Below are 57,671 nucleotides of genomic sequence, written 5' to 3' on the forward strand. Positions count from 1 at the left end.
CCTGGCATCATATGGTCTAAAAGGATAATATCAAAGTGATTTACCCTGATTTTATCGATGGCATCCTCACCACTTGTTGATGTAGTTACAAATACTCTTGTAGCTTTAAGAAGTCCCTTGATAACATTAAGGTTCATAGGGTTATCATCCACAACAAGAATATCTGCGTCCGGTGCAATAAACTGTGGCACATAAGGTCCCTTAGCACCTGTATCCTCATGTTCGAGGAACAAGCCGATTGGTGTTGCATCTACAATCTTCTGATTCAAAGTCAGTATAAACTCTGAGCCTTCGCCATAAGTACTTTCACACCAAAGCTGTCCACTCATCAGCTCAGCAAATCTTCTAGAGATATCAAGGCCAAGGCCTGTTCCTTGGATTGCCACATTTCGTTCTTCGTCAAGACGTTCGTAGGCTGTGAAGAGTCGTTCCATATCCTCATCCTTAACACCGATACCTGTATCCTTAACGGAAATACGAAGTGAACATACCTCATTTTCACGGGCGTCCATAGAAACATTTAAAATAAAACCACCCTTTTCCGTATACTTCACAGCATTGGTAAGAAGATTAAGGACGATTTGCTTAATCTTTCCCATATCTCCATACAGACGCTTAGGCATTATCTCATCCACAACAACATCAAAGGTAAGCTCCTTTTCAATACTTCGAACACGAATCATTGAAACAATGGAACGAAGCATATCCTGAACATCATACTCCTGCTCCACAAGATGCATCTTACCCGATTCAATCTTAGAAATATCAAGAAGGTCATTGATAAGTCCAAGAAGAGACTCTGTAGCATTTCTAATATCAAAGGCATAATTCATCATGGACATGAAATAATCCTTTGGAACACCTCTTGCGTCTTCACGCATAACCATCTCGTTCATTCCCATTATTGTATTGATAGGAGTTCTGATTTCATGGGACATGTTGGCAAGGAAGCGGGATTTTGATAAGTTGGCTCTCTCAGCCTCCTCCTTTGCCTTGCTGATTTCTATATACTGACGACGAATAATTGTAGTACCCATTACTCGCCATACAATAACAGCTGTAGCTATGGCAATTAATGCCAGAATAAATATTCTAAAGGCCCATAGTTCTCCAAGTCTTGGAGACTTCTTTATACTGAAGGTTTCATCCTGAAGTACTGTCTCTGTAGTTGGATCTATAACTTGTAAATGTAAGGTGTAATCTCCATATGGAAGAGATGTATATTCCAAAGAAGACATTTTACTTTTCTGGATAGTTACACCTTCATCACTGGCTCCCTCAAGAAACATTTTTATAGTTGGATTCAGTGTTGTATAGTCCATTACAGATGGATTAATCTGAATACGTCCAGTTGATGCAGGTATAGTATATAAGCCCTTGTCATCTGGCTTGATTAATTCATCTCCACAGTAAACTGAACCAATCATCATTTTAAATTTTCCAAAAGCCGTATAATAATTGTTGAAATTAACCTTAATTGTGCCATCTCTTCCTGGGATATAAAGATTTCCCTCATCATCACTATCGCAATAAAGATTACTGGTAAGAGCAAATGGCAAACCATTTTCAACAGTATCAAGTCTATATTCTGTTATTTTATCCTTAAGCATATCCTCCGCATTTACGGAGAACACTCCATAAGAGGATAATATCCAAGCATTACCATGATCATCAAAATAGATATCATAGTTATTATTGTAAGGAAATGATGTAATAGAGCTGATAGTCTCATCCTTTACAAGCTGAATTGAATTGGAGGTGATTAACCAAGTGACGCCATGAGCATCATCCCTTTTTATTTTCATTATTACATCACTGGTAAGACCATCTTCTCTGCTTATGTGCTTTACAATTTTTCCCTTGATGGCATAAATTCCGTCTCCATCAGAACCGCACCATACAAAGCCATCCTCCATCTCCTCAACACAGAGAAATACAGGATTTTTTATTCCCTGCTTTTCCCCATAATTTTCTACGACCTGACCATCTCTTATAATTGTTAAACCATCATTAGTTCCAACAAGTGTACTGCCGTCCTTCGCAAACGCGATACAACGCACCTGATTATTTGGCAATCCATTTTGCGTGGTATATCTTGTGATATTACCATCCTTGTCCATGCAGACAAGTCCCTTACTTTTTGTATAAGTGGCTACCCAAAGATTCCCCTTGTCATCTTCCTTTATACAACGAACTCTTGCATCCTCTATGTAATCCATTAAAGGATGCTCTGTCACTACACCATCTTTTCCAAGAATCTGTATTCCCTGATCTGTGCCCAGATAAAGATATCCATCATAATCACAGGTAGCGTTAGTAACCACATGATTAAGTCCTGCCTTTTCACAAAGATTCACGTAGTTGTTAGCAACGACTTTAACAGCACCCAGTGTAGAAGAAGAAATCCAGATGTTTCCCTGATAATCAGAGGTTAACATCTCTATGCCGCTTTCAATATCTACATCAAGTAATACAAACTGAAAGTTTTCATCCAGGTAGCCAATCTTATTAGTAGATGAAATCCATACTCTGCCACAATCATAATTAATCCAATGAATATTCGTAACAGGATGTACATCTATTTTCTTAAATCTATTTAGCTTGTCCCCAAACTTTCCATAATAAACATACTCGCCAGTTGTACCTAAATAAACATGACCTGGTACATTAGGATCTGCCATTATTGTGGTGATCTGATCAAGCCCCAAATCTTCACTTCTATATAATTCTGTAATCTGGCAATTATCAATTGCAAAAATTATTCCGCTCGAGGTCTGTCCGTAAATACGTCCCTCACTGTCAATATCAAGCTTTAAGACACGCTCCTCATTAAGGCGTTTATCCTCCAGCAGGCATACTTCCATATCCGTATTTACGTAGCACACTCCTGCAGTTGTTCCGACAAAAATATTCCCTTTAAAATCCTCTACAAAATATCTTATTGAAGAGGATGGAAGTCCATCTAAATATGTAAGTTGAGTTCTCTTTTCTCCTTCTATAACAACAACGCCATTATCATTTGTACCAACCCATATCCTGCCCTTGCTATCCTCAAGCATTCCTCTGGCACTAGTAAGCCCTTCATCCGTGCTGAGGCGTTGAAAATTAGTTCCGTCATAAGTCGTTACACCACTATAACCACCTATCCACACATGACCGTCAGACTCCCCTAAAATACACATAGAATCAGAGGTAGGCAAACCGTTGGAGGAATCATAAAGCTTTGATGAATAGCCCACTCCTGGTATCTGCTCTGTTACAGCGTAACCTCCGCCATATACCTGATAAATATTTTCTTCTTCTGTTTCTTCAGCGTAAAGCTTGAAATTCAGTCCGATTAAACTGATAAGACCAAGTAATGCTATAAGTTTTATCTTCTTCAAAACAGTCTCCTTATGGAATGGCATTAACCATGATTCTTGTTATACTTTCTATAAACGACTCGTATTTCAGGAAGTGAATCTACAAAAGCCTCCACACACTTAGGATCAAATTTAGTTCCGGCATTTTTCTTAATATATTCGATGCCTTCTTCAACTGAATACTGTACACCTTTTACTTTGGAGGAAGTGATTACATCAAAGGTGTCTGCCACCGCCATTATTCTGGCAGAAAGAGGAATAACTTCACCATGAAGTCCTTCTGGGTATCCTGTTCCATCCCAATTTTCATGATGATAGGCAGCCATGTTTCTTGCCTCCTTCAGGTAGTTCTCACCTGCTACCGTTGTAATGGCATTTTCCATAATCTTCTTTCCAGCAATAGTATGAGTTCTTTTTATCTCCTCTTCCTCTGGTGTTAGAACCCCTTCCTTATTCAAAATAGAATCTGGAACATTAATTTTTCCTATATCATGTAAAGGTGCACTTCGAACAACATCTGAGATAAACTTCGGTGTTACTTTACCTGGATAATAGCCCTTTTCCTCTAATCCCTCAGCAATAATCTTCACATAAGCAGCGGTTTTTTGAATATGAGAACCACTGTTTACATCACGATTTTCAACCAAATCTGCCATGGTAATAATCAGACCATCCTGCATCTTTGCAGTGTTCTCATTAAAATTACGGATGCTTCGAATCTGTTCAGCCTGATTAAGAGCCATGTTGCATATAGAATGATAAAGCTTCTCTATCTCATCGTTAGTATGAATATTTATCTTACGAAGTCTTCGCACTGCATTGTCTATCTCCACCTGATTGTCTCCAGCCTTTACAAAGCTTTCTACTCCAAGACCTATACTACTTATTGGATAGACCAGATAGGTACCAGTAGACCAAATACCATATCCAAGAATAGCAATAACAATAGATGCCATAATGAGAAGAATTCGCCACATAAAGTCAAATACATATTCCGCTACATAAGACATGGAAACATCGGCACCTGCATAACATACACAATTCCCCTCCGAATCAAACACAGGTATAAAAGCTGTCATAATCCAGCTCCAGCTGTTATCTGATTCAGTAGGTGGGATTACTTTTCCTTCATGGAAATCATCAACATAGCATAAGAATTCTTCGTCTAAACGAATTCTCTCTCCTGGCTTAATTCCTTCTGCGTCCCCATCATAGCCATAGCCTTCGTAATCACTACTTGCATCAAGATCAAATATGAAGACCATATCCTCACCCTCAATCTTAACTAGATAAAGATATGCTACACCTACTGCATTCTCTCGAATTTTATATAAAATGTCTTCCGTTTCTTTATAGCCTGGGTAAGTCTCACCATAGGTTATATATTCATCTATCTTTTCCGGATCCACAATGGATGCCGCAAAGGTAGCTGCAGATGTTGCAATCTCAGCCTTCTCATTCACATCCTTTTTATAATATAGGCGAAGCTCTATTATTGACATCATTGCAATAACCAAAATAGACACACCAAAAAGTAGCAGGGCAAGTCTGGTTCTCATGGAAAAATCTGTTGCCTTCCCCCACTGTCTCATAGCAACAAGCTCATCTTCCGTCAGTGGCGTCTGCTTCCAACTACTTATACTTATCTTTTGTTTGATTTTCTCCGGAATAAAATGCTGGATATTTAGGGCAAGTCCAATGGAAATACCCTTATCAAAAATATTAACAACTGTATTAGTAATAAAAAAGGTTGTGGCTTTAGAGAAACCTGTAGCCGAAATCAAACCTTCAATAGAATTTGCTATAAAAGGATTTTGTGGTGCGAGAAACAAATGCCACTGAATATATGCACCAACGCCTCCACTCATTAATCCTGCTGAAAGAACAAAAAGAATCTTATATATGAAACTGCGATTGGCATACTTCCACTCGTAGACTGCTGCAAGTATGCCAATAAAAATATTAATAATGGCAAAATACATGGAAACCCCGTTATAGATAGTGCAAAGGGCGTTAGTAAGAAGTGCCGTGAAGATTCCTGGCAAAAGTCCACCCATACATGAAACAAGTATGGTACCTATTGTATCTAGAAAAAGAGGCAATCCAAGAATTGAACAAATAAACGCAAGCAAAACATTAATGGCTATTCCGATAAGTATAAATAGCCATCCACACCAGTCATATTCTTTTATCTTCTGCGAAATATTTTTCAAGTTCAAGCCTCCCCATTACCTTTTTTTCATTAAACTCTAAAAATATTTGAAGCAAAGCATAGTAATATCATCAAACTGAGGAGAATCCTCCACAAAGCCATCAATATCACGCTTCACTGTTTCAAGTAACTCTTTTGCATCCGCTTTAGGATTTTTATTAAGAGCCTTCAGCATTCGGTTTGTACCATAGAGCCTATTGTACTCATTAGCAGCCTCTGGAACACCATCCGTATATACGAATAGGCTATCACCAGGATTAAGCTGGAATTCATGTTCTCTAAACGTTATTCCATCCATTGTGGCAACTGCTGGTGAATGCTTATAAACATCCAGCTCAAACTGGCCATCTTTTCTTTTGATTGCAGGATGCTCGTGACCTGCATTAGCTGCAACAATCTTGCCAGTGGAGATTTGAATGATGCCCAGCCACACTGTGATAAACAAATCCATATCATTTCCTTCGCACAGCTGATTGTTTACATCATATAAAATAGCTGATGGTGAAAAGTTTCTATCCATCAATGCTCTATATTTAATAAGAGTCTTAGCGTTTACCATGAAAAGGGCTGCTGGCACTCCCTTTCCTGAAACGTCCGCCATTACAAGTGCCAGATGATCATCATCAATTAAAAAGAAATCATAAAAATCTCCACCAACTTCTTTAGCTGGAGTCATTGTCGCGTAGATGTCAAATTCAGTTCTCTCTGGAAATGGAGGGAACTTTCTAGGAAGCATATCAGCCTGAATCTTTGTGGCTACATTTAGCTCTGCACTGATACGCTCTTTTTCTGCGGTGATAGTTTCGATATTGTCAATGTATTCAACAATACTCTGCTCCATGCTTTGAACAGATTTTGCCAGCTCCTCTAACTCATCACCTGTTTTAATATAATTTAATGAATCATCCGTGGTGGTATTCTCAGCAAACCATTTAATATTTCTTCTTAAAACCATCAGTGGGTCGATGATATAAGAATTCATGTAATGCCAGTTCAAAAGACAAAATGCGCCCAAAAGTATCAGTGCAATAATTATCATGTTTATAATAAATCTTTGAAGTGTCGACTGGACTACTCTCATATAGGTGTCTACAAATAAAAGTGCCACAACATTTCCTTTGCTGTCCTTTACAGGAAGACAACTTGATGTAAGATATCCATACTGAGAATGTCGTACCAGATAGCTTTTAGGCTGCACTCCCTTTGTATAGGCCTCCCATAATTCATCAAAAGGCGCAGCAATAGGATCCCGGAACCCCATATTGCTTCCAGAATCATATATATACTTTATTGTTTTATCCTCATATGGGACACCTATATAAATATAGGCGGCATCTGATACCTCCTGAATATATTTAAGGTATTCCACCATTTCCTGATAGTAATCGTCCTCATACCAGGTCTTGGAATATTCTGCAATCTTATCGTGATCAATCTGCTTTAATATGATATTTGCGACCACATAACCACGCTCGTTATATAGTTTTTGTACTGATCTGTTAAAAATAAGCGAACCGCTAATGCACATTGCGATGATTGCAAGCAATGTGAATATAATAATACCTGCAAGTGCTTTGGCATGTATACCAAACTTTCTTATCTTAAGTATTTTTCTCATTCTCCCCTGATTCCCCTTATATGCGCTTCATCAATGTAAGTATATTTTTTCCTTCTTTATGGCGATAAGAAACCTCATCCATACTCTTTTTCACCATAAAGATTCCAAGACCTCCGATTTCCCTGTCCTCCACCGACAGTGTTGTATCGGGATCTTCTCTTTCCAAGGGATTATATGGCAATCCCTCATCCTTAAAAGTGAGAAAAACCTGACCTTCATCAGCCTCTAGGTCTAATTCCATAGGACCTGTCCCGGTATCGGGAATAGTCTTACCTTCCTCATCAAGCTTGCTGTAAGCATAATGAGCAATATTGACATAAACCTCCTCTACTGCAAGAGAAATCTGCATAATGCGAGCCATATCACACTCCAATGCCTCAAGCTCACCTTCCACAAACCCCATTACCTTTTCCAGGTTTTCAATTGTTGCCTCGCACTCAAAAGTCCTTTTCATAAATATTCTACCTGTTAAAATCCATCATAAAAACCGCAAACCCCTTTGATGAATCAAATTATACTATTAATAATATCACACAACTGTCACACTTTGTTTATTTATCCACAGTTCGTGTAAAAACAAATAAGGGGCGGATGTCTTCCGTCCCTTAAGTAGTAGTCATTTTTATACAGCATCCTCGTCCTCATACAAAGCATAGCTAATCTCATCAAGCTCTGCATGGAAGAATTCTGGCCAGCTATACTGATTCATATAATCACCGAGATACTGATATTTTGAGTCCTTCTTTTTATCAAGCCAGTCAAATAAATCACACTCGATTTTATCCTTAGCGATTGCCATGCTGCCTCGCTGCTTGATAATAACTCCATCCAGCTTCAGCTTCTTAAATGTATTCTGTAAATCCTGTCTAAGATTACACAGGTAAGAAAGCTTCTTATCCGGATCACCATCATCTTCCCACAATGAAGCAATCAATTCTCCATTAGTAGTTTGAGCCCCGCGATTGTTTATCAGAATAGCAACAATCTCTTTTGTTCTATTGTATTTAAATGTTACCGGCTCCCCATCCACAAAAAGCTCAAAGTTTCCAAAAGTCTGAGCGAATACTCTCTTATACTTCTTTCTAAGTTCTGGATATCTGAGAGAATCCAGCTCCTTTTGCACTCTTTTATCAGCCTCTGGTTTGTAGATGTATCCACTGGCATGAAGCTGCATGGCTTCATATGCAAATTCCTTATGCTCAGTGTAAAATATAATATTAGTGTATGGATTAAGCTCCACCAAATATTTACCAAGTTCAATTCCAGAAAGCTCAGGCATATTCACATCAAGAAAAGCCACATCAATTTCCTCTTCTCTCGCTTTAGCTAATGCTGAAAGTGAACTGTCATAAGCAAAAATATTAGCGTCTGGCTTCACCTTTTTAACAAGCTTGGTAAGTTTATCAAGGGAAGTGCGCTCATCATCTACTGCCAATATATTCATATTGCACCCTCCCCTACATTATTGATATTGATTTTGTTTTCTGATTCTTACGCTGCTCGGCTGTCATATGAAGAGGATCAGCCTCTCCTACCACCAGTGTATCTCCATCATTCATAGCCGCATCATGAAGTGGCCCCATGTTCATGTCAGCTATAACCAGGGCCGCAAATCTGTCAAAATTATCATCATCAATTACAGGGAAATGATGCTTCATCCTGTACCAGTGTTCACTGTCATAGCCTACGCTACCAATGTAGAGACGGTCTGCTGTGTCAGCTACATCATCCATGTCTGCATAAGGTGCATTTTTCATAGCTGTGTCCTCGCAAAACAGAGTTGCGTATATACGAAGTATCTTATCCCTCACTGTTTCCTCATGACCATCCTTGGCAACCTTACCAGTGGCAGACTCCATGTATGTATAGAAATAATCCTGTGCCTCATCACTATCATCAAAATTCAGAATTGCATCATAAAATTTCTTATCAATAAAGCTTTTTCCCATAATACATTACACCCTTCCTCAAAAAATAAGGGGTAGAAAAACCACCCCTCATACATATCTTACTGAATTGTAAAAATATCTGAAAAACCAGTAACCTCGAAAATTTCCTGAACCTCTTCGGTAGGATTGTTAACAACCATACGGCCCTGCTTGTTCATAATTTTCTGAGCTGATAAAAGAACTCTAAGGCCTGCACTTGAAATATATTCCAAATTTTTCAAATCAAAAGTAAGCTTTGAAACACCATCTATTACAGCGTTAATCTTTTCTTCTAATTGAGGAGAGGTGGTTGTGTCTAATCTTCCCTCAAGCTCCACAATCAAATCTCCACCATTTTTTTCATCCTTAATATTTAACATATTCTTATACTCCTCCTCGTATGCCAATAAAACCTTGATTCTTGGCCTAATATTTTGAAATTATTATACTCTAACAACATTTTATACTCAATAAATTGTGATTGTTTCACATTTTTTTCATAAATCGCTTATCTCTAGATTTCCATGATAAAAGCCATTTCAATCTGATTCTTTTCCACACCAACTACAACATCCTTTGCAATGCTTGCTACGATAGACTTTTCAAGCTCATCCCAATATGCTGTAGTCTCAGGTTCACCATTTCCCTCCTTAAGGGATTTCTTATAATCATCCATTGTCCACATAAATCCTGTAAAAGCATGAGGATTTGATGCAATGGCGGTATCCAAATACGAACCTGAAATTCCCATTCCATATCCGCTATATTTTTGCTGTAGCTTCATAACTCCATCATAGTTAAGTAATCCCGTCTCAACGAAATCTCTTATCTTACCCATAAAACCAACAGCAAGAGCGTTTTCTCCAGAGGATGATACCGATATTAAATCTGTCTTTTTGTCGATATCCATATTTGTCTTTCCAACAAGTCGAAGCCAGCTTTCGCCCTCATACTCTTCCACCCATACGATAGCGGTAAAATCGCCTGTAATAGCCTTTACCATTCCAATGGACTCTTCGAAAAGTAACTTCATGTGTAAGGAATCCTTCTTGCTCAATTGAAGCTGCTCTATAGTCTTGTCCACCTTGTCATAAACCTCATTGTATTTGGTCTCGTCATTGTTTACATAAATTTGCTCTGTAGAAAATTTTGGTACCTGATTCTTATTCTTAATTATAGTCTCCATTTAAAAACCTCCCCAAAACCTTTTAATTAACTTTTTCTATGATGACAATTTATCATAGGAATTATCACAAAAGTATCACATACTTCTGTAAGTCATACAAAACGTTGAAAAAAGACTGCACTAGGCAGTCCTATAATTATCGAGTTAAATCCTTAACCCACTTATATTTTTTATAGTGATAGAAAACCCAAGGTAGTTTTCCAACTTCATCCAAACAGGTACAGGCATAAACCGCAAGTACTGGCCAATGAAATACGAATGCACCAAGGAAAGCGATTGGCACCGCTATACACCACATGCAAACTGCAAGACTGTAAATATCGAAAAGCGTATCGCCACCAGCACCAAAGACTCCATTGATTACCACAGTATTAATGCAACGTCCTATCATATAAAAGGCCATGATAACCATCATTCCAATAAGATATTGCTTTGCCTGTGGTGTAAGGATAATGAAATTAACTACTAAAGGTGTCACAAGCAAAATGATTACAGTTGAAAAAAATCCTATTAGCACGGACATCTTTGAGATACGCTGTCCATATAGCTTTCCTCTTTCCAAATTTCCAGCGCCGAGCTCATTTCCAATAATAATTCCACCTGCAGCACTGACACCATCACATACGCAGCACATAAGATCTCGGACAACTGCAGCAACAGAATTAGCGGCAGCCGAATCGGTGCCAAGATGTCCCATAAAAGCAGTATATGATGTAAATCCAACGCCCCAGAACATAGCTGCGCCTGCAAGAGGAAGACCACAACGAACGTAATCTTTGAGAAGCAAAGCGTCTCTTACTACCAAATCCTTTAATGATGGATGAATGAAATCCTTTTGGAAGGATGAAATAACCGCCCAAACCAGTTCTATAATTCTAGAAATAAGTGTAGCTATAGCTGCGCCTTCTGCACCAAGAGCAGGAAGTCCCATAAGTCCAAAAATAAGAATTCCATTAAGAATGATATTGATAACTACAGCACCCGAACTAATGATGGCACATCTATCTGCATGTTCGGTAACTCGCATCATACCAAGGAAGCACTGAGAAAATCCCGTAAGAAGATATGACCAGCCTGCAATTCTAAGGTAACATGCGCCAATAGATATAAGAGCTTCATCACTGGCAAAAATCATCATAAGCTGTCTTGGGAAAACAACACAGGCAACACAGAAAAGCAAAGAAATAACAAATGCGATTCTGAGACTCATTCCAAAAATCTTATGAAGAGTCTTTTTATCACCCTTGCCCCAGTATTGAGCGCCAAGAATAGAGATGGAACCTGTAACGGCACAGAGCATCATATTTTGAATAAACTGAACCTGGGTAGCAAGTGAAACAGCAGCCATAGAATTCTGCTCGATTCGACCAAGCATTACAGCATCGCAGGCAGCAACAAGAGCAAGCATCAAAGCCTGAAATGCAATTGGCAATGTTAAATTAAAGAGTCTGCGCAGAAAATCTTTGTCTGCAAATAATCTGTCCTTCATCGAGTAACCTCCAATTTTTGTCTAGGCATATTATACAATTATATTGTATGATTTAGATATAGCGATTTTGAAATTTTATATTTCAAATGAAAGGTGTTATTTAGACAAAAAAATACCTCCAGGCACTGGCATACCTGGAGGCTGTAAAAGGAGTCTAATAACTTCCCCAAGAAACCCGGTTAGAAACTTGGGAAAAAGGAATTTAACTAAGTTAGAAATGTCTGAGCAAAGCTCAGTATAAAATTAAACTGCTGCGAGGGCTTTGCCAAGTTCCTGGCACTCTGCCTCTGCAGCCCCATCTGGAGCATCCTGACAGATAACACCTTCGCCATTTACAACAGTGGCACCTGCGGCTGTCATACGATCAACCCAGTCTCTCATCCACTGTCCGTCTCCCCAGCCGTAAGAACCGAAAAGACCAATTGTCTTACCTGAAACAAAACCTTCCAAATCTGATACGAAAGGTTCCATCTCACCTTCCTCAAGTACCTCAGCTCCCATTGCAGGACAGCCAAGAGCAAATGCCTTAGCATTCTTGAGTTCATCTATTGAAGCATCGCCAACGTAAACAACATTAGCAACTCCACCAGCCGCTGTAACACCTGCACCAACAGCATTTGCCATAGCTTCAGTGTTTCCTGACTGTGACCAAAAAACTACATTAACTGTACTCATGCTAATACTCTCTCCTTCTTGTAAATCTTTCGAACCATTTCATCTTTGATGTCATCAAACTTGTCGAAAAGCTGTTTTGTCGCATCTGGGTTCTCGTAGACTTTCCAGTATCCTGAGATTTTGTAATCCTCTCCACCATTATCGATGAACCCCTTTACATCGCATAATGGATATCCGAGGAAAACACCTATCTCATGTGGAAAATCCTTTCGATTATGAACATAGCTGTCGTAGCGTTCCTGAAAATTTCGAAGGCTGTATCCAAAAGCATCTGTCCTGTAACCGTAGCCCTTTAGGAATTCTCTGACATCATTTCTAGATAAGTAATCCACGAGCATTTCCTTGTTGAATACCAGAAAAATAACTCTGTGTCGGTCATAAACTAGTCTGTATCCCATAAGCTTTGAATGTCTTAATAGGAATCTAACTTTATCTTCCTGATCTCTTGAAACTATTAGAAGATTTGAAGTCTTAAGCCCCGCGATAGTAGGTGCACACTGCAAAACAATCTGTAATTCTACTTTTCGCCTGTCCATGGCGCATAACATCTCAAACACTTCGTTGCTCATAGCTTACTCTCTCTTGTTTTTTCTAAGTTAGTATTTACTAACTGTGGTTATATTATACTACCATGCGTTAGATGTCAACACTTTTTTCACATTTTTTCTTATTGAAAAACCCTATCAATAAACAAAAAAAGAAGAGGTTTCCCTCTTCTTCTAATGCTTTATAATTCCACCGCCCAGCACTACATCTTCATCATAAAATACTGCTGACTGACCAGGTGTTATGGCTCTCTGTGGCTCATCAAATATAATCTTTGCAGATGTGGCACCCACTCTCTGGACTTCACAAGGCTGCTCTGTCATTCTGTAGCGAACCTTTGCTTTACATCTAAAAGTCTCTGGCAAGTCCTTTGGTCCAATCCAGTTGATATTTTCTACAAATACATCCCTTGAAAACAAATCTTCATTCTTGCCAAGTACTACCTGATTCTTTTCAGTATCAAGCTTAACAACATAAAGTGGGTATGCTGCAGATATGCCTAGTCCCTTTCGCTGACCAATAGTGTAGCAAACCAAGCCCTTGTGTCTGCCAAGTACATTCCCTTCCATATCCACGAAATCACCAGGTTCATATTCCTTACCAGTAAATCTCTTAAGAGCCGATACATAATCCCCATCTGGAACAAAACATATATCCTGACTATCAGGCTTATTTGCATTTACGAATTCATGTGCCTCGGCAATCTTTCTTATTTCGTCCTTAGAATATTCTCCAAGAGGAAATTCTGTGTGTGCCAACTCATCCTGTGTCATGGAATAAAGTACATAAGACTGATCCTTTGTAGCATCCTTACCTTTTAAAAGCTGATAACCACCATCGCATTTACGAACTCTTGCATAATGGCCAGTAACAATCTTATCGCAGGAAAGCTCCTTTGCTCTTCTGTAAAGCTCACAAAACTTAAGATGCTTATTACATTCTATGCAAGGATTAGGAGTCATTGCGTGCTCATAGCAATCTATAAAATTATCGATTACCTTTTCTCTAAACTGTTCCTTGAAATTCCAGGTGTAATGAGGCATGCCAAGCTTTCTGGCAACATCCTTTGCGTCCTGAACATCATCTAAGGAGCAACAGGTGCTGGTATCAGATAAATCCACATCCTCATTGCCATATAATTTCATAGTGCAACCCACGCACTCATATTCTTTTTCTTTCATTAAAAGAGCAGCGACACTACTATCTACGCCGCCACTCATTGCAATCAATGCCTTCATTTAGAATAATAGCCTCCATTCATATGATAAGAATATACAGCCATTTCAAACATCAGTCAACCGTAAGGCTGCCTAGCAGATACAAAGAACCTGCCATGCAAATCACATCTGCGTCATTCTCCAGCTCTGATAAATCCTCTCCTGTAAATGCCTGTGCCTTCACTCCTCGTAATATGATTCTTTCTGCCAGCTCATCAGCAGACATGGTACGTGGATTTGGCACCTCCACTGTAAAAACTTCCTTTGCCAGCGGCAAAAGCTCATCCAACATTATTTCCACTTCCTTATCCTGAAGGATTCCAAGAACAAAGGTTATCTTCTTTTCAGGGAAATAGGTCCTTAAGGAATCAGCCAACACTGAAGCTCCCTGACGGTTATGACCACCGTCAACAATCACAGGAGGATTACTCTTGATTACAGAAAATCTTCCAAACCATTTTGTTTTGTTAAGACCACCTCTTAATGCTCCATCCGGAATTACGAAGCCTCGTCTTTTAAGCTGCTCTATAGCTCTCATGGCAAGAGCTGCATTTTCCACCTGATAGGTGCCAAGAAGCTGTGTGCTAAGTCTGCTGCCAAATTCAGAAACCATAAATTCCTGTCCCTTAAGGTTTCTTGAAACCACTACTGGCTCAGTAGCAAAATTAAGCTCCACCTTCTTTTCTTTGCATACCTGAGCAAGCACTTCTATAACCTCAGGCTCCTGTTTTGCAGATACCACAACTGTTCCAGTCTTTATAATTCCAGCCTTTTCTGTGGCAATCTCGGCAAGAGTATTTCCGAGAATAGACATATGATCATAGCTAATTGGAGTAATTACACTTACAAGTGGTGCTGGAATAACATTTGTAGTATCCACTCTTCCACCCATGCTCACTTCCATAACTACGATATCACAGTCCATATCTTTAAAATACAAGAAGGACATTACTGTCAGGATTTCATACTCACTTGGATAAATTCCATCCGCTGCCAATTCATCGTAATACGGTTTTACGATATTAAATATTCTGGCGAAATCTTCATCAGAAATATCCTCACCGTTAACCTTATACATCTCATTGTAAGCATACAAAAAAGGTGAGGTAAAACACCCCACCTTGTAATTTGCTTCCTGTAATATGGTCGCGATAAAGGCTGAAGTGGAACCTTTTCCATTTGTACCTGCCACATGGATATATTTTAAATCCATCTGAGGATTACCTATCTTTTCCAACAATGCATTTTCAGCATCAAGGGACAAGAAATTTTTAATCCCTCCACCATTATTAGCTGGTGGAACAAAATGTGGAAGATTCTTAAAAAACTCTATCGCTTCTTCATAGGAATATTCTCTCATTTTAAGCCATAGCTCCTACTTTTACTTTGTCGAAAGCTTTAAGCACACTGTAGAATAAAACAGTGTAAACAGGAATCATAATTAATTCCTTTGGAAGTCTTGATACTATAGCTGCAACATAACCGCCCTGCAAATATAGCAGACTTAACCAGTAGCTGTTCATGATTACTCCAACAATTACCGTATATACGATTTGTGTAATAAGCACTCTAAGGAATGTAATCTTTTTGCCATGAAGCATCAAACCAAAAATGATACCGCCTACAATACCGCTAAGAGTGAAGCCAGGAAAGAATGGGCCAGTTGGTTTAACCAAGTATCCACCGATATCAACAAGAGCCCCTACGACTCCTGCCACACCTGGGCCAAAAAGCATTCCTGCCATGCAGATTGGCAATGAGCCAAATCTAATCTCAATTAGCTGATTAATTGGAATCTTGAAAAATCCAAGTACGATTCCAATAGCTGTAAGCATGGCTGCAACAGTAAGTGTCTTTGTGTCCATAAGTTTCTTCATAAAAAATGCACCTCCTTTGCAGTTCCTTTTGTCTACACTAGGAGGTGCATATTGCACTTCTCATATGTAGCAGCGGGATGCGACCATAAAACCGCGGATAAAACCTTCGTCCAAATGACAACTCCCTGTTCACCTGGCACTTAACGCTTTACAGTCTACTCTGCATTTGTTTTTTTTGTATTATAAGTGTCTTATGTGCTAAATGCAATAACAAAAATAAAAAAAGCTGTGAATACTTTTTGTACTCACAGCTTTTGTGGTAATTAACTATTTAAGAGTAATATTTCCCTTTACTGTTCCGTAATCCTTAGCAGTAATCTTTCCGCCAAGCTGAGTGTTAACATAATCCATAACAGCCTCATCCATTACGATACCTGTATCAAACTGGTTTGTTGCGCTACCAAATGCATAGTATGTGTCACCACCTGCAGCTACAAAGTTGTTTGTTACAACTGCATATGTGTCATCAGCCTTGAATGGCTTACCGTTAATGCTGTCGATTGTAACTCTGTTAATAGATGCTGGCTTATAGTATGTAGACTCTGGATAAGCCTCACCCTGTGCAAATGGAACTGCAGTGTTTACTGTGAACTTAATTCCAGAAACCTGTGGGAATCCACCAACTGCCTCAGGTGTGCAGTAAGTGCTGGCCTCAAGAGCCTCTAAAAGAACAGAACCCTTTACATAAACAACTGCTACTGTATTTCCAAATGGAAGAACTGTATTGATGTCCTTCTTTGTTACAGAACCTGCGTTGATAGAAGCACGGATACCACCACCATTTGTGATAGCAACAACATGATCATCAGGAACAGTAAGAGCACCCTTCTCCTTTGTTACGCTCCACTTGAGACCGTCAGCAATTAAATCACCAAGGTTTGTCTCCTCTGTACGAACACCAGGAGCCTTCTTACCATTAAGATCAATTTCAGACTTAGCAAGCTCAACACCATACTCAGCATCAACTGCATCCTCGATTGTCTTGTCTACTGCTGCTATAAATGTATCCTGGATGATTCCATCATCAAGCTTTACAAGATACATATCTTCAATCTTCTTAGAAGCATTATCGATAACAACAATACCAGCTGTCTCAAGCTTTGTACCTGTAGACTGAACTGGCTCATCACCTGGCTCGTTAGGATCTGCATCTTTAAGAGACATAAGTGTGTGTGAATGACCATCGATTACTAAATCAATACCTGTTGTGTTAGCAAGCATATCAACACTTCTGTGTCCATCAGGAGCTGATTCCTCATCAACACCAAGGTGGCTAAGGCAAACAACAAGGTCAACGCCCTGAGCCTTAAGAGCCTCTACCTGTGACTGAGCGCATGTGTAAATATCGCTCTTTGAAAGGAACTTAACACCCTTGATTGTTGCAGGATTAACCTTTGTCTGTGTCTCTGGTGTCTCAAGACCAAAGAAACCAATCTTTAATCCAGAAGGTGTTGTGAAAACAGTATTTGCATCAAAAAGATTCTTTCCCTTAGCATCTACTACGTCTGCGCAAACTACCTTGAACTTAGCATTTGAAAGGTTGTACTTAAGCTGAGCATAACCATAATCAAATTCGTGATTTCCAAGTGTTACAACATCGTATCCCATAGCATTCATCATGTTGATGGCATACATACCCTTTGTTGTACTAACATAAGGTGTACCCTGGCTGAAATCACCTGCATCTGTAAGAATTACATCAGCGCCTCTTGCCTTAAGCTCATTTCTAAGAGCTGCAAGCTGTGAGTACTTATCCATTGCACCGTGAACATCGTTTGAGTGAATGATAAGTGTCTTGCCAGATAAATCCTTGGCAATCTGTGGCACGATCTTGTACTCAGCCTCATAAGCATAAGCCTTTGTTGGAGTAAATCCCATGGTAACTACCATGGCAGCTGCGAGGACAAAAGTAACTACCCTCTTTAAACCATTTCGCTTTTTCATTAATTACCCTCCTTATAAAAAGTGTTTATAAGACAATTATATCCAATTTTAATAAAAAGGGTAGATTCTATTTATACGTATTTACGAATTATTCTTTATCTCTTCCAAGAAATCTCATTTTGCCCTTGGCATCAAAGTGGGGATTCTTAGGATTATAAATTCGATGTACTCCACTGTTATCTTTCAGAATGATAGATTCAGGCTCAGAAGACTCCTCCCCGTCCACTCGTTTTCTTTTGGCAATATCTTTATTTAAGGTATCAAGCTCTGTTTTTACTCGCACCATTTCCTTGGCCATGGCCTTCATTACGCTAAGGACAGTACTGGCATTTTCCTTGCTGATGAAGTCTGCCATATCAGCTTCTTCCAAACGTATGAGCTTCATGTCAGTCTGGGCTACAACAGTATAATTATCCGGACGCTTTGTGAGCATTCCATATGCACCAAAGCAGTTACCCACGCCAAACTTGTCTATTATAGTCTCCTCTTTTGTTCCGTAGCCAGCATACATATAGGCTCTTCCGGACAAAATGACATACAGATATTTATCCGGCTGTCTCTCCACTATAATTTTCATTCCCTGAGGTGCTACTAAAAGTTTATCTGTGTTTACCATTTATTACCCCCATAATAAATTACCCTCATTTTTATTTCATTATACAACAAAAGAGCCCTATGTCTCCATAGAGCCCCTTTTTAGGAAAATATCTTATTTAAAATTTGCACGAACGATTACTACTCTGTAACCGAAGAATGGACCATTTCCTTTAACCTTGCATAAACCTCTGTCAAAGAAACCAATGTATGTAAGCATCTCAGCTTCATAATCCTTGCCTTCCTTTAATGTAACAGTAGTACCCTTCTTTACACCAAAGTAAGCAGCCTCATCATTAGCGTTAACCTTGTAGCTCATCTTAAGTGTTACTCTGTTTGTCTTCTCGTTCCACTCAACTACTCTGTCCTTAACGTTAACGTCAGCAATGTGTACCTGTGCATCAGCGATTACATCAAGTGCAACCACCTTCTCACCTGTGAAGTTAGAACCAGCAGCTCTAACTACTGCGAAGTACTGTCCGTCACCGTTTGATGCCTTAGCAGGAAGCTTCTTCATCTCCTTGCCATTCTCACCAAGCTTGTAAGTAACTGTGTACTCGCTCTTTGAAAGCTTCTTGCCATTAAACTTAACAGTTACGTTAGGAGCCTGAGCGCTCTTCTTCTCCTTTAAGTTCTTTGGTGCTTCGAACTCAAAAGCATCACCAGCAAAATCTGCTGCTGAAATTGTGAAGTTAGCCTTAAGCTCACCTTCGTACTCACCCTTAAGCTTAACAATTACTGTTGGAAGTGACTCATCAAAGTCATCACCCATACCTGTGCTAACCTTTGTAGCTGCGTTCTTATTGTTCTTGTAAGAAACCTTGTAGTCAATGCCCTTAACTAATGTCTTGTCACCAACTACTACAACTACCTCTGGCTTAATAGCCTTTCCTGTGTAAACTGCATCCTCAACAAGTGAGATTGTAGGAACTTCCTCAACTGGCTCCTCAGGATTCTCTGGCTCAGCCTCTGCATCAGCAAGTACTACCTCACCGAATACTCTAGGTGCGCTCCATCCGTTTCCTGTCTCATCATACCATGTTCTTGTACCAATACGTCCACCGTTAGCACCATCGTTGATCTGAAGATCAAAACCAATTGCTGTGCCAATTTCTGGTGTAATATCTGTCCAAGCAAATGCAGCCTCTACCATGTAGCCATCATCTGTTACAGTAACAGCATGATCACAATTCTCCTCAAGACACTTTGTACCATTGAAGCTTGTCTCATTTAAGTAGTTAATTCTGTACTGCTTGTCATCAGCCTCATAAGCATCTGACTTATTGTTATTCTCATCAATGAATACTTCTACTGAATCCTTTTCATGAACAGCGCTAGCGCTTGAATCAAGGACAGCATCCTTTACGTTCATAAGAACATAAAGCTTGTTTTCATCCCAAAGAACCTTAGCTGATGCTGTTGCGTTTGGATGTGTACCGCCTGTGATTGTAAGATCTACATCCTTAGCGTTCTCCCAAACCTTATCAACCTTACCATCAACCTCTGGTGTACCCTTTACAACTGACATATAAGGCTTGCAAAGAGCCTTTGCAAAATACTTGCTGCCCTCAGCCTGTGTAAGTCTTGTGTTGTTGAAAGCGTGCTCACCCTCTTCATCAGTTACTACTACATCGAGAGCGAATTTTGCTGATGCTTCAAATTCCTTTGGACCTTCAAGTGTAAGTACACACTCGCCATCCTCATTGAATGCTGACTCAGCAACCTGAACATCAGCGCCATCAGCCATAGCCTGTGCAAAGTCAACATAAAGCTTAACTGACTTAGCACCAGCTGCCTTAACCTTTACAGAAACCTTATTTCCATCCCATACAGGAATGAAGCTGTAGTCTGTTCCTTCAATCTTAATCTGCTTACCATGTGCAAATGGATCCTTACCAGCTGCCTGAACAACTGTGATGCTGTTGATAGCTGGCTCAAGCTTTGAAGGATCTACAAGTGCCCAGAATGCTGGCTTAGCCTTGTACTGTCCGTCAAAGAGAAGTGGAACCTGCTTCTGTCTACCATTAGCTCCACCACCAACACTGCTGCTTGTCTGGAGCCAAGAGTTAGGATCGATAACACCCCAAATAGTAAAGCCGTTTACGTCAATACCTGGCTCTGCATCGATTTCTCTATAAGCATCTAATACTTCCTTGTATCTGTAAGCTTCCTTTGTGTACTCAGAAGAAAGCATAGCCTCAGAACCATCGAAGTCTGAGCTGCACTTGAAGTCAAGCTCTGTAACCTGGATTGTTCCAACAATCTTACCGTAACGGATACCACAGTCAACGATCTGCTGCTTTGTAGGACCCTGCATATTGTGGTGACCCTGCATACCGTAACCTGTGATACGTGTAGGAAGAACTGAATCCTTCTCGTGCTTCTTTACACTTTCAAGTAACTGAGCAATTGCATCTGGCTTGTTACCTGAGCACTCGTTGTAATCATTGTAGTAAAGCTCGAGGCTATCCTGACCCATCTCGTGAGCATAGTAGTTAGCATATCTGAAGGCGTTAAGGATGTACTCTGGTGCATCCTCTGAGCTTCCGATACCATAAATTCTAGCCCAGTTTGAGTTCTCGCTAGCGCTTCTGTATGTACCAGAACCATCTGAGCAAGCCTCGTTTACAACATCCCATCCATAGAACATATCCTTATATTCTGAAGAGAATACATGCTCGAATACGCTCTTGATGAACCACTCATGACGGATTGACATTTCCTCTGGTGAAACGAATTCGCCATTTGGATCATAGTTCTCCTTGAAGAACCATGCAGGAGTCTGTGAGTGCCATGTAAGTACATGACCTCTTACCTTAATCTGGTCATCTGGATGCTCATCATTCCAATCCTTAAGAACCTTAAGCATTTTCTCTGGACGAGAGAAGTCCATCTTTGGAACTTCCATGTCCTTATGAGTAACACCCTTTGCATCTGTCCATGTCTCTGTAATGATCTGTCCATCTGCTGGCTTGTTATTGTTGTATCCAAAAAGTGAATCTGGCTTAAACTCATTACCAAAAGTTACTGCATTAAAGTGCTTCTCAACGAGATCCATCAATGTCTGATCTGTGATCTCTGAGATCATAATAGCAGCACCAGTGTATGAGTCATCACCAAGACCTGTCTTTGAAGAAACATAATCCTTTAAGTCAGGAATATCCCACTCAATTTCACCATTTCTTGTAGGTGTATCATCATCCTCTTCTTCTGATACAGGTGTTGGCTCTGGATAATCCTCAGCACTACCCTTTAATGTAAGTGTGATACCGCTAAGCTTGTATGTAGCGCCGCCATCTCCGTTACGCATTAAACCAAAGCCATCAAATTCAACACCATCGTTATTCTCGATTGTGTTTGAGCTATATGAAGCTTTTAATTCCTCGCCCTGATTTCTAAGCTTTACGGTGAAGCCGCTGACATCACCTTTCTTAACCTTTACAGTTGCCTTTACAACATCAGCACCCTTGATACCCTCTGGAAGACCAAAAATCTTCTCAGCATACTGGCTGCTGAACTCAAGTGTACAAACACCCTTCTTGAATGAAACTTCGCTACCCCATGAGCCACTGAAACCATAGTCAGCATTGAAATCCTCTAGGCTGTATGTGATTTCACATGTCTCATCAGACTTTTCTTTTTCGTCGTCTTCTTCTGCGTCCTCAGACTTTGCTTCTTTAGAATCTTCTACCCCATTTGATCCCTCTGTAGCATCATCTTTTTTAGAGTCCTCTTCAATTGCATCTTCTTCGGCAACTTCCTCAGAATCTGCTCCCTCTTCTGTCACTGATTCCTCATCTTCCACAGCCTCAGTAGCACCATCAACTTCTGTCGCGTGAACAGATGGTGGAACTACAGATGTGGCCATCATTGCAGAGATAGCAACGACTGACAAGAATCTGTAAAGTCTTCTTTTTACCATTCCCATATATTCTCCTTTTTTTTAATGTAAAAACCGCGCGCGCTTAACTTTATAATACATGGGCTGATAATAAAAAAGGAGGGATAATCTATAGGATTATCCCCCACAAAATATATATTGTAGATTAAAAAACTTGAACCTCATCATTAGTTTCTGTTACACTGAAAAACATTTGCTTTCTTTTGGTCCAAGATAAGACTCTCGCACCTGGTTTTCAGGGTTCCAAAGAACTATTTTTTCTATTACTACAGCTGGATCAATTGCTGTAAGTGTTATTTCATTAAGGCCTTTCTTAAGAGCAAGCTTGCACTCTCCAATATGAATATTATCAAGAACACCTACTCTCCAGCTGGCAGACTTCCATGGGTCAAACCCTTTATCTGGAATTGTATTTACAGCAGTTCTCTTAGCGCCATTAGCTGACACACCAACAGAAAGCTTGCCATGGTAAACTACAGGATTAGATGCTGCAGCATAAATCTGACAGGTATACTCACCTTCACTTGCAGCAAAAACCTTATATGTAAGTGCTGGTGCCTCATCCTCTTTATCAAATCTGATATTCTGAGGGTAAGCCTTCATACCACTTAAGGTACGACCAAAATCCTTTATCTCTTTATATTTTGCAAGCTTTGAAGCTTTGCTTTCTGCAAAATGAGCAGCCTCTATAGAAATAGCTCCATTTGCTTCGAGGAAGCATTTCTCTTTGACGTTAGATAAATCAAGCGTGCTAGCCTGAACTAAAATCTCTACCATTGGGATACTTGTACAGTTCTCAGACTCATCTGCTACTACTTCTCCATTATCTACGTAAATACGAATCATAGCCTCTGGGTTCTTATCCCACTTATCCTTTAAGATTTTAACCTTGAAATTATTTGAAACTTCGGTACTGCCAGCTTCATTCTTTCTAAGAGTTTCACCGGTAGAAACATCTATTATTTCTATCCAGTCACCCTCCCAATCAATATGATATTCAAGGGTGCTAAGGCCACCATTTGCAACTTCAAATTCGCCTATACAATGTGATTCGAAACAAAGTGGCATATTAAGTACATGTCGGGTCCATCTATGTGCCCATGTATAATCTGTCTGATCCGCAACACTAACAATAAGTCGAGAAGCCTTTACAGGATTTACATAATGACTCAATGGAAGCTGACACTGCTCATCATTCCAATGAGTAAATCCAATATGATAAACCGACTGCATATGATTCCATTTGCCATTGTTTCTAGTATGGAATTCCTCGGTAAGGCTTCTTTCCCTTTCAATGCACTCTGTAATCATTTTTGCATATTCATTAGCCTTAGTCTTATGCTGTTTAGCATAAAGCTCATTTAAGCCGCTATAGATTTGCATCTTATTAATTTCAGCAACTGCGTTTACAGGATAATATACCTCCTGGAAGAAGCACTCCTCTAAATCAGATCCCTTTACTTTTTCAAACAAATCATCAGCCTTTTCTGTTGCTTCGTAAATACGATTCAACACACGGCGTGCCTCATTTTCATGAACTGGATGATAATGATCATGATGAAGAGCCTCTGGTCTTCTTCTTCCATTCCATTTTGTGTACTCCGTTGCAAGCTCTGCTGCCTGTTCAGCTACCTCGCCTGTAAAGCCAAGCTTATTGAAAAACTGTAAGGTATACTCATCAGTCTTATTGATAGCTTTTGTTCCCCACTTATCAAAATCGTAAGCCAAATCGATAAAGTAGCTAAGTGGAAGCTCCTGATTTTTGATATCTCCAACATTAACAATCCATGCAGAACGGATACCATAGTCATAAGCCATGGTCATCTGCTCCCACACCTTTGTAAGTGGAGATGAATTTATCCAAAGATAAGAAACCGGCTCACCAAAATAATCGAAATGATAATACATTCCAAAGCCGCCTGGCTTCTTTCTTAGTTCCTCATCTGGAAGGGTACGAACGTTTGCGAAATTGTCATCGCAAAGCATCATGATGTCATTATCAAGAACCTCCCAATCCTTCAGTCCCTTTGTCTTTTCATCACCAAAGTAATAGTCCTCTACCTCTTTGTAAATTGCAAGAAGCTGTGGATGCTCAGATGGAGCGTACTTAGCGATAAGCTCCTTCTGCTTGGTGATTGCCTTTTTCAAAACATTTATATTGTCCTCAAGAGTGGCATCCTCTGGCATAAGGTAAGAATCGTTTTCTCCACGCATACCAATTGTGATAAGATTCTCAAAATCCTTATTTCTGATAAGACCATCTTTCCAGAATTCTGTAATTCCCTCCGCATTTGAGAGGAAGCTCCAGTCTGTTCCGTACTGAGGATTGTCGCGTCTTAAGGTCTGGAACTCCTGTCCCGAACGACAGCATGGCTCATGGTGAGATGCGCCCATGATTACACCCATCTCATTGGCAAGCTGAGCGTTTTCGATATGATCTAAGGTAAAATCAGAACGCCACATTGCAGGCCACAGATAATTTCCCTTAAGTCGAAGAAGAAGTTCAAAAATCTTCTCATATAATTCAGGACATGGTCTGATACTTCCAAATTTTTCCCTTGCCCAATTACCAAAGCATGGCTGCTCATCATTAATAAAAAAGCCTCTATATCTTACAGAAGGTTCCTTTGAAACCTTGCAGATGCTTTCGTCAAATACAACCTGACTTAATCTTTTCACCTTTGCATCAGCCCAGTAGTACCATGGTGATACACCCATTTTTTCAGAAATATTAAACATTCCATAGATAGTGCCTCGCTTGTCACTACCAATAACTGCAAGGATTTTCTGTCCTGGATTAATAACATCCTCTAAGAGGTAAATACCGTAAACCTCTCTTTTTCCTTTAAGCTTTGAAAGGTCGATATTATCAGCAAACTTTTCAGCTACTGTCTTGCTCTCACAAACGCCCACGTATATAACGAACTCGTCCTTTGGAAGTTCTTTTACTACCCTTGAAGAAACACCGGTAACTCTCTTAATATCCTTTGAGAATATACCAGTCATTTTCTCCAGGCCAAATACCCCATTATCCTCCAAAAGAATAGGTGCTGCTTTTCCATTTTTGAATAATTCAAATCGTGCCATGATGTCTCTCCTACTCCAAACTTGTATACTAGTATAACACAATGATTTTTATATTAAAACCACTTTATTCATAGTGCCTATTATAAATAATAAAGAGGTGATGGAAGGTCAAATCCATCACCTCTTAGTAGACTTTTTTTATTCTATTTACAATCGAGTTACTCTGTTAAATCTGCCTCAATTTTAAACTTGGCAAGTTCATCATTAATTGCAAGTGCTGAATCTGAAACTGAATTAGCAACATTTTCTACACCTTGGCTCTCAGTAGCAATCTGATTTGCACTTTCAGCTAAGGCAGTAATTGTAGCTGAAATTTCTTCTGAACTAGCTGACTGCTCTTCTGAAATAGCTGCAACAGATGAAGCTATATCATTTACCTCACCCATCATATTAATCATTCGCGCCATAGTTTCAGCTGCCTGATTCAAATCATCATAAATCTTATTGAAGCTTGTTCCGGCTTTTTCTACTGCCTCACCACTTTCATTAATGGAATCTGTATTACGCTGTGACTTTTCTGCGAGGTCAGAGATAAGACCTGTAATCTGCTTAATAATATCTCCAATTTCCTTAGCAGCATCCTGTGAATTCTGGGCAAGCTTTCCAATTTCATCAGCAACAACTGCAAAGCCCTTACCAGCCTCACCAGCACGGGCAGCTTCAATAGAAGCATTAAGTGAAAGAAGATTTGTCTGCTCAGCTATAGAATCAATCATTTGTACAATATCAGTAATCTGCTTAGCTGACTCACCAACGGTTGTAACAACCTCATTCATCTCACCCATGGATTCCGTAATACGTCCCATGTTTTGCTGAACAGCTGACATGTCTTCCTGTCCAATCTTTGCCTGCTCTACCAAATCAAGCATTACAGTGTTAGTAGAATTACCGTTATCTGTTAAATCAGAAACCGCTTGAGCAAGACTCGTTGCATTCTCAGCAAGTTCGCCAACTGCATTTGTAATATCATCCATGGTCTCCTGAATCTGCCCCATAGATGTAGACTGATCCGATGCCTCAGAACTCATCTTTCCAGATGCACTCTTAGAGGTTTCCGAATCCTCCTGAAGCTGCTCAGCCTTACCTTGAATTGAACTAATGGCTCCGTTCATTATTTGAACGAAACGAGTCATCTCATTACTGATAAGACCAATTTCATCGCCTCTATCCCTTGGCATTTTTGCAGTAAAATCACCATCTGAAATCTTTAAAATACTATCTGAAAGGCTATTTACAGGCTTAGTAATTATTCGGCTAACTGTAAGTTGAATTACGATTACTATAAGGAGTATAAGCAATACCATTACAAACAACGAAATGCTCATAAAGCTATTTGCTTCCTTCATTACATCATCTACTGAAACAGAAGAAATTAGTGTCCATGGTGTACCAGGAATTGCTGCAGCACTTACATAATAATCAATTCCTGTTGTTGGCTGATTAATCTTAATAACCTCTGTAGAACCACTATCTATATAATTCTTACAATCTATTAAGAACTGGCTTCCAGACTCTTCTATTTTCATACCATTCTTATCTGTTTCGAAATAAGAAACAATATATTCTTTATCAAGAATAACTGAGCCACCAGTTTTCATAGGAGTAAGCTGAGAGACTTCATCTTGAAGCTGTGTTAAGAAAACATCAACTCCAGCAACACCAAATTCACCATTATAGAAATCAACTGCTCTAACATATGTAACGCACATTTCACCTGAACCTGAATCAATATAAGGCTCTGTGGCTACGAATGTCTGATTATCTTTTCCCAAAGCATACCAACCGCGTTCAGTTGGCTTCCATGAAGCATCCTGTATAGTTCCATTTGCAAAGAAATATGAGTTATCCGAGAATCCAACATAAATACCAGAGTTTGGAACAGGCTGATAGTTAACTGATGGTTCACAGTACTTTAAATATGTATTATGGTCTTCCATAGGAAGCTGTTCCATAGTGTCACAATACTCACCAAATTTTGCAGTCAACATCTTAAAGCCACTACCAAGTATCTGTGCATTATCATTACCCTCTGCCTGCAAATCCATCATTGCAATTTCGGTAATAATACTTCGTGCATTAAAAGAAATAAACAGAATGATACCTACAGTACCTATCAAAATAATAGGTACTAAACGAATCATTAATGAAGCACCGATACTCTTCTTAACTCGTTTCGTCTTTTTTGCCTTCTTAGCCATATTTATCTACCCCCAATAGTAATTAGTGGACACATTACGTCATTAAGCATTCTACAACTAATTGAGGTTCGATTTATTTTTTTCACACTTTTTTCGATATATTCACAGAATATTCTGATAGTTTATTTCTGCTCAATGGTACTTTGAAGTTCTTTAATAGTATCGACCAGCTTATTATCACTATCAAAAGAATATACATATCCATGAAGTGACTTTGCCTTCTGCATAAGATTCTTTGAATTTGCCCAGACAAAGATGGCTGATTTACCTTTACCATTCTTTGCCTCCTGAATAAGATTTGTGGCTGCACTGTTTCCATCAAAAGCTACCACGATAGATGGACGGCGTTCAAAAATCTCATAGTTAAAACTCTTATATATTCCCATACCCTGTGACTCAGTAGAAACTCTTACCTTTACACCAGACTTTTTGATTCTGTCTGCCTCACGCTTTGTGATAACAGCAGGTACAAAGGAATAGATTCTAAATCCCTTGTCATTATGTTCAATAAGGTATTTTTCATATCCTGCAAGCTTGTGACCGATAACGAAACATACTTCCTCTGGATTTAATAACTCCATCAGCTCATCAATCTGCTTTGTAGCATTTGCGCTAAGCTTTGTTGAACGACTCTCTGTATTAAAGCTTCCTCCCAAAAGTACTACAGGGAATCTGTCCCATGTAATCTCGGAAATCTGCTCCTTTAATTCTGTATTTGCATCTAAGAGAACCTCGCCTTTCGCTTTCTTTCCAGAAATCTTTACAGTCTGCATCTTCTCCAGAAGCACATCCTCTAAAGGTCGGTCTCCAAGTAGCTTGGCAAAGGCTGCCTTCTTATCTGAGTACGCCTTTTGGCCCTCTTCTATGATAGTAGCCTCAGCCTCTCTCATAAGCTTAAGCTCTGCATCAGAAAGACCAAGCATCTTCTCTAAGGAAAGCTCTTCTTCTATTGCATCTGTTCCATAAAGAGCTGCACCGTCTGTTCCCTGAACACATCGAATGCCCTGCTTTAAATACTGCTTCAATGGATGCTTATCAAGGGAATTCAAATTATTCAATCTAACATTACTTGTAATCTGGAATTCAAGAACAACGTTATTCTCTTTTAGCTCCTTTAAAGCCTCTTTTCCCTTTTTGCTATTCAAACTATAAGTGTAAAGACCATGACCTAATCTCATCTTAGGCATAGGCTGTCCCTTGGCAAGAGATTCCTTTACACATGCAATTGAATGGGCAATGTTATCCTTCTGACTGTCATTTTCACCTGCATGAACACGAATGACAAAGCTTGGATCGTTTGCTGCAATCTTTACAATCTCTTTAAAGGCAGGCTTTAACTCGATAATATCATTTATCTCTTCACCTACGAAATCACATCCAGCCACATATGGATCAAGGGCTGTAGCCTTAAGCACCTCAAGGTTCTGTTCAAGATAATTCTCAGGTGTAACTGCATCCTTGATAATTGTAAGAGGAATTCGTCTCATAGCTGCAAGGAAACGAATCATTACACCAGTCTCCTTATAAATGCTTGGCATGACTTCATGAACCTGACGAAGCATTTCAAGAGATTCATATTTCTTAACCAGTGTGGTATCACTTATCTCGGCATAATATGTCCCCTGCTTCTTATAGCCTCTTGCAATCCAAAGAAGCTTATCCTGGAAAATTGTATTATTGTAATATACTGGATTTTCCTTATCACGAAGCATCTGTTGAAGAGTATTCTTTACATCCTCATCAGGAATCATCTCCACCTTTGAAAGACTGATTAAGTCTTCGCTTTCCACACCCTTACAGAATACATATCTATAAAGGTATACCTTTTCCAAATTCGTAAATACGGCCTGACCGTCTTTTATAACAGCCAAAGAGCCACGAATCTTTACTATATTATCCTCTGCATTATCCAGATTATTAAGAATCAGATCTGCAAAATTAATAAAGGTATTATCATCGATTCTTCTATCAAGGTATTTTCCCTGAAGACCTGAGGATACAAACTGTCTTGCTACCTTCTCACGCTGCTCCAAGGCTTTTGCCCACTGTACATCCGTAAGCTTTAAATCCAGCTTCTTTACATAATAGAGTGGGTATCTAATCTGATGTGATATACCAAGCGCAATCAATACATCTCCTGTAAGATTTCCGTTCATGTGAGTATGTAAATCTGCTCTGAATTTATAGTCTCTTCTTATAAAGGTTTTGAAAATAGTCTTACCAACTGGTAAATCAAAATCCTTTGTTTGGCTCATAAGAGTCTTTGCAATAGCTGGGATAGTAGCCTTCACCTCTACTGTTCCATCAGGGCTGATGCTGGCAATTTCCATGTCATTAAGACTAAAGATATAGCTCTCCTTATTATTGCCATCGATGAAGCATGGAATCTCGCCCTTAATAATAAGCATTCCATCCTCATCCTTGGTAAGCTCCAAATGACAGGTCTTCGCTATATTTCTAATCAGATTTCCCGTTCCATGATTAGGAGTCTTAAGGATATACAGCATCCTATCCAAATCCTTATAAAGATTTACAATAATATCCTTTTCCTTATCAAGAAAGAAACATGTGAAATATGTCATACTAAATACCTCTATATTTTTTTACTGCAAAGCTCCCAGAAGGTTACGGCACTGGCTGCTGCCACATTAAGTGAATCCACCTCGTTGTACATTGGGATTATTGTAACATAATCTGATTTCGCAATTGTGTCGTCTTTTATTCCTGTACTTTCTGTTCCAAAAATGATGGCAAGCTTCTCCTGCTCCTTCAATTCTGGGGCCGAAAGTGGGATAGCATTTTCTTTTAATGCCATGGATACTACCTTAAATCCGGCCTGATGTAAAGACTCAATATAATCTGAATCCTTATAAAAGTACGTCCAAGGTACCTGGAACACTGTTCCCATAGAGACTCTGGCAGCTCTTCTGTAGAAAGGATCTGCGCTTGGATGGGTGAGAAATACTGCTTCCACGCCTAGGGCTGCAGCAGAACGGAAAATTGCTCCCACGTTTGTTGGATTCATAACATCCTCAAGTATCGCCACTCTCTTTGTCTGTGACAAAAGCTCCGCCGGTTCAGGAAGGACTGGTCTTCTGCAGGCTGCCAAGACACCTCTTGTAAGATTGAAGCCTGTGATATTGTTAATCACCTTTAAAGGTGCTACAAAGATTTTCACGCTATCGTCAATATTTTCAAAAAGTTGTTGCACAACTTCAGTTTCAAAAGCCTTTTCTTCCACCAAAAAAGCTAGCGGTTCTGCCCCTCTGTTCAGAGCTCTCTTTATTACCTCAGGTGTCTCTGCTATAAACACTCCACCATTTGGTTCAAAATAATGATAGAGCTGCGCCTCATTATATTTGGTAAACAGCTCTACTCTCTCGTCATTTATATCTTCAATTCTAATTACTTCCATTAGATTATCCTTTTATTTCACGACCTCATAATCACAGCTTCCGTCAGAGGTACCTAATACTTTTAGTGTTAAATCTGCTTTTGCTGATTTTGTAAGGCAGGTCTTTACATTAACCATATCACTGTAATCCACAAAAGCAGTAGCATTTTCTATAGAATTACCGCTGAGGGCCTTTCTGGCAATAAGCCTATCTCTAAGCAGGTTCTCATCCGCTGTAACAGAGATAGTGTAATCTGCAAAGTCTTTTAGCTTGTCCCAGCTTGCCTCCTTTAGAAGGAGATAATTCCCCTCTAAAATAACAATATCCTTAGTTATCGTAATTACGTTATCCACTGGATTGTGGAGAGTCCTGTCATAAACAGGCCAGCCACATTCCTTTTCACTAAGACACTTTTTAATCTGCTCCGTAAACAGTTCTAAATCGAATGTTTCAGGAGCTCCCTTAATCTTTACCATAGGGATAACTTCACCATCTCTTACTGTGGTGTGACTGGTTAAGTATTCTTGTCTACGGTGGAAACCATCCATTCCGATAGTCTGAATAGCCTTTACTCCAGCAGTCTCCTCTGAAAGTTTTTCTAAGAAACTAACAAGTGTGCTTTTACCAGCCCCAGGAGGAGCTGCAAGCATCACAAGTATTCTTCTTCCCTTTTCCTGCTGCAACTGACTCAGCTTCTTAAGGAGAGGGATAAAAATATTATTTACAGCCTCTTCACTGTAGTTTGCTTTTACATCGAGTCCATTTATATTTACGTTGTAATCAATCATCTTATTTAAATGCCTTTACACCATGTGGTGGGATTGTAACCTTTAAGGTGTCTCCTGACTCTATGTGGGACTTTGACCAAATCTCCTTAAAGTGATAAATCTCTTTGCTGTCGTCAAAAATAGTATTCAGATCAATCTCAAACTCTTTGTACTCATCAGATAGATTAAATACCGCAAATACGGTTTTCTCAAGAGCTTTATTCTGAGATTTCCAGATAGCATATCTGTCATCGCGATATACCTGAGCTGCCTTCCAGCCATCCTTCATGAGCTCCAGTAAATCTTCATTAACAAGCACTGATAAATCTCCATCAGTCATCTTGGTAAGCTCGCCACCAATCATAAGTGGTGAACGGAACATAGACCATAGAGTCATCATTGTCATAAGCTCATCATAATTGAAATTTGAAAGTCTCTCTTCGCCAAAGCCTGCACCTACAGTTCCTACTGGAAGCATATCACAATCTGGAAAGCAACCTGCCTTCACATGATCCTGCCACATTTCACAACGCCAGAACATGTTCTTAAGAAGCTCCCACTTATCCCAGAAATCGTCAGTGATGCGCCACATGTTTGCGTTGTCACAATAATGGAAAGCCTTATCAATATGAGCTGGTCCTGGTGAAAGGCTAAGAACTATATTTCTGCCTGTCTTCATAATGGCCTCATGAAGCATTCTTGTCTCATGCCAGCCGCTGAAGTGCTCATCCCTGTACATCCATGAATCACAAATATCATCACACTTAATGAAATCCACGCCCCAATCAGCATACATCTGAATAAGGGAATCGTAGTAAGCCTGACCTTCCATTACGTTTCTCACGCCATACATATCAGGATTCCATCCACAGATACTACCTGGATCTGCAATATCAGCTGCTGTCACATCTGTTCCAAAAACAGGAAGATGACGCTCTGCTGCAGCCCTTGGAATGCCACGCATAATGTGTATACCAAACTTCAATCCAAGGCTGTGACAGTAGTCCGCCAATGGCTTAAAACCTGCACCGTTCTTTGATGATGGGAATCTTACTGGACTAGGAATGAATCTACCATACTCATCCAGCTCATCATCTCCAAATGGAATGTACTGATGCTCGCTTCTTCTGGTACCGGCATCATTTGAATACCACTCAATATCTACCACGATATATTCATAGCCAAACTTCTTTAAGTGCTTTGCCATGTAGTCGGCATTGGCCTTTACCTGCTCTTCATTAACAGTGGTGTCGTAGTAGTCATAGCTGTTCCAACCCATTGGTGGTGTGATTGCGAATTCATTTTTGTTCATAACGTCCTTCTCCTTCAAGTGTCAAAAACTAGTTAACTGTAAAACCCTTACAATCTGTTCTCTCTCTTTTCTTGTTGTATCTTTAATTAAATATGACTTAAAGTATATCCTTTCTATTAAACAATGGAACTCTAGGTATTACTAGAGTTCCCATTTTATTCCTTATAGTATTTTTCGATGTCCATAACCAGAGATTCTATAAGCACATAATAATCTCCAATTATATCATCATAATACCTAAGAGCAACCTGGCCATCATAATCATGTGCTAATGTATTTCTGACTCTTAACATATCCATCCATCTGTCATCATTTATTAGTCCAACAGAAAATGCAGACTTAAGTGTCTCCCTTGGTGAGCCTGAAGCAAAATCAGTTAAACCAAATTCCTGTGTTACAAGCTCTTTCATTACCTTCCAGGATAAATCAAACGTAAGATTGAAATTCTGGACTGTAGCTGGTAGAACAAATGGAGCATCTTTATCCTGACCTCTGGACATTCTTAAATTAGCTAGGCTTTTACACAAACTCTGGTATCTATTAAAATATTTGCTTTCCATATTTGTCCATATCCTCTCTTAAGTATTCGCTACACACTTCATCATAATTGAATATATCTATTTTACGGAGTGTAGGAATATTTTCAACTTCCTCTTCGAAAGCATTTATATCTTCACAACCATATATAATAAAATCTATATCACTTGTTTCTGTCTGTGTTCCTCTTGCAAATGAACCAAATAAATCTAATCTCTTAACATTATACTTGTGGGCTATAGCTGTTACACGCTCTACTATTTCCTCAGCGGACATAATATTTCGTTTAGTCATCTCTGAATCCTCCCACAATATTTTACTATTATTTTAATACTAATTCCATGTCAACTTACAATATTACTTCTTTTTGTAGAAAAAGCAGTATAATCAGAATTATTTATATTAATCCTGCAAATACAGAGGCAAGTAGAACAGTTAGTATACCAGCTACTGCGATTGACAGAGAGCTCATAGCTCCTTCAACGTCACCAATCTCCATAGCCTTTGCTGTTCCAATGGCATGGGCTGCAGTTCCAAATGCAAGTCCCTTTGAAATAGGCTCGTGAATTCTGAAAAGCTTACAGATAAACTCGCCCATAATATTTCCAAGAACGCCTGTAATAACAATAACTGCAACTGTGATAGTAACATATCCACCAAGCTCCTCAGATACACCCATTCCGATGGCTGTAGTGATAGACTTAGGAAGAAGGGTAACGTAGTTTTCGTGATCAAGTCCCATAAGCTTTGAAAGGACAAATACTGTAACAAGGCTTGTGATAACACCTGAAGTAACCCCTAAGATGACAGCCTTTGCATTGTTCTTAAGTAACTCCCACTCCTCATAAAGAGGAATAGCAAGACAAACTGTGGCTGGAGTTAAAAACCAGCTAAGATACTTTGCTCCTTCATTGTAGGTCTCGTAATCAATATGACCTCCTACAAGGAAAAGGATTGTAACTACTATTGAAATAAGAAGTGGATTAAATAATCCAAATCCAAATTTTTTCTTTAACGCTGCGCCTAAGCCGTAAGCCACAAGACTGATGGTAACACCTGCATAGGCACTGGTCTGCATAAATTCACTCATTACTTTGTCTCCCCCTTACTCTTTTTGATAATGAACTGGGAAACAATTCCAGTTGATGCCATAACAGTAAATATCGTAATTACGGTAATAACTGAAACTGGCAAAAGTACCGGCTGGAGAACGCTCCATGAAGACATGAGACCTACTCCTGCTGGAATAAACATAACAGGCATGATTTCAATCAGAAATTTACCTGCATCTCTAACCTGCTCAAGCTTAATTACACCTGTAAGTAATAAAATAAACATAAGCACCATTCCATAGATACTTGCTGGAATAGGGAATGGCAAAACACTTTTAAGAATTTCACCAATCAGTGAAATCGCTAAAATTATCAAAAACTGTTTTAAAAACTTCATTGCTCTACCTCTTCAAAAAAAATTAGGGCTAAAGATTATCCTCCCTAGCCCCTGCTTAATTATACTACTTATTTTTTTTATGATTGTCCTTTTTCAAGTACTATCCGCTTCATTCTCTCATCAAGCTCATGATATACAGTTGTAAGTGGCCATGGCATAAGAGTAATATACTCTCTGTCCCCTGGTTCTAGCCTTTCAAGAAATGCCTTAAAGTCTTCTGTATTCTTGTAAAGCTCTTTACCAAATTCACATTGAACATACTCTTTATCAGCATTATCAACAGTTTCAGTAACTCTTCTAAAGCTTATTCGCCCAAATTCATCCTGTTCCTTTACAAAGGATGCTTTTTCATGGACAGGCTTTGGCTTCTCTAAAGAAATCTTACCTATGTTGAGATAATGCTCCCACATGTACTGGGCAATTCTTTCCTTTGAAATAGGATAATTGATTTCCTCCGCTATTTTGCTGATGGAATATCCCAAATCAGCCAAATGACGAACTGCACCACCTGCTGCCGCATCATTTATGAAATTGCCTAGAGCCTTATTGAATTCCTTCAATTTTTACACCTTATCCTTAATAATGATTGTCATCATATATTTAGAATCATCCGGAATCATCATTGCGCCATTAAATATCTGCTCTGTCTCCATGCCACAGTCAATTACCGCATATACGGATATTTTATCAGCCTGTTCCAGCTGCAAAAGGCGCTCTTTAATCTCGCTAATATTACGCCCGCTTTTCATAATTATTTTTGTGCCTGAAAGCTTTAATTCTTCCTCCAGATTTCCCTGACCAGAAATAATATGAATGTTTTCATCTCTCTCGCTAAGAAGAATTCCTGCTGCTGCAGCAGACCCACAGAAAGAAGTGATACCATTAATAATCTCTACTTCTATGCAATCCTTCTTTGCAAGCTTCATTATATAACCAAATGTTGAATAAACTGTGGGGTCTCCAATGGTAAGAAACGCAAGGTTGTAGCCATCCATAATAAGCTGTCTGTACTTCTCATAAAATTCTGCATGCATTTTAGCAAGAGCCTCTTCATCCCTTGTCATCTCAAAATCATAGCTTATGGTCTTTTTATATTTAAGTTCTGGCACCGCAGGAAGTGCTATCTGAAAAGCACGGCACTCATACTTATCTGCCTTTGGAAGACAAATAACATCCGCCTCTTTTATTGCCCTTACTGCTCTAAGAGTAAGCATCTCAGGATCACCTGGTCCTACACCTATTCCATACAATATTCCCGCCATAGGATACTCCTTAATTCTCCCCCTATTCTAATCTATATTATTACTTCAATATATTATCATATAATGGGGCGTAGAATATAAAGAATCACTAGATTAGTTCTATTAATTCGTATTCAAGACTACCTACTCCAAGTTTAGCTGCTGTTTCAGGAGTATGCTCGCCATTTCTAGAAGTTACACGCTCTAGGAAGTGGTCTCTTCCAACATCCTTTGAGGCGTAAACCAGGTCGAGACATGCTCTATCAATTGCTACAGGGTCTAAGCTGGCAAGTATTCCAATATCCTTAAGGCAAGGGTCCTCTGCAACAGCACAGCAGTCACAATCTACAGACATATTTGCCATTACATTAATAAATGCAATATTTTTACCAAAGTGGTCTACTACTGCAGATGCTGCCTCAGCCATGCTCTCAAGAAATGCATCCTGCTCTGGTAAATCTGTCCATACAACATCCTGTTCGCTGGCTTTGTCATATTTGCCTGCAGAATGAATGCGGACCTTTCCTGCACAGGAAGCACAGCCTATAGAAAGCTGCTTTAGTGCTCCGCCATATCCACCCATTGGATGTCCCTTAAAATGAGAAAGTACTAACATAGAGTCGTAATTGAGGAAATTCTTTCCCATTATATCTGCCTTAAGATGAGTACCATTTTTGATAGGAATTTCGATATCTGGCCCTTCAGCATCCATTAAATCCACATCAAACAGGTCATTCCAGCCATGTCGCTTTAACAGCTTAATGTGCTTATCAGTGTAGTTTCTTTCACCTTCGTAAGCTGTATTACACTCTACAATTGTGCCATTTACATGCTCCACCATAGACTTCCAGAAGGCTGGTTTTAAATAATTCTGATTGCCCTCTTCCCCTGAGTGAACCTTTACAGCAACCTTACCTGGTAACGTAACACCAAGTTTGTCGTACATTTTTACTACAGCCTCAGCTGTAACATCCTTGATAAAATAAACCTTTGATGCCATATATCCCCTCCTATAATTTATCTAAACTATTGTCATTATATAGCATCAAAGGTCATTATTTCAAAAGCATTTTATATCTTTGCTACATCAACAAGTGTGTACTCTGTTGTAGCACTTTCAAGTGAAGTTGCAAGAGCCACTGCGGTATCCATTGCTGTGATACAGTTGATACCTGTCTCGATAGCATTTCTTCTGATGAGGAAGCCATCTCTTGTCTTGTCACCGTGTCCCTGAGTAGGTGTGTCGATAACAAGGTCAATCTTATGTCCAAGGATAAGGTCCATTACGTTTGGAGATTCCTGAGTAATCTTGTTTACCCAGCGAGCCTCAACGCCACCCTCCTGTAAGTACTTTGCAGTAGAACGTGTAGCGTAGATTGTGTAACCAAGCTTTTCAAATCTCTTTGCTACCTCAAGTGCCTCTGGTTTATCAGCATCCTTTACAGTGATAATCATCTGCTTGTGCTTTGGAAGAACAACTCCCGCACCAAGGAATGCCTTGTAAAGAGCTTCCTCGAAGGTCTTAGCGATACCTAAACACTCACCAGTAGACTTCATCTCAGGTCCAAGGGAAATCTCTGCACCACGAAGCTTCTCGAAGGAGAATACTGGCATCTTAATTGCAATGTAATCTGCTTCTGGCTGAAGTCCTGGCTCATAGCCCATATCAGTAATCTTGTGACCAAGAATTGCCTTTGCTGCAAGGTCAACGATTGGAATACCTGTAACCTTACTGATGTAAGGAACTGTACGTGAGCTTCGAGGGTTAACCTCGATTACATAAACCTCTCCATCCATGGCGATGAACTGGATGTTAATCATACCAAGTACGTGAAGTGCCTTTGCAAGTCGCTCTATGTAATCTACAATCTTATCTTTTATATCCTGGCTGATTGTGTGAGCAGGATATACTGAGATACTATCACCTGAGTGGATACCAGTACGCTCGATATGCTCCATGATACCAGGAATCAGGATGTTCTCACCATCGCAGATAGCATCGACCTCAATCTCCTTACCCTGTAAATATTTATCTACAAGGATTGGGTGATCCTGAGCAATCTGGTTGATGATATCCATGAACTTCTCGATTTCTTCATCGTTGAAGGCAATCTGCATACCCTGACCACCAAGTACGTATGATGGACGAACAAGTACTGGATAACCAAGTCTGTTTGCAACTTCCTTTGCTTCCTCAGCTGTAAATACTGTTCCACCTGCTGCACGAGGAATCTGTGTCTTTTCAAGAATCTCATCGAAGAGCTCTCTATCCTCTGCTGCATCAACATCCTCTGCTTTTGTACCGAGGATTGGCACACCGATTTTCATAAGGTGTTCTGTAAGCTTGATAGCTGTCTGTCCACCGAACTGTACGATAGCTCCATCAGGCTTCTCAAGATTTACGATTGATTCTACATCCTCGTTTGTAAGCGGCTCGAAGTAAAGCTTGTCAGCAATATCAAAGTCTGTTGAAACTGTCTCTGGGTTATTGTTTACGATAACTGTCTCCCAGCCTTCCTTTGCAAATGCCCAGGTAGCATGAACTGAACAGTAGTCGAACTCAACACCCTGACCGATACGTATAGGACCTGAACCAAGAACAAGTACCTTCTTGCGACCTGTTGTCTGAACTGCCTCGTTCTCGCTTCCATATACGCTGTAGTAGTAAGGAGTCATGGCATCAAACTCTGCTGCACAGGTATCAACCATCTTGTAAGCTGCAACGATGCCGTTGTCGTAACGCATCTTGCGAACCTGCTCCTCTGTAATCTTTCCATTGAGTTCCGCAATTACGTTATCTGGGAACTCGATTCTCTTTGCTTCCTTAAGAAGCTCTACTGTAAGCTCCTCGTTTGCAAGGCGCTGCTCCATCTCAACGAGAATCTTAATCTTATCTATAAACCAAACATCAATCTTTGTGATTTCATGAATCTTCTCGTAGCTAACACCGCGGCGAAGTGCCTCTGCGATGCAGTAGATTCTTCTGTCGTCTACAACTGTAAGCGCCTCTGCAAGCTCCTCGTCAGTCATATCACAGAAGTCGTAGCTCATAAGTGAATCTACATGCTGCTCCAGTGAACGGATGGCCTTCATAAGGGCACCCTCGAAGTTGTTGCAGATAGACATAACCTCACCGGTAGCCTTCATCTGAGTTGTAAGCTTTCTTGTAGCTGTAATGAACTTATCAAATGGAAGACGTGGAATCTTAACTACGCAGTAATCAAGCATAGGCTCAAAACTGGCGAAGGTCTTCTTTGTTATGGCGTTTGGAATCTCATCAAGTGTATAGCCAAGGGCAATCTTAGCTGCAACCTTTGCGATTGGGTAACCTGTTGCCTTTGAAGCAAGGGCTGATGAACGGGATACTCGTGGATTAACCTCGATTACGCAGTACTCAAAGCTCTCTGGATGAAGAGCATACTGTACATTACATCCACCTGTGATACCAAGCTCATCGATAATACGAAGTGCAGAGGTACGAAGCATCTGATACTCCTTGTCGCCAAGTGTCTGTGAAGGAGCAACTACGATTGAGTCACCTGTATGTACACCAACTGGGTCGATGTTTTCCATGTTACAAACTGTGATGCAGTTTCCTGCTGCATCTCGCATAACCTCATACTCGATTTCCTTCCAGCCTGCGATACATCTTTCTACAAGTACCTCGTGTACACGTGAAAGACGAAGACCGTTTGTAAGAATCTCAACGAGCTCTGCCTGATTGTGAGCGATACCACCGCCTGAACCACCAAGTGTATATGCTGGTCTTAAAACTACTGGGTAGCCAATTGTGTTTGTAAACTTGATACCGTCTTCTACTGTATTAACTACAAGTGAAGCTGCCACTGGCTCGCCAAGCTTTTCCATTGTATCCTTGAAAGCCTGTCTGTCCTCAGCTCTGAAGATTGTCTCGGCTGTTGTACCAATAAGCTTAACACCCTGCTCCTCAAGGAAACCTGACTCAGCAAGCTCCATACCAAGGTTAAGTCCAGCCTGTCCACCAAGTGTTGGTAGAAGTGAATCTGGCTTCTCCTTGATAATAATCTGCTTTAAAACATCTACAGTAAGAGGCTCGATATAAACCTGATCTGCAATTTCCTTATCTGTCATGATGGTAGCTGGGTTTGAGTTTACCAAGCATACCTCCATGCCCTCTTCCTTAAGTGAACGGCAAGCCTGAGTTCCAGCATAGTCGAACTCAGCTGCCTGTCCGATGACGATAGGACCAGAGCCAATCACCATTACTTTCTTAATGTCACTTCTCTTTGGCATTACTGCTCTCCTCCCATCATATTAATAAATCTATCAAACAAGTATCCGCTGTCCTGTGGTCCTGGGCATGCCTCAGGATGGAACTGAACAGTGAAGATGTTCTTTCCAGTATATTTAAGTCCTTCGTTGGTGCCGTCGTTAACATTTACGAAGGCTGGTGTAGCAACCTTTGGATCAAGCTTGTCTACATCTACCACGTAGCCGTGATTCTGAGATGAAATGTACACTCTTCCAGTCTCAAGATCCTTTACAGGATGATTTCCACCTCTGTGACCGTACTTCATCTTGTGAGTATCAGCACCTGTTGCAAGTGCCATAAGCTGATGTCCAAGGCAGATGGCAAAGATTGGAACATCGCTATCATAAAGCTTTTTAATCTCATCTATAATAGGTCCGCAATCCTTTGGATCTCCAGGGCCGTTTGAAAGCATAATTCCGTCTGGATTAGATGAAAGGATCTTTTCTGCCTTTGTGTGAGCAGGGTAAATTGTAACCTCACAGCCTCTGTCATTAAGAGACTTTGCAATATTCTTCTTTGCACCAAAATCTAAAAGTGCAACTCTCTTTCCTGCGCCCTTTAACACTGAACTTGTGTCACATGTAACCTTTGTTACCACATCACCTGTAGCATAAGCTTCCAGTCTTGGCTTGATTTCCTCAAAATTGTAATTCTCATTTGTGGTAATCATTCCGTTCATTGTGCCCTTTTCACGAAGAATCTTTGTAAGGGCTCTTGTATCGATACCAGCAATACCTGGAATATCATGCTTAACTAAGAAATCCTGAATGGTACCTTCGCAACGGAAGTTTGAAGGAATACGGCTAAGCTCTCTAACAATAAATCCATCTGGCCATGGTCTGCTACTTTCCATATCTGGTGTGATTCCATAGTTTCCAATCAATGGATAAGTCATGCAAACTGCCTGCCCCGCATAAGAAGGATCTGTGAGAACCTCAAGGTAACCTGTCATCGAAGTATTGAATACTATCTCGCTGACAACTTCTCTTGTGGAACCAATACTTGTTCCCTCAAAAACTGTACCATCTTCCAAAATTAAAAATGCTTTCATCTTACTCCTTTTCTACCCTTTTTGATTTTTATAAAAATCCAAGGTATGGTTCCATACCTTGGATTTACGTTTTATCTGAAGTAATCTACGCCCGCTTCAAAGAGCTTCATATCCTGATTGCCGTAGATGTTAAGAGCTACGCCGTCACCTCTACGCTCTGCATGACACATCTTACCGTATACACGTCCATCAGGGCTGGTAATACCCTCGATAGCGCAGTAGCTTCCATTGATGTTCCACTCTTCATCCATTGTAGGATTTCCGTTTTCATCAACGTACTGTGTAGCAACCTGTCCGTTCTCGAAGAGCTTCTTAATCCACTCTTCTGATGCAACGAAACGTCCCTCACCATGAGAAGCTGGAGAACAATATGTCTCACCAAGGTGAGCGCCTGCAAGCCATGGTGACTTGTTGCTGACTACCTTCGTATATGCGATTTTTGAAATATGACGTCCGATTGTGTTGTATGTAAGTGTAGGAGCATCCTCTTTCTGTGTGTGAATCTCGCCATAAGGGACAAGACCAAGCTTGATAAGTGCCTGGAAACCATTACAGATACCAAGCATAAGACCATCTCTGTTGTTAAGAAGTCCGTGGATAGCTTCCTTCATCTTTTCATTTCTAAATGCGGTAGCGAAGAACTTAGCAGAACCCTCTGGCTCATCACCTGCTGAGAAACCGCCTGGGAACATAACAATCTGTGACTGAGCGATTGCTCTTGAGAACTCGTCAACTGATTCTCTGATATCCTCTGCTGTCTGGTTCTTGAATACCTTTACGTTTGTAATAGCACCAGCATTTTCAAATGCTCTTGCTGAATCGTACTCACAGTTTGTACCTGGGAATACTGGAATAAATACTCTAGGCTTTGCAATCTTATTCTTGCAAATATAGAAGTTCTTTTCCTCGTAAAGACCTGTGTCTACAAGAGATGTATCCTCGTGACTACGTGTCTTGAATACCTTCTCAAGTGTGCCTGTCCATGCTGCTATTGCCTCATCTACAGGAATCTTTACATCCTTATATGTGAATGTAGCATCATCAGTAACTTCACCTACCTCGAAGCCACAATCTGTAAGGCCTCGCTTTTCAAGCTCGTTGATAATAGCAAGTGCGCCATCCTCTGAAACTTCTACTACGATATCGCCGATGACACAGCCAAAGAGTAATACTGACTGACATGCATCTGCAAGCTTAACACCAAGCTTGTTACCAAATGCCATCTTTGATACAGCAGGTACAAGTCCATAAGCATCAAGTGCATAAGCTGCCTTGATATTTCCAAGCTCAACCATCTGTCTTACTACCTCGAAGATTGCCTTAGCCTGCTGGTAGTTTGGCTGATCGTAATTGTCACGAAGAATTCTAAGAAGGAAGAGCTTATCTCCAGCTTCCTTAAGCTCTGTTGTGACAATGTCCTGCTCCTTTGCAACATCTACTGCGAAAGAAACAAGTGTTGGAGGAACATCGATTTCATTGAATGTTCCTGACATAGAATCCTTACCACCGATTGAAGGAAGTCCGAATTCCATCTGTGCCTTATATGCACCAAGAAGTGCTGCGAATGGCTGGCTCCATCTCTTTGGATCCTCGCTCATTCTGCGGAAGTACTCCTGGAATGTAAATCTAATCTTCTTGTAATCACCACCAGTTGCAACGATACGAGCTACAGACTCTAAAACTGCAAGCTGTGAACCGTGGAATGGTGACCATGAGCTTACATATGGATTGAAGCCATATGCCATCATTGTAACTGCATCTGTCTTGCCGTCAGCTACTGGAACCTTAGCTACCATAGCCTGTGTCTCTGTAAGCTGATACTTTCCACCGAAAGGCATAAGTGTTGAGCCTGCACCGATTGAACCATCGAACATTTCAACAAGACCCTTCTGTGAACACTCGTTAAGATCAGCAAGTGAATCAAGCCATGCTGCCTTGAAGTCGCCCTTTGCAACATCATCTGCAACCTTCTCGATACCAATCTTATCGATGTACTTATCATTGCTGTCAGGTAGCTCTACATAAACATCTGTCTCCTGATGAGCACCGTTTGTATCAAGGAAGGCACGAGAAAGATTAACAATCTCCTTACCTCTCCAGTTAAGTACAAGACGTGGCTCCTTAGTAACAACTGCAACCTCAATAGCCTCTAAGTTTTCCTCAGCTGCATACTGAAGGAACTTATTTACATCTGCTGGAGCAACAACAACTGCCATACGCTCCTGAGACTCAGAAATAGCAAGCTCAGTTCCATCAAGACCTGCGTACTTCTTTGGAACCTTATCCAAATCAACAGTAAGACCTGGAGCAAGCTCTCCGATAGCAACAGATACACCACCTGCACCAAAGTCGTTACACTTCTTAATGATATATGAAACTTCTTCTCTTCTAAAAAGTCTCTGAATCTTTCTTTCTGTAGGTGGATTACCCTTCTGAACCTCAGCACCACAAACTGCTGTAGACTCTGTATTGTGTGCCTTTGAAGAACCAGTAGCACCACCGATACCATCACGACCTGTACGTCCACCAAGGAGGATAATCTTATCTCCTGGATCAGAATTGAGACGCTGAACAGCACGTCTTGGTGCAGCACCCATAACAGCACCAATCTCCATACGCTTTGCAACATAGTCTGGATGATAAATTTCTTTTACATAACCTGTAGCAAGACCAATCTGGTTACCATATGAGCTGTAACCGTGAGCTGCCTCACGAACAAGCTTCTTCTGTGGAAGCTTTCCTTCGATAGTATCCTTTACAGAAACTGTAGGGTCAGCGGCACCTGTAACACGCATAGCCTGGTATACATAAGTACGGCCTGAAAGTGGATCACGGATTGCACCACCAAGACATGTAGCAGCACCACCGAATGGCTCGATTTCTGTAGGATGATTGTGTGTCTCATTCTTGAAGTTGATAAGCCACTCTTCTTCTGTTCCATCTACGTTGATAGGAACAACAATTGAGCAAGCGTTAATCTCATCAGACTCTTCCTGATCCTCAAGCTTACCATCAGCCTTAAGACGCTTCATTGCAAGGAGTGCAAGGTCCATAAGGCATACGAATTTATCATCTCTATCCTTGTAGAGAATCTTGAAATTATCAAGGTAGTCATTAAAAGTATCCTGGATAGGAGCCTTGTAATAGCCATCCTCGATAGTAACGTTCTTAAGTTCTGTAGAGAAAGTAGTATGTCTACAGTGATCAGACCAGTAAGTATCTAATACCCTGATTTCCGTAACAGTTGGATCTCTATGTTCGTCATTGGAAAAATAGTTCTGAATGTGAAGGAAATCCTTAAATGTCATAGCAAGATTTAAGGAATCATATAAAGTGCGTAAATCTTTTTCAGCCATAGAAGTGAAACCGTCAAAGGTATTGACGTCGGCTGGTTCATCGAAATTATTAGAAAGAGACTCTGGCTTATCAAGAGAAGTCTCTCTAGAATCAACAGGATTAATACAATGCTTTTTGATAGCATCGAATTCGTCGTCAGTAATGCTACCCTCAATAACATAGGTAGTCGCTGTGTGGATAGTAGGCTCTTCATTTTCATTTAAGAGCTTAAGACACTGCTCAGCAGAATCGGCACGCTGGTCGAACTGACCTGGCAAAAACTCAACAGAGAAGACACGACCATTATAATCAAATGTCTCTTCGTAAACATCATCAACAGGAGGCTCAGAAAACACCGTCTTAACTGCTTTCTTGAAAACGTCGTCAGATACATCCTGAACGTCATAACGAATCAGAACTCTAACTCCTGTAACATCCTTGATGCCTAAGTAACTTCCTATTTCGGAAAACAGTGACTTGGCAGATACTGCAAATTGTGGTTTCTTCTCAACGTAAACTCTTCTTACTTTGCCCACATTACACCTCCGTATTATTAACTTGAAATCTGTGAGACAAGACTCCTGCTATGAAATTTGGGCTAAAAAAACTAGTAAAAATAGCAGGTAGCCTCACAGTTAAAAAGAGTATAACACAAAAAATTCACAACTCCTAATAATATTTTAGTCTTTTTTATTCCAGAAATTTGTTAATTTTAACGAAACCTCATCAACCGTGGTAAATTCAGCATCATTCCACTCTCGTGGAAATGTTTTTCTATAGCTTCCAAAGCGGAATCGCTCATCCAATAGTGCAATTACACCAACATCATCTTTTGTACGAATCAGTCGGCCTGCCGCCTGTATTACTTTATTCATTCCAGGATACAAATATGCATATTCGAATCCGTTCTTTCCCTCGTCATCAAAGAAATCAGACATAAGCTTTCGCTCATTTCCAACCTGAGGTAATCCTGCTCCAAGAATAATAGAACCAATAAGCTTGCCTCCAACAAGATCTACTCCCTCCGAGAAGATTCCTCCAAGGGTACAAAAGGCCACCAGTGATTTGTCCCTTTTCTTTTCGAATTCTGATAAGAAGTCCTCGCGCTCCTGCTCAGTCATGTTCTGCTGCTGGATAATGATTTCTACATCTGCACCCAGGGACTGATACTTTTCATGAATGTCTTCCAAGAATTTATAGGAAGGTCCAAAGACCATGTAGTTACCTTGCTTCGCATTTACGATAGTGTGAATGTATCTGGCAAACTTAAGATATTCATCTTCACCACGTCTGGTGTACTTGCTGGTAACATCTGTTCCAAGAAGCAATATTCTATTTTGCTGGTCAAAAACTGAATCAACATATATCGCATATACGTCACTTATATTGCAGAGCAAATCCTTGTAGTAATCTATTGGCAAAAGGGTTGCGCTGAAATAAACAGTGGCTCTTGCCATATTAAGTCTTTGCTGAAGCTGCTCCGATGGGTCGATGCAATATAAGTGAAGATTGAAATTCTTATCATCATCAAAATCACAATATATCCTGTAGTGATCAGCATCCTGCTGATAAGCAAGAGCCGTGAAATTGCGAAGTCTAAAATAGAAATCCAAAACCTCGTCCTGATAGATTCCAAACTTTACTTCTTTTTTGAAGAGCTGCTCCAAAATCATCTGCAAATTATCGCAGGCATTAAGCAGCATATCTATATCCTCTAAAACGGTGATGTCCCTGTCGCACATCCTTTTGTACTCAAGCATAATCCTGTTGCACTTTTCGAGAGCGTTCACCAGCTTTTTGCTGACTGGCTTTGCATATCTTTTAATAGAAAGAATCTCTTCTTTTATAAGAGTCTCTGAATACATTTCTCTGGCACGGTCTACCATGTTGTGAGCCTCATCTATAAGGAAAATGTGCTCGCCAGATTTTCCTTCTGCAAAGAATCGCTTCAGATATACATTAGGGTCAAAGACATAGTTGTAATCGCAGATGATTCCCTCACACCAGGTACTAACATCAAGAGCCAATTCAAAAGGACAAACAACATATTCCTCTGCATAGCCCAAAACCACGTCTCTTGTAATGACTGTTTCCTTGGTAATGATTTCGTAGATAACATCATTTACCCTGTCAAAATGACCTCTGGCGTATGGGCAGTTATCAGGATTGCAATCTGCTTCATCGCAAAGACACATCTTCTCCTTTGCTGTAAGCATAATAGTCCTTCCCTCATACCCCTTTTGTACAAGAAGGCTATAGGCATCTCGTGCCGCCAAAGCTGTAGCGGTCTTTGCTGTGAGATAAAAAACTCTCTCAGCAAGATTCTGTCCTAAGGCCATAACAGCAGGGAAAACATTTGCAATAGTTTTGCCTGTACCCGTAGGCGCCTGCATAAATAAAATTTTTCTTCTATATATACTGCGGTAAACATCAGACACAAGCTTCTTCTGTCCATCACGATATTCATAAGGGAACTGAAGCCCTTGAACAGAATCCAAAAGCTCCTGCTTGTGATAATATTGAAAATCAGCCCACTTCCTAAATATATTTATAATAGTAAGAAACCATTCTTCTATTTCATCAAAGGAATAGGTCTGATTAAATCGCTTTATCTCCTCCGTCTCCAGACTGACATAGGTCATCTGCACATCGATTTCTGGTAGACTATACTCATTTGCAATCATATAGGCATAGCACTTGGCCTGAGCCTCATGTACAAGGACTGGCTTTTCAAAGTTCATAACATCCATGTACATTCCCTTTATCTCATCAACGGTAGCTGACCAGACTGTGCCATCCTCATCCATATCCAAAACTACACCATCGGCTCTTCCCTCAAGCCCAATGATGTAATCATCATATTCAACCTGATATTTCAAAGGAACCTCTGCACGATAAAAAGGACCCATAGAGCTTTGAATCTTTCTATGAATCCTACTACCTTCCTGCATCGCCTCGAAAGGATCAACAGAACCTTTACGGTCATCTATATCTCCCTCTCTAAGCAAAAACTCCACAAGGTTTCTTACAGAGATATTTATTTGTGCTTTCTCTCCATCTGGAGTAACTAATCGTGCAACCTTCATATAATTCCTTATTTCAGGCATCAAAAAAGCCTGTGATTATTTCACAGGCTTTATTATACATTATTCGATTTTATGCAACAACGAACTTTTGTACAGCATTCTTAAAAGATGAATCCTCTGGATTATTAAGATGAACACTCATCTCTCTCTTGATGCCCATTGCTATGACACCTAAAAGTGACTTTCCATCGATATAAACAACGCCGCTGTGTAAATCAACATCGCCGCCGCACTCAGATGCTGCCTTAACAAATTCCTCTGCATCTGCTGTATTTTCTAATCTAATTTTAAACATTGTAAAAAACTCCTATTACATAAACAAACACTAAATTAAAATTGCTTAGTATTATATAACATTTTTCCACGGCTGTGTCAATGTAAAACTTGCTCACAAATAATCAATTCTTTTGTCCTATATCAAATACAAAGCCCCGGATATAAATACCCGAGGCTTGTTACGCAATAATATATGACCGTTTATGATTATATTTAACTATTCTATAAACATGTCGCCATACCACTTCAAGGCTTCTACATAAGCATCATATACGACATGCATCTCGATATCCTGAAGAACCATCAAACGTGATACTTCCTGCCAGTCACCAGCTTCATAGCTGAGAAGGAACTCAAGCTGTGGTGAGAAAATACCGTCATCATTAACAAGAGCTTTCTTAATCTCAGCGCTAACACCTACCTGATCTAACGCATCTTCCATTGGCATATCAAGAATGAGATTTAACAATGAGAACAATCCCATAAGGAAAAGCTCGTCCTTACGCATAGCATAATCAAAGGCTGGCGCAAGATTCTCTGCAAATCTAGCTCTGATAAGTGAAAGTCTTGTAATCTCATTTGGCTTACCAGCAGCAAGCTCATTAAATAATGTAGTATTTAACCAGCGACGAATCTCTTTCTGTCCTAAAAGAGCTGTTGCCTGGTTAATTGATCTTATATTTGAATTAATAGTAAGCTTGTTGGCAATTTTAAGAAGCTCGATAGATAATGCTGGATCCTGTGCTACAACATTAGCTACTTCCTCCAAATCAAAATCAGACTGATTGATTACGGTCATGAGCTTCATATAGTTAATCTTAATAGGAGTAACTTCTGTATCCTGAGTATTAATAGGAACTCTAAAGAATGTACCCTCGAAAATCTTGAATAGACCAGAATCCTTCGCCTTACCGAACTCTTCCTTTGTATGAAGATTCTCAGCGCAGAATGTAATCTTTGGTAATACCTTTTTGAAGGCCTGAGCCTGTTCTACAACATCACCTTCATCTGCATTAACAAGGAATAAATCGAAATCGTCAAGCATTTCCTTATAAGCGTCAACGCTGGCAATTGGAAGATCTTTTATTCCTAATTTAAAGCCCTTACTCTTCAAATCATGTAAACGCTTTTTATAAGAATCCTCTGGCTTTATAGAATGGTCCATAAGAAGAACGATACGTCCATCAAAGCCAGTCAACTGCTGTTCAATGTTAGCAAATAATGAAATATTGTTAATAGGAATAATAATGTCACAATTTGCTACTAAATCGTCCTCTGAGATACTTTCGAATACCTCGATACCTACGATTGAACCTGCTCCATCGTACTTTCCTGCAGCAAGTAAATGTGGATTTTCAAACATGTTCTCCTTCTGTGCATACAAGCAGTATGAAGCCACAGACATGTCTTCGTAAAATAGTGGTACTAATGTAGCTAGCATAACCCTTCTCCTTTTTTAAGCCCCGTAATTTTAATATAAACCCCATAAAGTATTCTGACAGAATTGTCTGAATATTTATAATTAATTATAGCACTCCACATTTTTATATTCAATTATTGACACGAAAAAAGCTAGCATTCTAGGAACAATTAATGCTCTTTTTTAGTTTGACCTATGCTGCATGTCTGATTTAATCTTATCTATAAGTGTAATATCAGCTGGCAGCCAGTTTACATCATTTAATGTATCTCTTGTGAGCCACTTTGCAGCTTCAGCCTCTTTTAATTCCAGGCGTCCTTCCTTCACCTCACAATAGAAGCAATCCATCGACAGGTGGAAGGTAGGATAATCATATTCTATCGTATCTATGTAGGGCCCAACCTCTATAAGAGTATCAAGTTCCTCTTGTATCTCTCTTATAAGAGCCTGCTCAGATGTCTCCCCAGCCTCCACCTTGCCACCTGGGAACTCCCAGCCACCTTTATAATCTCCGTAACCTCTTGCGGTTGCGAAAATCTTGTTTTTCTCTTCTATTGAATCACAGATAACTGCTGCAACAACTTTTATTGTTTTCATGACCTTTATTCTCCACGCTGTTTTTCTTGATTGCGCATATAATTTTGTCATTTTGCTTGAATTTATATGCTCAGTAGGGTTTTATTTCATAGCTTATTTGCCGGTCAAGCATATAATTTTTGAAAAAATGGCATTATTATATGCTCAGTGAAGCCATTTTTCATTGCTTTTTGTCTGTTCAAGCATATAATTTTTCAAAAAATGGCATTATTATATGCTTAGAACAAGATTTTCCTCATAGAATTCTCCTATTTGAGCATATAATTTTTTTAAAATTTTCTAAATTATATGCTTGACTAATTCAGGCACCTCCTGCTGGCAGCCTTTACAGCTCAAAATATTTACAGTTATTCCCTTTAGCCTTCTCATCCTCCGCATCTAATCCGTAGTAAAGCATTTCATTATACTTCGCATTGGCAGCCTCACTGGCTTTCTTCTCCCGCCATCTATCTATATCACTGCAAATAGCAAGTGCCTCATCCACTATAAGCTCAGCTGTATTTGGCTTTACATTATAAAGATAAGCCATCATCCTTTGCATCGCCTTGGGACTGCCAAGCATCTTTGCAATTTGCACTCCAAGCTCATCAGGAAATCCCAGACTCCTTATAGCCTGCACTAATTCATCCCTGCTTCTAGCCCATTCTATTCTTGTATCCATAATTCTCCTTATTGAATCGGCTTCGCCGATAATGATTCCCTCATCTGAAAACCATACACCTGTCACAGGATAATAAATAAGCTAAATTATAATATATCCTTCAAAATTCCAAATGTTTCACGAACCATGTTGTTAGGTAGGAATTGATATTCTGTAAATGCTGCGATGCCCGTTATATCAGCATCAGTATATCTCTTAGCAAGAAGAATTCCTCTAAAAAGATGGAAGTTATTGGTTACGATACCAATCTTGGTGTTCTCATCATCTTCTATCATCACAAAAGCATTAGTAATGTTTTGCTTGGTATCAAGGGATTCTTTTTCTACAAGTACTCTATCTTCTGAAATCCCCTGTTCCATAAGATACGCTTTTCCACCTTCACCTTCGCTGATGAATTCATTTGCTCCCTGACCTCCAGTTACTATAACTATTGTATCAGGATTATTGTTAAGATATTCCACTGCAGCATCCAATCTATACTTATAAACAACACTTGGCCCCCAGTCTCTCATTTGAGCTCCAAGAACTATAATGTAGTCCGCTCCATCGTCTCCTTTTGAAAAGAACTGTGTGAGAATACATCCCTGGCAGATAATAAATACTGCTAGCCCTAAGGCTACAAGTCCTCTAAATATCTTTCTAATAATTGTAGGTACCTTTCCCCAGAGCTTCTTTTTCTCCATGAACCATAGGAATCCGAAGAAGATAGACACGAATATCCATATGATAAATGAGAAGGTTCCACTGCCTACAAGAAAAACAGTAATTGAATATATTAATGAAAGAACTGCTAGTGCAGCATATATAAATCTTTTAAGCACTTTATTTATCGCCTCTAAACTCTTAATTTCTTCTGTTTCCCATTCACATAAATCGCTCCATAACCTCTGTTGTGTGCATGGAAAGAATTCCAGCACCAAAGGCCTCCATGATTTCCGTATAACTGTCATCAATAAACATGATTTCATCCATATTTATGCCATCACGTTCAGCAATCATTTTCATGATAAGTACCTTCTTATGACGGCTCTCAGTGGATATCAAATCTCCATGATGCTCAAACACACCAGGGTAACATTCTCTCAAGCGATTATACTTTGAATTGTACTCAAAAGAATTACTGCATTCAGTGAGGCCATAGACCTTCACTCCCTGATTAAAATGCAAATTATCTATTAGGTTCTTTACTCCCCTAGGTGCTTGACACTTAATATACGCATTATTATTGATATTGAATCTAAGCCAGTCTTCAGGGCTCTCAAAACCAACAACACGCTTGCCTTCTTCATTGTACATTTTCAGGCATAACAATGTATTGTCCACATCACCAAAGAGAATCTTTATCTTTTTCAATTTTTCCTGCATAGCAACCCCTCCAAAAGTGCTAATTGTAATTAAAATCTAATTGTATTTTAGCCACAGTTTCCACAAGTATCAACTTGATTTTACCACACTTCCAGCGTGTTCGAGAAAAAAGCGAAAATTTGTTCGCATGTTCGATTGAATTTTTTAGTTTCAGGGTGTATAGTGATTATATAAAAACAGAACGTATTTTCGAATAGATTAGGAGTAATTTTGATGTACAACGGATTAAAAAGAGTTTTTGATAAAATCGATGTAATTTGCCAGATTAAGGCTGATGGTTCAGTCATCCCCCTGAAGTTTCGCCTACAGAATGAAGATGGCATTTACGAAACTTACACCATAAAATCCTACAAGCCTTTGCCTAAAAAAGGCTCCTACACCACACAAGATGGTCTCTTTATCAGCAATCAGACAGATGTCTTTGAATGCAGGGTCCACCTTATGGGGCTCGAGCGTAGCGTTAGGCTTTACTATGACAATAAGGTTAGCAATACCTGGAAGCTGGCGATATAATATACTGCCTACCTTTGGTATAGCAGCATTTATATCAAGTTCCACCATGGCATCTATTTTATAAGCATCTACATCTAACACCCCCAGCTCTTTCAGTGTCACAGACTTTCTTTTTATCCCGCCTATATTGCATATCAATACATGTGTAGGAAGATTTTTGTGAATCTTGGTTGTTATCGGGGCAACAGTAACTGTTGGCGCATATTTATTTCCCCCTCCGATTTTATTCCTATGAGCAGTTAATGCTCATTGTATGCCCATCAGCATCTACAGGCTGATTATCCTTGTAGTTATTGTAAATCTCTGCAATCTCTTCCTTAGAAAAATCTGGAAAGCAGGTGTACAGAGTCTCAAGCTCCATTCCTGTGCTTACAAAGTTTTCTACTGTTATTTGGTCTTTCTTATTCATAACTACTCCCAATTCTTCCACACATCAGGCTGATAACCTAATGTGGACTTCTTTCCATTTCTAACAACCGGTGTCTTGATTACCTGCTGAGTCTCAAGCAGTTTCTCCAGCTTATCCTCCTCAGCAATATACTTAATCAAAGCCAGCGCATCCTTATCCTTTGCATCCGGATTAATCATGGCATCTATTCCACCATTGGCATTAGCTACAGCTGTTAATTCGCCCTTGCTCATGCCTTTTTCCTTCATATCAATGAACTGATATTTAATGCCGCGTTCCTTGAAGAATCGCTCAGCTTTCTTTGTATCATTGCACTTCTTAGTGCCAAAGATTTGTATATTCATCTATATGTCCTCTCTAATTAACCTTCACTACTCTCTGCCCAAATTGAGCCAATGAAAGCTTTGCTATCTTAAAAAACTGCTTTCCAAATGGAATTCCTATGATTGTAATGCACCATAATGCTCCTGCAATCCACCACCCCAGAGCACTTAGTAAGCCACCACAGATTATCCATATCACATTTCCAATAAATCGCATTATCTATCCCCTCTAACAAATCATTTACTTTCGCCTGAATACTTAATAGCCAATGCCCTGTATTCTTCACTCAAATATGGACAGCAATCCTCTATAGACACCAATCGTGAACCTTTGGCCCTGTTACAAGCCTTGCACATAGGAATAAGGTTCCTGATGTCATCAGTTCCACCGTGATACTTTGGTATGAAGTGGTCTATGGTGCGCTTATCTGGCTCAACTGCCTTGCCACACTTTGCACAAACACCACCTGTCTTCATCCATATTTGATTCTTTAATGACTCCTTGCGTCTTCGTCTGTTCATGAATCTATTATAATAAAAGTGCTGCAAAGCACAAAGCCCTGCAGCAACGACGTCTTTTACATAGCCTGCCTTATCTGATCAATTAAAGTAATATCCGCAGGCAACCATTCTACAGAATCCAACTCATCTTTAGAAAGCCATTTTGCAGCCTCAGCTTCAAGCAACTTTAGTTCTCCTGACTCCACTTCACACCAGAAGCAATCCATAGAAAGATGAAATGTTGGGTAATCGTACTCAATTGTATCAATTAATTCTCCAACCTTAACAGTAGCTTCCAGCTCTTCTCTGATTTCTCTTACCACCGCTTCTTGAGGAGTCTCACCTGCTTCAATCTTTCCACCAGGAAACTCCCAGCCACCTTTAAAATCTCCGTATCCACGAGCCGTAGAAAAAATTTTAGTTTTGTTCTCAATAGAATCGCATATTACCGCTGCTACTACACGAACTGTTTTCATAAAAATTATCCTCCTAGTTTACAAGATATTCATATAAATCCTCTCTAACAGGATTCTTCAGCTTGAGCTTGAAATTCATTATTGGAAGTTCTTCTTCCTTATCATTTTTTATTGTGGTCTGTTGCCACATGATAGGAGAAACTTCTCCCATATAATAAAAATCAGATCCTTCATCATCACTTTTCTTTACAAACAAGAATATTTTTTCAGAGTTGTCTTTAGCATGTATTATCTGTTGTGTTTCCTTACTATCCATTGATACCTTGCTTCTTGTCATCCAGTTAAACATCTGCTCATTAATAAAAAAATCATGATACTGGGTCGATTTAGAAATAGTTTCTTGTTTATTATATGTTACGAATATTGGGCACGTACCATATTTATATCTGTAACCATAAACAGTAGAACTATCATCTGTCTTCCAGTTTAATATTCTGCAGACATCTTTTCTAGAGTACTTCTGATACAAAACAAGATTGTTTTCGTCAGCTTCTTTGTAATTATCTTTGTACTTAAGCAAACCAAATTCTATTGCCTCAGCCAACTGCTTTTTGAACTCTCCATTTGATAACGCTAATGCATAAATACTAGTCCTTTTAAAACGTTGTCTTTTTGCTTCATCGTCATCAATCCACTTTATAAGGCTATACTTTTTTCTTTCGGCCTGTGAATTAATCCAGTTCAAGCCAAGAACATTCAATGCTGACTCATAATCTTCTTCTCTAAATGTTCCACCAACATTCTCAAGCGTATTCTTAAAATGAATTGCATCACTACAAACATTAGAATCGCCTTGAAGCATAGATTTTAAGATTAATAACTCATGTGGTCTCTTTCCATTTACAAGAAGCTGCGAAACAAAAGACAGCATTGCCTCCTGCTCTGGTGAAAAAAATACTTTGTAATAAGGCTCTACTCTCTTCAGAAACGAATGATATGACTCCTTCGTATATTCGATAAACAACATAGGATCTATTTCGCCCTGTTCATAAAAATCGATAATCGAAGGAATTCTACCTAATCGATCTCTTAGCTCACCATACTTTTCTTTAAGCATAGCTAAGCGTAATGTTGATTTATCAATTGACTTAAAGATTCTTTGCTTTGATATCTCATCAAAATGAACCGTAGAAGCTCCTGGAATAATTCTTCCACCTTCCATTACGTATCTACGAATATTATCCTTGTTATATGTACGGTCACCTGATAAAGCTATAGGAATCATGAAATTGTTATTATAATTTCCTATGAAATCAATTATTACAACATATTCCTTTCCCTCTGCTTTTCTAAGCCCTCTTCCTAACTGTTGAATAAATACTATTGGAGACTGAGTTGGCCGTAACATTACAACCTGATTTACCTCAACAATATCTACACCTTCATTCAGAATTTCATATGAAAAAATGTAATCAAGTGGCTGCATGTTTTCTGTTGCATCAGCCTCGTCCATTGCAAGTCTTTCAAACGCTTCTTGTCTGGCATCTTCACTTGCATCACCATTTAATGCAATAGTTCTAAACTTTCTTCCTGTGTCAGGATTTATTATCTGATTAAACTTTGCAGACAAAGCTTCAGATTCTTTTATTCCACTACAGAATATTAACCCTTTTACTTTATTACCACAGTAACCATAATACTGTGTTTGTTCTAAAATATGCCTTACTCGTTCATCACTGGTGAGAACACTAAAATCTCTATGTGCATCTTCATCATCTCCAATAATAGAGATATCTCTAATTCCAAAATAATGAAAAGGACAAAGTAGATTCTCTTCCATAGCCTGCTGCAGTCTTATCTCATAAGCAATTTGATAATTGAATATTTCGTATATATTTCTTCCTTCGATATTATCATCACGCTTATCCGGAGTAGCAGTCATTCCAAGCCACAGTTCTGGAGTAAAATAATCTAGTATCTTTTTGTATGAATTAGCAGCTGCATGATGTGCTTCATCGAAAACAATACAATCAAATGCATCCTTTTCAAACTGTTGTAATGATTCATCTTTGCTCATAGTCTGAATCATTGCAAAGATATAATCCTTATCCTTATTCTCTTCCAATGAAGAACCTGCACCAATTATTCCGGTAGTGATTGTATTGCCGAAAACTCTCTCGTAAGATTTCTTAGTCTGTCTTGCCAACTGCCCTCTATGTACAAGAAATAGAACACGTTTAAATCTCAGTTCCCTCATTGCAAAAGCTGAGGCATATGTTTTTCCTGTTCCAGTCGCAGAAATAAGTAGAGCTCGATTTTCCCCACTATCTACTATCTTTTTAAGATTAGTTATAAAACCAACCTGCATACTATTTGGTTTTAATTTATAACTTTCAATTGAAGTAACTTCACTTGCTCTCGCAATCTCACGCTGTTCTTTTATTAATTTATATGTTTGAGTGTAATTCTCATAAAATGCATCAAAGCTCAGTGAATACTCAGAATTCCAAAGCTCATTAAATTCAGCAACAATTTCTCCCGCAACTTCGCCTTGCTCTGTTGAAACAATTTTGGTATTCCATTCTTTGTTACTGGTAAGGGCTAAACTCGTAATGTTTGAACTTCCAATTATGATTCTATATATCTCATCCTTCTTAAAGATATATCCTTTAGTGTGAAAACCTTCCTCAGCAGCATCTACATCATACATTCGAATCTCAATATTTCCATATTCATTTAGTTTTTGAAGTGCTTTAGGTTCACTGAAATTTAGATAATTAGTAGTTAGAATCTTTCCTGGAACATTTCTCTCTTCTAACTCTTTTAAAATTTGGAATAATGGAACTATGCCTGCCATTGTGATGAAAGCAACACTAATTTGAAAGCTATCA

Annotated in this window: 47 protein-coding genes and 1 riboswitch (2 of these 48 cut by a window edge); all 47 genes read right to left on the bottom strand. The window is 39.5% G+C overall.

From position 1 onward, the window contains the following. Positions 1 to 3,383, bottom strand: partial view of a hybrid sensor histidine kinase/response regulator gene (locus BMZ41_RS09235; RefSeq protein ID WP_177184198.1) — the 5' portion only. 829 nt of this gene lie to the left of the window's left edge; the window shows 3,383 of its 4,212 coding nt (coding positions 1-3,383); the start codon lies at positions 3,381 to 3,383; the stop codon falls past the left edge of the window. A 23-nt stretch (positions 3,384 to 3,406) separates the two neighbouring features. Then, complete coding sequence (locus BMZ41_RS09240; protein WP_090528920.1) at positions 3,407 to 5,575, bottom strand: HD domain-containing phosphohydrolase; 2,169 nt, start codon at positions 5,573 to 5,575, stop codon at positions 3,407 to 3,409. Between the two features lie 36 nt (positions 5,576 to 5,611). Then, positions 5,612 to 7,192 carry a PP2C family protein-serine/threonine phosphatase gene (locus tag BMZ41_RS09245; RefSeq protein WP_090528923.1) on the bottom strand — a complete coding sequence of 527 codons (1,581 nt, stop codon included), beginning with the start codon at positions 7,190 to 7,192 and terminating at the stop codon, positions 5,612 to 5,614. Between the two features lie 16 nt (positions 7,193 to 7,208). Further along, entirely contained in the window at positions 7,209 to 7,646 is a 438-nt protein-coding gene (locus BMZ41_RS09250) for an ATP-binding protein (protein WP_090167604.1), read from the bottom strand. A gap of 168 nt (positions 7,647 to 7,814) precedes the next feature. Further along, positions 7,815 to 8,636, bottom strand: a complete 822-nt coding sequence (locus BMZ41_RS09255) for a response regulator (protein WP_090528925.1) — start codon at positions 8,634 to 8,636, stop codon at positions 7,815 to 7,817. Between the two features lie 13 nt (positions 8,637 to 8,649). Beyond that, positions 8,650 to 9,141 (bottom strand): hypothetical protein, encoded by a 492-nt coding sequence (locus BMZ41_RS09260; RefSeq protein ID WP_090528928.1) that lies wholly within the window; start codon positions 9,139 to 9,141, stop codon positions 8,650 to 8,652. Positions 9,142 to 9,200: 59 nt separating this feature from the next. Beyond that, on the bottom strand, positions 9,201 to 9,500 hold the full coding sequence (locus BMZ41_RS09265; RefSeq protein WP_090167611.1) for an STAS domain-containing protein: 300 nt from the start codon (positions 9,498 to 9,500) through the stop codon (positions 9,201 to 9,203). Between the two features lie 134 nt (positions 9,501 to 9,634). Further along, a complete protein-coding gene (locus tag BMZ41_RS09270) occupies positions 9,635 to 10,306 on the bottom strand; it encodes a hypothetical protein (RefSeq protein ID WP_090528931.1) in 672 nt (223 codons plus the stop codon). A 136-nt stretch (positions 10,307 to 10,442) separates the two neighbouring features. After that, a complete protein-coding gene (locus BMZ41_RS09275; RefSeq protein WP_090167615.1) occupies positions 10,443 to 11,795 on the bottom strand; it encodes an MATE family efflux transporter in 1,353 nt (450 codons plus the stop codon). Between the two features lie 243 nt (positions 11,796 to 12,038). After that, a complete protein-coding gene (locus BMZ41_RS09280) occupies positions 12,039 to 12,470 on the bottom strand; it encodes a flavodoxin (protein WP_090528934.1) in 432 nt (143 codons plus the stop codon). Further along, positions 12,467 to 13,039, bottom strand: a complete 573-nt coding sequence (locus BMZ41_RS09285) for a DUF3793 family protein (protein WP_090167620.1) — start codon at positions 13,037 to 13,039, stop codon at positions 12,467 to 12,469. Before BMZ41_RS09285 ends, BMZ41_RS09280 begins: the two co-directional genes overlap by 4 nt. A gap of 150 nt (positions 13,040 to 13,189) precedes the next feature. Next, the gene (gene mnmA / locus BMZ41_RS09290) at positions 13,190 to 14,254 is read right to left on the bottom strand and encodes a tRNA 2-thiouridine(34) synthase MnmA (RefSeq protein ID WP_090167621.1); all 1,065 of its coding nucleotides are present in this window, start codon (positions 14,252 to 14,254) and stop codon (positions 13,190 to 13,192) included. Positions 14,255 to 14,306: 52 nt separating this feature from the next. Then, on the bottom strand, positions 14,307 to 15,593 hold the full coding sequence (locus BMZ41_RS09295; RefSeq protein ID WP_090167623.1) for a bifunctional folylpolyglutamate synthase/dihydrofolate synthase: 1,287 nt from the start codon (positions 15,591 to 15,593) through the stop codon (positions 14,307 to 14,309). Between the two features lies 1 nt (position 15,594). After that, on the bottom strand, positions 15,595 to 16,110 hold the full coding sequence (locus BMZ41_RS09300) for a folate family ECF transporter S component (RefSeq protein WP_090528937.1): 516 nt from the start codon (positions 16,108 to 16,110) through the stop codon (positions 15,595 to 15,597). A 68-nt stretch (positions 16,111 to 16,178) separates the two neighbouring features. After that, positions 16,179 to 16,275, bottom strand: a riboswitch (THF riboswitch). A 102-nt stretch (positions 16,276 to 16,377) separates the two neighbouring features. Then, positions 16,378 to 18,054, bottom strand: coding sequence for a bifunctional metallophosphatase/5'-nucleotidase (locus tag BMZ41_RS09305; protein ID WP_090167625.1), 1,677 nt, complete (start codon positions 18,052 to 18,054; stop codon positions 16,378 to 16,380). A gap of 88 nt (positions 18,055 to 18,142) precedes the next feature. Beyond that, positions 18,143 to 18,670, bottom strand: a complete 528-nt coding sequence (locus BMZ41_RS09310) for a Crp/Fnr family transcriptional regulator (RefSeq protein ID WP_090167627.1) — start codon at positions 18,668 to 18,670, stop codon at positions 18,143 to 18,145. Positions 18,671 to 18,763: 93 nt separating this feature from the next. After that, positions 18,764 to 22,576 carry an endo-1,4-beta-xylanase gene (locus BMZ41_RS09315; protein WP_090528939.1) on the bottom strand — a complete coding sequence of 1,271 codons (3,813 nt, stop codon included), beginning with the start codon at positions 22,574 to 22,576 and terminating at the stop codon, positions 18,764 to 18,766. A gap of 150 nt (positions 22,577 to 22,726) precedes the next feature. Further along, on the bottom strand, positions 22,727 to 25,636 hold the full coding sequence (locus tag BMZ41_RS09320) for a glycosyl hydrolase 115 family protein (protein WP_090528941.1): 2,910 nt from the start codon (positions 25,634 to 25,636) through the stop codon (positions 22,727 to 22,729). A 158-nt stretch (positions 25,637 to 25,794) separates the two neighbouring features. After that, entirely contained in the window at positions 25,795 to 27,834 is a 2,040-nt protein-coding gene (locus tag BMZ41_RS09325) for a methyl-accepting chemotaxis protein (RefSeq protein ID WP_090528945.1), read from the bottom strand. Between the two features lie 122 nt (positions 27,835 to 27,956). Then, positions 27,957 to 30,416, bottom strand: a complete 2,460-nt coding sequence (locus tag BMZ41_RS09330; protein WP_090167636.1) for an amidohydrolase family protein — start codon at positions 30,414 to 30,416, stop codon at positions 27,957 to 27,959. An 11-nt stretch (positions 30,417 to 30,427) separates the two neighbouring features. Then, entirely contained in the window at positions 30,428 to 31,249 is an 822-nt protein-coding gene (locus tag BMZ41_RS09335) for a TrmH family RNA methyltransferase (protein WP_090167638.1), read from the bottom strand. Positions 31,250 to 31,261: 12 nt separating this feature from the next. After that, a complete protein-coding gene (locus BMZ41_RS09340) occupies positions 31,262 to 32,017 on the bottom strand; it encodes a nucleoside/nucleotide kinase family protein (protein WP_242942042.1) in 756 nt (251 codons plus the stop codon). A 1-nt stretch (position 32,018) separates the two neighbouring features. After that, positions 32,019 to 33,308 (bottom strand): glycoside hydrolase family 27 protein, encoded by a 1,290-nt coding sequence (locus BMZ41_RS09345; protein WP_090528948.1) that lies wholly within the window; start codon positions 33,306 to 33,308, stop codon positions 32,019 to 32,021. Between the two features lie 155 nt (positions 33,309 to 33,463). Next, positions 33,464 to 33,868: an HI0074 family nucleotidyltransferase substrate-binding subunit gene (locus BMZ41_RS09350; protein WP_090167643.1), complete on the bottom strand. Its 405-nt coding sequence runs from the start codon at positions 33,866 to 33,868 to the stop codon at positions 33,464 to 33,466. Then, positions 33,849 to 34,157 (bottom strand): nucleotidyltransferase family protein, encoded by a 309-nt coding sequence (locus BMZ41_RS09355; RefSeq protein ID WP_408633786.1) that lies wholly within the window; start codon positions 34,155 to 34,157, stop codon positions 33,849 to 33,851. The genes BMZ41_RS09350 and BMZ41_RS09355 overlap by 20 nt, the downstream gene beginning before the upstream one ends. Positions 34,158 to 34,242: 85 nt before the next feature. Next, positions 34,243 to 34,935, bottom strand: a complete 693-nt coding sequence (locus BMZ41_RS09360; protein WP_090528951.1) for an LrgB family protein — start codon at positions 34,933 to 34,935, stop codon at positions 34,243 to 34,245. Beyond that, positions 34,935 to 35,294, bottom strand: coding sequence for a CidA/LrgA family protein (locus BMZ41_RS09365; protein ID WP_072911878.1), 360 nt, complete (start codon positions 35,292 to 35,294; stop codon positions 34,935 to 34,937). The genes BMZ41_RS09360 and BMZ41_RS09365 overlap by 1 nt, the downstream gene beginning before the upstream one ends. 77 nt (positions 35,295 to 35,371) lie before the next feature. Beyond that, on the bottom strand, positions 35,372 to 35,854 hold the full coding sequence (locus BMZ41_RS09370) for a hypothetical protein (RefSeq protein ID WP_090528954.1): 483 nt from the start codon (positions 35,852 to 35,854) through the stop codon (positions 35,372 to 35,374). 3 nt (positions 35,855 to 35,857) lie between these two features. Next, complete coding sequence (gene cobI / locus BMZ41_RS09375) at positions 35,858 to 36,556, bottom strand: precorrin-2 C(20)-methyltransferase (RefSeq protein WP_090167649.1); 699 nt, start codon at positions 36,554 to 36,556, stop codon at positions 35,858 to 35,860. A gap of 88 nt (positions 36,557 to 36,644) precedes the next feature. Next, positions 36,645 to 37,535: a DUF362 domain-containing protein gene (locus BMZ41_RS09380; RefSeq protein ID WP_090528957.1), complete on the bottom strand. Its 891-nt coding sequence runs from the start codon at positions 37,533 to 37,535 to the stop codon at positions 36,645 to 36,647. A 71-nt stretch (positions 37,536 to 37,606) separates the two neighbouring features. Continuing rightward, the gene (gene carB, locus BMZ41_RS09385) at positions 37,607 to 40,807 is read right to left on the bottom strand and encodes a carbamoyl-phosphate synthase large subunit (RefSeq protein ID WP_090528960.1); all 3,201 of its coding nucleotides are present in this window, start codon (positions 40,805 to 40,807) and stop codon (positions 37,607 to 37,609) included. Next, on the bottom strand, positions 40,807 to 41,877 hold the full coding sequence (locus BMZ41_RS09390) for a carbamoyl phosphate synthase small subunit (RefSeq protein ID WP_090167656.1): 1,071 nt from the start codon (positions 41,875 to 41,877) through the stop codon (positions 40,807 to 40,809). Before BMZ41_RS09390 ends, carB begins: the two co-directional genes overlap by 1 nt. Before the next feature lie 71 nt (positions 41,878 to 41,948). Continuing rightward, positions 41,949 to 45,749, bottom strand: a complete 3,801-nt coding sequence (locus BMZ41_RS09395) for a phosphoribosylformylglycinamidine synthase (RefSeq protein WP_090528963.1) — start codon at positions 45,747 to 45,749, stop codon at positions 41,949 to 41,951. 144 nt (positions 45,750 to 45,893) lie between these two features. Then, positions 45,894 to 48,299 carry an ATP-dependent DNA helicase gene (locus BMZ41_RS09400; protein WP_090528966.1) on the bottom strand — a complete coding sequence of 802 codons (2,406 nt, stop codon included), beginning with the start codon at positions 48,297 to 48,299 and terminating at the stop codon, positions 45,894 to 45,896. Positions 48,300 to 48,369: 70 nt separating this feature from the next. Beyond that, positions 48,370 to 48,594 carry an HPr family phosphocarrier protein gene (locus BMZ41_RS09405; protein ID WP_090167662.1) on the bottom strand — a complete coding sequence of 75 codons (225 nt, stop codon included), beginning with the start codon at positions 48,592 to 48,594 and terminating at the stop codon, positions 48,370 to 48,372. Positions 48,595 to 48,792: 198 nt separating this feature from the next. Next, positions 48,793 to 50,016: an EAL and HDOD domain-containing protein gene (locus BMZ41_RS09410; protein WP_090528969.1), complete on the bottom strand. Its 1,224-nt coding sequence runs from the start codon at positions 50,014 to 50,016 to the stop codon at positions 48,793 to 48,795. A 162-nt stretch (positions 50,017 to 50,178) separates the two neighbouring features. Further along, positions 50,179 to 50,592, bottom strand: a complete 414-nt coding sequence (locus tag BMZ41_RS09415; protein WP_090167666.1) for a (deoxy)nucleoside triphosphate pyrophosphohydrolase — start codon at positions 50,590 to 50,592, stop codon at positions 50,179 to 50,181. A 325-nt stretch (positions 50,593 to 50,917) separates the two neighbouring features. After that, positions 50,918 to 51,253, bottom strand: coding sequence for a hypothetical protein (locus BMZ41_RS09420; protein WP_090167820.1), 336 nt, complete (start codon positions 51,251 to 51,253; stop codon positions 50,918 to 50,920). An 86-nt stretch (positions 51,254 to 51,339) separates the two neighbouring features. Further along, entirely contained in the window at positions 51,340 to 52,074 is a 735-nt protein-coding gene (locus tag BMZ41_RS09425) for a YdcF family protein (protein WP_242870634.1), read from the bottom strand. Between the two features lie 43 nt (positions 52,075 to 52,117). After that, on the bottom strand, positions 52,118 to 52,618 hold the full coding sequence (locus BMZ41_RS09430; RefSeq protein WP_090167671.1) for a hypothetical protein: 501 nt from the start codon (positions 52,616 to 52,618) through the stop codon (positions 52,118 to 52,120). A gap of 303 nt (positions 52,619 to 52,921) precedes the next feature. After that, a complete protein-coding gene (locus BMZ41_RS15635) occupies positions 52,922 to 53,233 on the bottom strand; it encodes a hypothetical protein (RefSeq protein ID WP_176754483.1) in 312 nt (103 codons plus the stop codon). A 127-nt stretch (positions 53,234 to 53,360) separates the two neighbouring features. Further along, positions 53,361 to 53,540 (bottom strand): hypothetical protein, encoded by a 180-nt coding sequence (locus BMZ41_RS09440; RefSeq protein WP_090528973.1) that lies wholly within the window; start codon positions 53,538 to 53,540, stop codon positions 53,361 to 53,363. A gap of 2 nt (positions 53,541 to 53,542) precedes the next feature. Beyond that, on the bottom strand, positions 53,543 to 53,884 hold the full coding sequence (locus BMZ41_RS09445) for an arsenate reductase family protein (protein ID WP_090167678.1): 342 nt from the start codon (positions 53,882 to 53,884) through the stop codon (positions 53,543 to 53,545). A 13-nt stretch (positions 53,885 to 53,897) separates the two neighbouring features. Continuing rightward, a complete protein-coding gene (locus BMZ41_RS09450; protein ID WP_090167680.1) occupies positions 53,898 to 54,080 on the bottom strand; it encodes a YccF domain-containing protein in 183 nt (60 codons plus the stop codon). A gap of 20 nt (positions 54,081 to 54,100) precedes the next feature. Next, positions 54,101 to 54,385, bottom strand: a complete 285-nt coding sequence (locus tag BMZ41_RS09455) for an HNH endonuclease (RefSeq protein WP_143001995.1) — start codon at positions 54,383 to 54,385, stop codon at positions 54,101 to 54,103. A 56-nt stretch (positions 54,386 to 54,441) separates the two neighbouring features. Beyond that, positions 54,442 to 54,840 (bottom strand): 8-oxo-dGTP diphosphatase MutT, encoded by a 399-nt coding sequence (gene mutT, locus BMZ41_RS09460; protein WP_090528976.1) that lies wholly within the window; start codon positions 54,838 to 54,840, stop codon positions 54,442 to 54,444. Positions 54,841 to 54,853: 13 nt separating this feature from the next. Then, positions 54,854 to 57,671, bottom strand: partial view of a DEAD/DEAH box helicase gene (locus tag BMZ41_RS09465; protein WP_090528979.1) — the 3' portion only. Its footprint extends 155 nt past the window's final position; only the last 2,818 of its 2,973 coding nucleotides appear in the window; the start codon falls outside the window, past its right edge; the stop codon is at positions 54,854 to 54,856.

The sequence above is a fragment of the Pseudobutyrivibrio sp. UC1225 genome (assembly GCF_900115215.1).
In the GTDB taxonomy this organism is placed as follows: Bacteria; Bacillota; Clostridia; order Lachnospirales; family Lachnospiraceae; genus Pseudobutyrivibrio.

Excerpts from the sequence above, each read along its gene's own strand:
- BMZ41_RS09245 (WP_090528923.1), bottom strand. The coding sequence starts at position 7,192 with ATGAGAAAAATACTTAAGATAAGAAAGTTTGGTATACATGCCAAAGCA.
- BMZ41_RS09250 (WP_090167604.1), bottom strand. The coding sequence starts at position 7,646 with ATGAAAAGGACTTTTGAGTGCGAGGCAACAATTGAAAACCTGGAAAAG.
- BMZ41_RS09255 (WP_090528925.1), bottom strand. The coding sequence starts at position 8,636 with ATGAATATATTGGCAGTAGATGATGAGCGCACTTCCCTTGATAAACTT.
- BMZ41_RS09260 (WP_090528928.1), bottom strand. The coding sequence starts at position 9,141 with ATGGGAAAAAGCTTTATTGATAAGAAATTTTATGATGCAATTCTGAAT.
- BMZ41_RS09265 (WP_090167611.1), bottom strand. The coding sequence starts at position 9,500 with ATGTTAAATATTAAGGATGAAAAAAATGGTGGAGATTTGATTGTGGAG.
- BMZ41_RS09270 (WP_090528931.1), bottom strand. The coding sequence starts at position 10,306 with ATGGAGACTATAATTAAGAATAAGAATCAGGTACCAAAATTTTCTACA.
- BMZ41_RS09275 (WP_090167615.1), bottom strand. The coding sequence starts at position 11,795 with ATGAAGGACAGATTATTTGCAGACAAAGATTTTCTGCGCAGACTCTTT.
- BMZ41_RS09280 (WP_090528934.1), bottom strand. The coding sequence starts at position 12,470 with ATGAGTACAGTTAATGTAGTTTTTTGGTCACAGTCAGGAAACACTGAA.
- BMZ41_RS09285 (WP_090167620.1), bottom strand. The coding sequence starts at position 13,039 with ATGAGCAACGAAGTGTTTGAGATGTTATGCGCCATGGACAGGCGAAAA.
- mnmA (WP_090167621.1), bottom strand. The coding sequence starts at position 14,254 with ATGAAGGCATTGATTGCAATGAGTGGCGGCGTAGATAGTAGTGTCGCT.
- BMZ41_RS09295 (WP_090167623.1), bottom strand. The coding sequence starts at position 15,593 with ATGAGAGAATATTCCTATGAAGAAGCGATAGAGTTTTTTAAGAATCTT.
- BMZ41_RS09300 (WP_090528937.1), bottom strand. The coding sequence starts at position 16,110 with ATGAAGAAACTTATGGACACAAAGACACTTACTGTTGCAGCCATGCTT.
- BMZ41_RS09305 (WP_090167625.1), bottom strand. The coding sequence starts at position 18,054 with ATGAAAAAGCGAAATGGTTTAAAGAGGGTAGTTACTTTTGTCCTCGCA.
- BMZ41_RS09310 (WP_090167627.1), bottom strand. The coding sequence starts at position 18,670 with ATGGTAAACACAGATAAACTTTTAGTAGCACCTCAGGGAATGAAAATT.
- BMZ41_RS09315 (WP_090528939.1), bottom strand. The coding sequence starts at position 22,576 with ATGGGAATGGTAAAAAGAAGACTTTACAGATTCTTGTCAGTCGTTGCT.
- BMZ41_RS09320 (WP_090528941.1), bottom strand. The coding sequence starts at position 25,636 with ATGGCACGATTTGAATTATTCAAAAATGGAAAAGCAGCACCTATTCTT.
- BMZ41_RS09325 (WP_090528945.1), bottom strand. The coding sequence starts at position 27,834 with ATGGCTAAGAAGGCAAAAAAGACGAAACGAGTTAAGAAGAGTATCGGT.
- BMZ41_RS09330 (WP_090167636.1), bottom strand. The coding sequence starts at position 30,416 with ATGACATATTTCACATGTTTCTTTCTTGATAAGGAAAAGGATATTATT.
- BMZ41_RS09335 (WP_090167638.1), bottom strand. The coding sequence starts at position 31,249 with ATGGAAGTAATTAGAATTGAAGATATAAATGACGAGAGAGTAGAGCTG.
- BMZ41_RS09340 (WP_242942042.1), bottom strand. The coding sequence starts at position 32,017 with ATGATTGATTACAACGTAAATATAAATGGACTCGATGTAAAAGCAAAC.
- BMZ41_RS09345 (WP_090528948.1), bottom strand. The coding sequence starts at position 33,308 with ATGAACAAAAATGAATTCGCAATCACACCACCAATGGGTTGGAACAGC.
- BMZ41_RS09350 (WP_090167643.1), bottom strand. The coding sequence starts at position 33,868 with ATGGAAAGCAAATATTTTAATAGATACCAGAGTTTGTGTAAAAGCCTA.
- BMZ41_RS09360 (WP_090528951.1), bottom strand. The coding sequence starts at position 34,935 with ATGAGTGAATTTATGCAGACCAGTGCCTATGCAGGTGTTACCATCAGT.
- BMZ41_RS09365 (WP_072911878.1), bottom strand. The coding sequence starts at position 35,294 with ATGAAGTTTTTAAAACAGTTTTTGATAATTTTAGCGATTTCACTGATT.
- cobI (WP_090167649.1), bottom strand. The coding sequence starts at position 36,556 with ATGGCGGGAATATTGTATGGAATAGGTGTAGGACCAGGTGATCCTGAG.
- BMZ41_RS09380 (WP_090528957.1), bottom strand. The coding sequence starts at position 37,535 with ATGGCATCAAAGGTTTATTTTATCAAGGATGTTACAGCTGAGGCTGTA.
- carB (WP_090528960.1), bottom strand. The coding sequence starts at position 40,807 with ATGCCAAAGAGAAGTGACATTAAGAAAGTAATGGTGATTGGCTCTGGT.
- BMZ41_RS09390 (WP_090167656.1), bottom strand. The coding sequence starts at position 41,877 with ATGAAAGCATTTTTAATTTTGGAAGATGGTACAGTTTTTGAGGGAACA.
- BMZ41_RS09400 (WP_090528966.1), bottom strand. The coding sequence starts at position 48,299 with ATGAAGGTTGCACGATTAGTTACTCCAGATGGAGAGAAAGCACAAATA.
- BMZ41_RS09405 (WP_090167662.1), bottom strand. The coding sequence starts at position 48,594 with ATGTTTAAAATTAGATTAGAAAATACAGCAGATGCAGAGGAATTTGTT.
- BMZ41_RS09410 (WP_090528969.1), bottom strand. The coding sequence starts at position 50,016 with ATGCTAGCTACATTAGTACCACTATTTTACGAAGACATGTCTGTGGCT.
- BMZ41_RS09415 (WP_090167666.1), bottom strand. The coding sequence starts at position 50,592 with ATGAAAACAATAAAAGTTGTTGCAGCAGTTATCTGTGATTCAATAGAA.
- BMZ41_RS09420 (WP_090167820.1), bottom strand. The coding sequence starts at position 51,253 with ATGGATACAAGAATAGAATGGGCTAGAAGCAGGGATGAATTAGTGCAG.
- BMZ41_RS09430 (WP_090167671.1), bottom strand. The coding sequence starts at position 52,618 with ATGCAGGAAAAATTGAAAAAGATAAAGATTCTCTTTGGTGATGTGGAC.
- BMZ41_RS09440 (WP_090528973.1), bottom strand. The coding sequence starts at position 53,540 with ATGAATAAGAAAGACCAAATAACAGTAGAAAACTTTGTAAGCACAGGA.
- BMZ41_RS09445 (WP_090167678.1), bottom strand. The coding sequence starts at position 53,884 with ATGAATATACAAATCTTTGGCACTAAGAAGTGCAATGATACAAAGAAA.
- BMZ41_RS09450 (WP_090167680.1), bottom strand. The coding sequence starts at position 54,080 with ATGCGATTTATTGGAAATGTGATATGGATAATCTGTGGTGGCTTACTA.
- BMZ41_RS09455 (WP_143001995.1), bottom strand. The coding sequence starts at position 54,385 with ATGAACAGACGAAGACGCAAGGAGTCATTAAAGAATCAAATATGGATG.
- mutT (WP_090528976.1), bottom strand. The coding sequence starts at position 54,840 with ATGAAAACAGTTCGTGTAGTAGCAGCGGTAATATGCGATTCTATTGAG.